The sequence below is a fragment of the Bounagaea algeriensis genome, from assembly GCF_054491375.1.
In genome coordinates this window covers 571,720-627,969 of sequence record NZ_CM137102.1, presented here as the reverse complement: position 1 = coordinate 627,969, position 56,250 = coordinate 571,720, and the positions used below count along the sequence as shown (strand labels likewise).

Here is a 56,250-nt window from a genome sequence, read left to right as displayed (position 1 = left end):
GAGGCGTAGTCGGCCTTGTTCGCATCCAGGTCGGCAGCGCCCTGGTGCAGGGTTTCGACGTAGCCGGCGGTCACGCGCAGAAGATCGGCCACGGTAGCGGCGGACGCCGCGCTCGACGGCCCGAGGTCCGGCGACGAGGGTGGTTGCGCCTGCCCGAGCTCGCTCGTGGACCGTTCGATCCCGCTTGCCAGGCCTGCGAGTGTCGCCGGATCGACGCGCACGCTCACGGAGTCTCCCCACAGGTTGTTGATCACTGCCGGAGACGCACCGTATCGAACAAGCTACGGGTTCGGGTGCGGGTTTCTACTCATTCCCGCGTGATCACTCGGACAGAGCAGACGAGCAGATTACAGAACACGTTGGCCGCTGCGGGCCGCACGTTTTGGCGATCCTCGTGTCGGCTTGGCTGAATAGGGTCGCGGGAGTCGCACAGCGTGCCCGCAGCTTGCGCCCGGTCTCGGACTCGGAGGCGGATCTGTTGGAGGCCGCGGCGATCCTGCACGACGTCGGCTACGCCCCGGAGCTGGCCACGACGGGGTTCCACCCGCTCGACGGTGCCGTGTTCCTGCGCGACATCGGGGCACCGGACCGGTTGGTGCACTTGGTCGCCCACCACTCCTACGCCGCTCTCGAAGCCGACCTGCGGAACCTGTCGTCGCAGCTGTCGGAGTTCACCGATGAAGGCGGCCTCGTCCGGGATGCGCTCTGGTACTGCGACCTGAACACCACCCCGGACGGCGAGGAGGTCGACGCCCGCGAGCGCATCGCCGAGATCCAGCAACGCTACGGCCCCGAGCACCTGGTCACCCGGTTCATCACCAACGCGGCACCGGACCTGCTCGCCGCAGTCGATCGCACCCGCGCACGACTCGAGCACTCCGCCGCGGTCAGCTGAGATAGAGCCGTGTGCGCCCCTGCAGGCCGCGCTCGGTGGACAACTCACGTAGCCGTGTCCACACATTGTCCACAGATACCCGTAGACAGCTGGGTACGGATGGGCGAAGCGAGGTAGCCAGCGAACGGCCCTGCCGACTGTTCGTGCAGTTCACAGAGCCGCTCGAGCTGGTCATACCGTGCGCCCCCGGCAGGATTCGAACCTGCGACACCCACTTTAGGAGCAGAGGCTTGCGGGTGAGTGCCGGTGTTTGTCGGTAGCTGTCGTGTGCTGTGAGGACGCCGTCCGCGTCGTACCGGTCCTTTGCCAGTAGTTGCAGCCACTTGCAGTGGTTTCATGGCAATAAGGTGGTAACGCGCCGTGAAGCGAACGTGCGTGCCTGGCCCGCCGTGGGACGGCTGTCCGTAGGCCACAGCGACTCGGTCAAACTCCGAACCCGCGGATTAGGGGGCGACGTCTGCCGTCAGTTGTCGCCGTGTCGCAGTAGTCGCGGTGTCGTGCGATGTTCGCAAATGCGAATACCGGCTGTTGGGGATGCTCAGTGGTTGTTTGCCGTCGTTTTGTGGGGGTTAAGTGGGGCTGAGTTCCGTCGGCTTAGGCTCGGCGCAGCGCCGCGTTACCCGCTTCCGACGGCGTTTCCTCTTCGAGGTGCGGCACACGGAGCATACCGTGTTGCCCATGCGCTTCCGGATTGACGCCGTCTTGTTCGACATCGATGGGACTTTGGTGGACTCCACTGGCGCGGTGGTTCGCACCTGGAAGACTTGGGCCGCCAAGCACGGTATCGACGCGGAGGAGATCCTCAAGGTATGCCATGGCCGGCGGACCGAGGACACCCTCGCGCTGTTCTTGCCGGCTGAACAACGGGAAGCAGCTGCAGCCGAGTTGGAGCAGCTGGAGCTCGCTGACATGGATGACGTCCTCGCTTTGCCCGGCGCACGCGCCCTGTTGCGGGAGTTGCCTGGTGAGCACTGGTCCGCGGTGACGTCGGGTTCACGGCCCTTGATGCGGGCTCGCCTCGCCGCCGCCGGCCTTCCTGTTCCCGATGTGCTTGTTTCGGCTGAGGACGTCAATGCCGGTAAGCCCGCCCCGGAAGGTTACCTGCACGCGGCTGCCGCACTCGGTTTTGACATCACTCGCTGTGTGGTCGTTGAAGACGCTCCTGCTGGTGTTCAAGCTGGTCGGACTGCAGGAGCGTACACGCTCGCGGTGACTACCACGCACAGTAGTGCGGAGCTGTCTTCGGCGGATGCTGTTGTCTCCGATCTGGGAGCGTGCGCTGTGGAGTGGGCCACGGATGCGCTGGTACTGAGCACGACATGAGCCCCGCCTTGCAAAGGCGGTACAGACACGGCTCTGACCTGCTGATCCGACACATCTTACCTGGTCAGGGCGCTATGGTCCTTGACGTCGTTTGACGACGATCAACAGCCTTGCTCAGCCTCATGTGATCCATAGGTGATCCAGCGCTGCCCCAGAGCTCAAACGCCTGGGGCTACACGTGTTGCGTGAGATGTGCCCTCAGAGTGGGCACTCGTTGACTGCTCTCCCATTCCGATCTCGGTTATAGCAGGCATAGCGTGCCGCGATGGCCCGACTACCAACTATGATCACGAATCCGCGGGTGTTCGCCGCCGTGTGGGGGTCTGTACTCGGTGTCACGCTCGTTACTGAACTGCTGATCCCGCTAAAATCCGGTAGCTCTTGGAGCTTGCTGGTGCATCTTGCCCAGCTTCTGGCAATTGTCGCGATCTTATTGAGAGTCATCTGGGAGGGGCGGACGAGACCTCGACGAAAGCTCGACGACGATGCTCGCTAGTCGCACCCAGTAGCTACGCTCCTATTCCGATCTCGGTCGGCTCGTCTCTAGTGTGCGGGGATGTCGCCGCGTAGGGAGACGCACGGCTGGGGAACTCCGTACGAGGTCCTCGTCGGAGGAGCGGTCGCAGCGTCCGTGACGATGCTGGTTCCCGACCTCGCGCTGGGATGGAAGATCGTGTCGGGTGTAGCAGCATATGCGGCGGTTTTGGTCGTGATCACATGGTTCATGCCAGCTCGTCGCGATCAGTCGAGCCCTGAGGAGTGGGAGCATCGGTGATGAGGCCAGCGTTGGGGCAGCTCAGGAAGGCCAATCGAGGCTATGCCGTTGCGTTCGGCATTGGTACCGCTATCGGTGGTGTCATTGCCGGTGGACTGGGGATGCTGCTTCCGTCGCCGCTGGAGTCCAACCCGGTTGGGGCGTGGATGATGACGGGTTTGGGGCTGCTTACTGCCGTGGTTGCCTTGCTGACGCACGTGTTTGCGCGCCGTAATGAGTCGTCTGGCCCTCCAGAGGATCAAGGATGAGCAGGGAACGGGCGTCCGAGCTGCTTGGTGAGAGGGTCGACTGGGCCCCTGGACTGAGGGTGACACCCGCCTCCGGAGGGCGTTTCGGACATGGCCCTGACCTCCGCCAAGGTGGATTATTCGCAGGTCATGTCGGATCTTTCGTTGACATCGTTTGACGCTGGTTGCCGCTGTTGCTCGGCCTCATGCGCCCCAGATGTGCCCCAGTGGCAGCTGGGGCCAGAGGTGCTGGTGTTGTGCGGCCTACCTCGGCGTCTGCTGATCTGGCCGTTTCCTACCGGTAGCTCGTTGCTGGTGGGATCTCCAGTGCTTTGCGTGCCATCGCGTTGGTGGTGGCTCCTCCGAGGACGGTGGAGTGGCGAATGCCGTTGTAGACCAGGTCCCAGAGGCGTTGGTTGCCGAGGACGTCGGCGGTGGGCAGTTCTACGGTGCGGCCGCCGGCGTCCTCAAGGCGCAGCGCGTCGTTCACTCCGCGGAACGTGTACTTCACTGCACGCAGCTCGTACAGGCGCACCCACCCTTTCGGGGTTTGCAACCACTCAGCTCCGGCTGAACAGTGCAGGCCACGTGTGGCGTACAGCTCCCAGCCGAGGAAGGGAGCGAGGAGGAGCATCAACCACCAGGGCCAGCCCGGATTGACCGCGATCAATCCCCCGAGCACCACCGCGTAGAGCGGAATCAGCACCACGGCAAGTCCGACATCGCACCGGTAGTCGTGCTGATGCCACTCCAAGACAGCACCTTCGCCCTCCGGAGGCGATTGCAGTCGCATGGGAAGATCCTCGAGCGATCCGCTCCGGCGCGTGGGCTGCGTCGTGAGCCGTCGAGCCCGCGGCGGGCGCGGTTCACCGCTGTCCGGCTCGGGCCGCGGTGGCAGCGTCTCCACGTTGTAGAAGTCCTCGTCCACCGAGCTGCTCCTCCCGACGGTCGACGGCCCTGCCGCCGAAGCCTCGGCGATGAGGGTTCGCGGCAGGACACTGTCCGTCGGAACGAATAATGCGCGCCACGGATGCGACAGCGCACGTGCCACGCTGACCTGTGATGATGCCGGATGAGTGTTGAGTAGTCCACGTGATGCTTGCCGCCGTTCGAGACCGCTTCACACGGCGACTCGGTCATATGCGCGCTGTGCACGAGCATTGACGTGTTGCGGCTGGGGCTTCGGCAACGTTGATGCCTGTGGCTGCGCTCCTATTCCGATCATGATGGGTGTCTTCCTAGTGTGTCGGGGTGGTCGAGGAGTCGAAGGCTGATCAGTTCCGAAGCGGTGTGATCGCGGCCGTCGTCTTTGTCGGCGGTGCACTGGTGGTGCTCGGGCCGTTGAATGGCGTCTTGGCGGGTTTCGGTGTCGACCCCGTGGTGCGTGTGGTGGTCGCGCTCGCGGTGCTCGCACTGCTCATTCCTGGGCTGATCTTCGTGCACCGGCGGGTTCGAGCGCGTGTTGGTCAGTCCAGCTCAGAGCAGGCATGACGCTGAAGGTCGCACGAAGGTGAGTGCACGCCTGCTCCGATCACGATCTACTCGCTTTGACCTGCCGGGATGTCACGACATAGGGAGGGCACGATGCGTCAGGTCGTCCTCGGCAGCGTGATGGCTGCGTTGGTGACGATCCTGTTTCCTGAACTTGCTCTGCTGTGGAAGGCCGTGCTGGGTGTGGTGGTGTATGCGGTGGTCTCGCTTGTGATCACGTGGTTTCTGCCTTCTCGCGACAGCCAATCGCGGTCGGAGCTGAAGGGGCGCCTGCGATGAACGCTCGACGTCGGACCGATCTGCTAACTGCGCTGGGCATGCTCCTCACAGGTAGCGCGTTGATCATGACGGGTAGCCCCATCTTGGGAGGCCCGTCCGCGGGGGTCGTGAGCCCGCTTGTGAGGCTCATCCTGGGCGGCATCTGTCTCGCTTTTGCCGTGGGCACGGCCATCTACACCGTCACGAAGCAGAGTTGAGCTCGTTCCCCTTTGTCGCGCAACCACAAGCGGGCGAGCCAGCACGCCCGGGTCAGCATGGCCGCCCGTAGGTTGTGGCGCTGGTGACCCAGCTGCGCAGCGCAACCACACTTGTCTTGGACGGCGCGCCCAGGCGGCCACCCGAGCCACGCAGGGATCCGGCCGCCCGCCGGGCCACCTACGAGGCTCCGCAGCGACCCAGGTGCCAGCCGCAAGCGAGTGTGTCCAGTCGACCCGCACGGCGGCCCCTGCCGGAGACGGTCGCCTGCCTTCCGCTCGCGGCCGGTGACGCCGCCCGCCCACCGCTCGCGCTCGGCCGCCGGGGCGCGCCGGGACCGGCGCCAGCCGCAGCCCGGCGGGCCCCGGCCTGGCCGCAGCGCACAGACAAGCGGGCGGGCGGCCCTCACCGGACGCACCGGCAAGCAGGCAGGCGGCCCCGGCAGGGGCCGCCCTTGATGCAGTAGAGAAATTCTGAACACACGCACACTGAGGCTGCGCTACGTCGTGCATCTCACGTCTTCTGAGCTGCGGAGATGGCGTCTACGTTACGTAGTCTGCACCGGTGATGGACCGGGGTTACGTGCAGGGGCATGCGCTCGTTGGCTCTGCGTGCGTCGTGAGCCTGGTCGCTGCCGAGCTTCTGCCTTCCGACGGCGTTTGGGTCTGGGTATTGCTCGCGGTCGCTGCCTTGCTCCTGGTGGCTGGCGTGGTGCGGTACGTCCGCTCGCGTTAGCACCCGGACCGTCGACCGTCGCACCTACCGGCTAAGTAGGCGCTCCATCTCCTCGGCGGTGATGGTGCAGCGGAAGCCGGTGTCGTCGTCGCACATGGTCTCGGCGGCGTCGTTGAACGAGGACGGTGTGGCGCGTTCGAACGGACTCGTCCACGCCCCACCGCGCAGCTCTCGCCGGCCCGGCCGGGAGGTGGTGGAGAGCCACTCCCACACGTTGCCGCAGAGGTCGTAGGCGCCGTAGGAGCTCGCGCCGCTCTGGTAGCGGTCGACGGGTGTCGTGGCTCCGATGCCGCTTTCGCGCACGTTGCACTTGGCCGGTGTGGGTTGATCGCCCCACGGGTAGACCGTGCCGCGGGTGCCGCGGGCGGCTTTCTCCCACTGCTGCGTCGTGGGCAGGGCCTTGCCGGCCCACTGGGCGTAGGCGGCGGCGTCCTTCCAGGTCACGAACACCACGGGGTGCTCGGCCAGCTCGGTCGGGGATGCGCCGTCGGGCCAGTGCTGCGGCGGGGTGTGTCCGGTCGCTGCGACGAATCGTGCGTACTCGGCGTTGCTCACCGGGTGCACGTCGATGTAGTACGCCGGCACCCACACCGGTTCGTTGCTCGGCCCGGACAGGAACACGCTCGCGTCGACCTTGACCATCAGGCTGCCATCGGCGGGGTGACGCACCTGGGTGCTGCCGATGAGCTCGGTCTCCTCGGAGGAGCCAGCGACCAGGCGCCCGTCAGTGAGGTACTTGAAGCGGGCTTGCGTGTCGGAGTCGCTGCGCTGCAGACAGGTGTCGAGCGTCGCTTGGTTCACCGGCCGCGGGGTGATCTCCGCCTCGGCGGCTTCCCACTTCGAGATCATGCGCTCGCTGACGCCGAGATGAGCGGCGAACTCCCGAATGCTCATCCGCATGGCGTCCCGTAGTGCGCGGACTTCGACCCCGGTCCACTGCTGAACTGTCGCCAACTGCCGCATCTCCCCTGCGTTGTTGTTCCACAGGGGAGAGTAACGGCTTGATCGTCCGTGTCACACCGGTTCGGGCGGGATATCCGCGTGCAGTTCGCGGAGCTCGTGAATCACCTTGTGATCCGTGTCCCACTCGGCGCCTTCAATCGACCTGATCGGCCGGACGCCGGTGGCCGCGTTCGTCGCGAACGCCGCGTCCATGGTCACCAGGTCGCCGAGGGTGATCGGCTCGGTGGTGACCGGCTCGTCGAGAGCCTGGTTGATCAGGCGCATGGTCACACCGGGCAGCATCTCCGAACGCGGCCAGATGACCTGCCCGTCACGGACGAAGCCGATGTTGGACGTGGCGAGCTCGGAGATCGTCCCGTCCGGGTTGAGGAACAGCACGTCGTCGTAGCCTTCGCGCTGGGCGGTGCGGCGGTGGCGCATGGCGCCGTAGAGCCCGACGTGCTTCACAGCCGGTTCCTCGCGGCGGTACGAGGTCGCTTGCAACCGCCAGGGTTTCGGCTCTGTCTGGCCCGCTTCGCGGGTTGTCACCAGGACCTGCGGCTCGGCCTCGGCCCCGATCGTTCCCATCCCCAAGTCCGGGTCGAAGACGGTCACCCGCGCCACGGTGCGCTGCCCCTCGGTCAGCACGTTGCGCACGTAGTCGCGGACGCGCTCGGTGTCGAGTTCGGTGCCGAACAGGTGGCGGCAGTCGCGGGTCAAGCGCTGCATGTGCAGGGACAGGCCGCGCACCTTGCCGTCCTCGACCAGCATCGAGGTGAAGTGCCCGTAGTTCGTCAACGCGAGGGCCTTGATCTGGTCGAGCGTGGCCGGAGTGCCGTTCAGTTCCATGCCCGCCACCCTCCCACTTCACGTGGGCTGACTGAAGCTGCGCTGCACCGAAGTTCAGGGAAAGTTCAGCAGGTCGGGTTCAGTGAAAGTGCAGCGGAGAGGTGGTTGCAGGGCAGTACCCAACGCGCGGTTCAGGGCGCAGTCTTGAGATGTGACCGACAACGGCTCAGCTGAAATCCGCCGCACGGAAGGAAAGACTGATGGCCAAGAACATCGCTCGCGGGACCACGGCGAACAGTTGGGTGCTGCCGAAGCTGCTCTTCGCTGCCGCCCTGGTGGGCTTCGTGGCGTTGGTCATGACCAGCCCGGCCGAGGCCGCCACGTTGGTGAAGACCGGCGGTGCCGGGTTCAGCAGTGCCGCGGAGGCGCTGGCGACGTTCGTCAACGGCCTCGAGTAACTCCTTACTCGGAACCGTCGTCGGCACGTTCGGCGAGGGCCGCCATGCGCGCTTCGAGTTCGGACAACGAGGCTTCGAGTCGCTGGGCGTCCTCGCGGAGACCGGCGAGCTCCTCCTTGGTCTGCATCAGCTCCGCGGAGAGGTTGACGTCCTCCGAGCTGTCCCGGACCTGGGCGCCGGCGTTCGCCTTGATCGAGACCGCCCCGCGGTCCCGCAACAGACGAACAGCACTGAGAGCCGTGTTGACCGCCACCTCGTACTCGCCGGCCAGGCTCCGATAGGTCGGCAGCGGATCACCGGGCCGGAACTCGCCGGCCTGGATGCGGGACAGCAAGGCATCCGCTACGCGGTGGCTCGCCGGGCGCTTGTCCTCCGGATCAGTGCTCGTGGTCACGCGCACCACCCTACCCAAAACGTCTTGCGACATGGCGGGTTGACAGCCCCGATGTCGCGCCGTATGTTCTAAGACATAAGCGATGTCTTGCGACATCACACATCGAGGAGGTAACCATGCTGCGGAACATCCCGGTCCTGCTGGAGGGCTACAAGCTCCAGGTCTCGGAGGAGCCGACGGTGAAGACGCGTGAGGACGAGAACGGCAACGAGGTCGTGGTCACCGACTACCAGGGTGCGACGCAGTACCTCGTCAGCTTGTTCGTGAAGCCCGTCGGCCAGGACGGCAAGCCTCGCGGCAAGGGCGACGAGATCAAGGTGACGGTGGCGACCGAGCCGGAGGAAGAGGTCACCGAAGGCTCTCGGGTGGAGTTGGTCGATCCGCGGGTGTCGCACTGGCAGAACGACTTCGGCAACGGCACCACCTCGGGCCTGTCGTGGAAGGCCACCGGCATCAAGCCGATCAACCACTGAGCGATACGAGCTCCGCTTCCTCTGAGTAACACTCACAACGTCGCCCTCTTGGGCACTGTTCTTTGATAATTCCACAGTGGGCCGAGCTGTGTCTGAAACCAGCGCATATGGGCTGCGCTGGAGACTTTCTTGGCCCCCGATTCGGCGTTTCGTCTCGGGGGTCTTGTTGGCCTCCATTGTCGAGACTCGGGAAAGGATGATGAGTCGTGTCGTTGGCGTATTGCCCGGCGTGTCACTGCGACCGGTGGCGCTATGTCCACTCTGCGGACCAGTTCTGCAATCACAAGCGCATCGCAAAGCGGGGTGTGTGATGTACGGACGAGTGTTTCCTCTTGATCCCGGTGAGGACGACCCGCGGTTCTCGACGGGGATGATCAAAGATGTGGCGAGCGCGATGGAGCGGCATGGCTACCCGCCGTTTGCCGCGTACTCCCCGGTCGACGTCACCGAGCTGCATTTGACGTTGTTCGGCTTCCTCTACCGCGGAGGTGACTTTTGATGATGTGTCTGGACTTTCACGGCCGGGGGTGTTTGGGCTCGGCGCAGGTGTCGGTGTTGATGAACGAGCAGGAAAGGGTGTGATGCACGGTGGCCGTGTCGAACGTCAAGGACGTGGTGAACAAGCAGCTGACGATGCGCACCGAACAGGTCTCACGGATCCACGTGCTCGGGCTCATGCTCGATGAGCTGAAACGGAGCTTGGATCGGATCGAGGCGTTGGAAGGGTCGATCGTGGATGAGCGCAAGTTCCGCGAGTTGCAGGAGTTGAAAGGCAAGGCCGAAGCATCGGTGACGCGGTTGCGGGATGCGTTGGCCAAGCAGGGCGGGCAGCAGGTCGCGAAGGGCTACAAGTAATGCGCAACAACGGTCAGGACGTGCACAAGACGGCGCAGAAGATCGATGGCGCGATGTGGAGCGTCAACAAGATCACCACCCGCTTCGGCGTGCCGAAAGGGGTCGCCCACGAGTTGACGAACACCAAGAAGGCGGTCGGCGATGTGATCGCGAAGATGGAAATGATCGAACGGCGCCAGTAACCGCAGACAGGAAACGTGTCTCCTGCGCCCGGCTCCAAATCTGGGGTCGGGCGCTTTCATGTCCCGGAGGGGGTTGTGGTGAGCAGTAACGAGAACACGCAGACACCGGCGCGGCAGGTGGCGCGATGGATCGCCCGGCACCCGCGGATCTCCAGTGTGACGGGCGGTCTCGGCGGTTGCTGTGGCTACTTCGGCCTCGTGCCGACACTGCTCACGGCCGGAACCGCGGTGCTGGCAGCCCTCGGCGTCGGGTTGAGCTGGCGGGCTCTGGACCGGCCGACGTTCGACCGGTGCGCCGGCCGGTTCGTGCGGGCCTGGTGGCGCCGATGGTTCGTCTACTACCGCAAGTGGCAGGTGGTGACCAGCAACACCGGGCTGACCACCGTCGACAAACATGGCACCACCCGCGCCCCGCGGATCCGGCGGGTGCGCTCGAGTTGGTGCTGGGATTCGGTGACGGTGCGCATGACCCCGGCCCAGGAGCAGAAGGACTACGAGCAGGTGTTGAACCGGTTGGCGAATACCTACCGGGCCCGCACCGCGTCCTTGCGCACCCTCAAGCCCGGATTGGTGAGCCTGGATTTCCAGCGGTTCGAACCCTTCGATGACCTGTTCCTCCCGCTCGCGGCGCTGCCGGAGACATCGGACGCGGTCAACCTCTCCCGCCTGGTGGTGGGCAAGGACCAGTACGGCCGGGACTACGCCATCAACCTGTGGACGCAGGTGCACATCCTCTTCGCCGGGGCCACCGGCTCGGGCAAGGGCTCGTGGATGTGGGGCCTGTTCCGCGCCCTGGCACCGATGATCAAGGAGGGGTCGGTGCGGTTGTGGGTGATCGATCCCAAGGGCGGCATGGAGTTCGGCGCCGGTCGGGCGATGTTTCACCGCTTCGCCGAATCCGCCGACGAGGGTCTGGAGCTCACCCGCGAGTACACCGCGGTGCTCGATCAGCGCAAGACCGAACTCGGGCGGCAGGGCAACCGCGACCACAGCCCCACGCCGGAGCAGCCGTGGGAGATCCTGGTCTGCGACGAGTTCGCGGGCATGACCGAGTTCGCCGACAACACCGTGAGCAACGAGTTCGAAAAGCTCATCGGCAAGGCCATCAGCCAGTACCGCGCCGTCGGCGGCCGGGTGATGGGCGCGGTGCAAGAACCGAGCAAGGACAACGTGCCCGTGCGCGGGTTGATCCCCACCAAGATCGTGCTGCGCGTGGAAGAGGCCGGGCACGTGGACATGACCCTTGGTGAAGGCGCCCGGGAACGCGGGGCGTTCGCTGATCAGATCTCGGAGTTCTTGCCCGGGGTGGGCTACGTCAAACACGAAGGCCGCGAACCGCTGCGCGTGCGAGCCGCCTACACCTCGGACGCGGACATTGCCGCACTCGTGGACTACTGCACCACCCCCGAGGCCACCGTCACCACCCTGCCCACCACCTGGGCCACCGACACCGACGGCGAGGAGGACAAGGGCGCCGACGTTATCGAGGACGCCGAGGACGGCGACGTCCTCCTGGACCTCGCGGATCTCGAACAGATCGAGGTCTACGACGGGGACGACGACGAGGACGTCGCCTGACCTGCCCCTTTTCCCCTCTCGGCCCGCCGGATCGGCGGGTCGTTTTCATGCCTGAGAGGAGCGGACTAACCGTGTTGACCGAACTGGCCTTACTGGCCACCTCACTGGCCGGCACCGGTGCTGCCTACTACGCCCGCACCCTGTTCCGGAGACTGCACACCGACGCGCTGACCGGGCTGGGCAACCGCGCCGAGCTCTACCGCCGCTTCGGCCGTCTCTGTCTACTGGCTCGTCACCGCGAGCCGGTCGCGCTGCTGCTCGGCGACGTCGACCAGTTCAAGACGCTGAACGACACCCACGGGCACCGCTTCGGCGACCAGGTGTTGCAGAGCCTCGCCGGAGACCTCGACGGGCTCTGCGGGCCGGGTGAGCTGGCGGTGCGGCTGCACGGCGACGAGTTCGCCGTGCTGATCACCGGCGACGGCGCCGAACACGCCGAGTCCCGCGCGGTCGCCATCAGCCGCGCGTTGTCCGGCACACGGGTCATCGACGGCCAACCGGTCGAGGTGGTCACCTCGTGGGGCGCGGCCACCATCCCCATCAGCCCGCATGCGGCGCTGACGCACGTGCTCTCCCGCGCCGATGCCCGCATGTATCGGGCCAAACCCACCCGCCCGACCACCGGCCGCTCAACTATTGCCGCCCGCTCGCACTCCGTGGAGATTGTCCGATGATCCCGCTGCTGCTCGTCCACGTCACCGGCCGCGGCATTGCCCTCACGCTGCTGTTCACCCTGCTCACCCTGGCCGGCATCGCCGGGTTGTGGTGGGTCTTCGGTCCCGGCCCCGCGGTGCTGGCGGCCCTGGCGGTGATCGGGCTGATCCGCGGGGTGATGCACCTGTTCACCCCGCCGCAGTGAGCCGAAAGGACGCCCTGCCATGGCATTGCGCCGCGCCAAGAGCACCGAGGGGCACACCCGGCGGGTGGCCGACCTCGAATACGCCATCGCCGAATCCCGCCGGCTGCGGCCGCTGCTCTCGGATCCGGACCATGTGGCGGTGGTGATGCAGCGCCACGCCCGCCGCACGCTGGCCGGACTGTGGATCTTCCTCTGCCTCGGGCTGGTATTCACCACCACCGGGGTGCAACGCTTCCTCGCCGCCGGCACCAGCCCGGCCGATCCGCTGTGGTGGGCGGCCTGGTGCGTCGAGCCCATGTTCGCCGGACTACTGGTCACCTTGTTGAACTTCGAAGCCGCGATCCTTTCCCACGGCGTGCAGCCGGGCCATGCCTGGTGGTCGCGGCTGAAACACACGCTGCTGGCCTCCACCCTGGCCATGAACGTCATCCCCCAACTCGCGCCACTGCTCGGCGACGGCGTATTCAACCTGGGCTCGCTGGCGGTGCACGCCATCGTGCCGCTCATCGTCTACGGCGTCGCCGAAGTCATCCCCCTCATCCAAGCCCGCACGCGGCAGATCATCCAACAGGTCAACGACCAGGCGGCCGGCCAACCAGCAGACTTCCGGCCCGGTGAACCGGAACCGGATCCGGTCTCCGAACTCTCGGACCCGGCCGCGGAGCACGGCGAGCCGGCCACATCGATGGCCCCGGAGACCGCACCCCCGTCGGCACCGGAGTCTGCTCCCCGACACATCCCCACGGCCGATCAACCAACGACCCCCGGGGCCGCCGCGGAAACCTACCCATCCGATACGGCCGCACCCGGCAGCGACACCCGGCCAGACATCACGGACCTGGCCGCCGTGCGCTCGCTGAAACTGCCCGAGTCGGTGGTGGCCAAGCTCCGTGACGCCTACGACGGCGCTGCTGCCCAGGGCCGGGAGATCACCACGGCTGACGTGCAACAGGCCGTGAAACTGCCCGACGCGATGGCCGACCGCATCGTCACCGAACTCACCGGCCACAACGGCCACCCGGTGGCCGCCCCGTAATCGACTCCGCAACAGCTCGGCGGGAGCGCTCGCCGAGCACCTGGCGGTGCCTCCCGCCCGTACCTGGGAGGTGACCGCTTCTCGTGGTGCTACCCGCACTCTCTTCGACCGATCCGCTGACCCGACGGCTGCAGGCTCCCGACTACGACACGTGGCGCGCCAAAGTGCACTCCACCGGCGGGTGCCTCAACCCGGTGCACCTCTCCGGCCGGTGGGCGATCACCGACACGGCCACCGGCGCCGAACTCAAAGCTACCCAGGGCCAAATCATGGCCCCCTGCGGCAACCGCCGCGAATCCGTCTGCCCCGCCTGCTCCGACCGCTACGCCGCCGACGCCTTCCACCTGCTGCGCGCGGGCCTGGCCGGCGGCTCCAAGGGTGTTCCCGAGGACGTCGCGAGCAAGCCGCGGCTGTTCGTCACCCTGACCGCCCCGAGCTTCGGGCCCGTGCACAACCGACCGGCCACCAAGACCGGCAAGCCCCGTCCGTGCCGGTGCGGCACCCGACATCACGAAGCGGACTCGCGGCTCGGACAACCCATCGATCCCGAGTCCTACGACTACACCGGCCACGTGCTCTGGCAAGCCCACGCCTCGAAACTCTGGCACCGCTTCACCATCGCCCTACAGCGGCACCTCGCCCAGGCCGCCGGGCTCCGTGTGCGCGAGTTCGGCGAACACGCCCGGCTGTCCTACGCGAAAGTGGCCGAGTTCCAACGCCGCGGGCTCATCCACTTCCACGCCGTCCTCCGCGTCGACGGACCCGACGGTCCCGACGACGAGACCCCGGCCTGGGCAACCACGTCCCTGGTGACTGAGGCCATTCGTGGTGCCCACCGGGACAGCCATCTGCCGGCCCCCGACGTGGACGGCCAGTCGCGGGAGTTCACCTGGGGCGAGCAACTCGACATCCGCCCCGTCCAACCTGCCGACGCGGCCCAATTCGAAGAGCCGGACGGGGCGATCTCGGATGACCGCATCGCCTCCTACGTGGCCAAGTACGCCACCAAGGGCACCGGCAAGTCCGAAGCCGCCGACCGCCGGCTGCGCTCCCGGTCGCACATCGAGCTCATCCCCACCTCGCAGCACCACCGGCGGATCATGCGCACCGCCTGGGACCTCGCCGAAAACGACGAGTTGGCCGAACTCAAGCTGCGCCACTGGGCGCACATGCTCGCCTTCCGCGGCCACTTCCTCACCAAATCGAAGCGCTACTCCACCACCTTCAAACGGCTGCGCGGTGACCGGCAGCGCTTCCGGTTCGAGGAAAACCTCGCCGAACTCGACGTGGACGAAGAGTCCGTGCTCGTGGTCAACCACTGGGAAATGACCCACATCGGCCACCGCTCCGACGAGGAACGCGAACTCGCCGAAGCCATCGGAAACCGCACCCGCGAACTGCGAAAGCTCAAGTACGCCAACGAAAGAAAGGAGTGATCGGGTATGTTTCGCAACCTTTGGAGCCCCATTGAGGTCGCCGACTACCTCGGCGTACCCGTGCAAACCGTGTACCAGTGGCGCAGCCGTGGCTTCGGCCCACCAGGCCGCCGCATCGGCAAACACGTTCGCTACAAACCCGACGACGTCGAATCCTGGTTCGACGCACAAGCCGAGGGGATCCTCTGATGCCGCGTCCACCGCTTCCGCTGGGAACTCATGGGGAGATCCGCTACTACCGAGTGAGTGCGAAGAAGTGGCGTGCCCGCACCAACTTTCGCGACTACGACGGTGCGACGCGCCCCGTGCTGCGGACCGGCTCGAGCAAGCAAGCTGCCAGAAGCAACCTTCTCGAAGCGCTTCGGGATCGCGGACGGGCCTCGCAGGACGAAGAGATCACCTCAACCACCAAGATCAAGGCACTGGCGGGCTTGTGGCTCCGCGAGCTCAACGAATCCGACAAGGCGCGCCGCACGAAGGAGACCTATCACGAAGCGTGGTCCCGCGATCTCGCTGACGCCGTCGGAGAGCTGAGAGTCTCTGAAGTCACCACGGCATTGGCGACTCGCGTGCTCCGGGCCGTGCAAGAACACGCAGGTGCCGGAAGTGCGAAGCACGCCAAGGTCGTCCTGAGCGGGGTCATGGGGCTCGCCGTGCGATACGACGCGAGCGAGTCCAATCCGATCGGGGACGTGGTGCTGGCATCTCAGAGCCGGCGCTCGGCTCGCCAATCGAAGGTCTCCGTCACGGTTGATGACCTCCCGGTGTTGCGCAAGCACCTGCGAGGCAACAAGACATGGAGGAATCGCGACCTCCCGGACGTTGTCGACGCTCTGGCCGGACTCGGCTGCCGCATCGGCGAGCTGTTGGCCCTGGACTGGTCCAAGGTCGATTTCACGGCCGGAACGATCGCGATCGAAGGGACCACCATCCGGGTCACCGGCTCCGGGCTGGCGGTCCAGGAGCACACGAAGTCCTCGGCCGGCATGCGCACCGTGACACCCCCCAAGTGGCTCATGGACCTTCTCCGACGTCGTTATGCGAAGGCGGAAGCACCGTGGGTCTTTCCCACCATCACCGGCACGCTGCGTGACCCGGACAACATGCGCGGTTTCCTGCGGGAAGCGGTCAGGGACACGCAGTGGGAAGGACTCCATCCGCACGCGTTCCGCCACCTGGTCGCCACCGAGCTCGACCGCGCCGGCCTCTCAGCCCGGGAGATCGCCGACTACCTCGGCCACGAGCGCGTGAGCATGACCCAGGACGTGTACATGAACCGCAAGACCGTGGGCAACTCCGCGGCGGAAGCCCTGGCCTCGCTGGAGACCGGGACGTGAAGCAAAGGTGGTAATAAGGTGGTAACCGATCTTGCTCCGGGCCGGTTACCACCGCTGTGCCCTGGGATGATGCGCCCCCGGCAGGATTCGAACCTGCGACACCCACTTTAGGAGAGTGGTGCTCTATCCCCTGAGCTACGAGGGCTCGCCCACCGGTGTGCGGCGGATCGTTCCCAGGATACCTGGTGGGAAGATCGCCGCCGCGATCCGGCCGGTCGCGGCGGCGATGCCCGGGTGCACGGTCGGAAGTCGTTCCGCCGTTCCCCGGACCAGTACGACGGAGCGAAGCAGCAGGCCGGTGCCGCAGGCAGGTCGGATCGGCAGACCGGTGCAGCACCGAGCAGTGCGGTGGGCCGAGGCGCGCAGAGCAGTGCGGCAGACCCTGCAGCAGGTACCTGCAGCAGACCGGCCCGCGCAAGGTTTACAAACGGAAGGTGTTCCTCCATTCTCCGGAGCACGCACGTCCGGCAACCGCGGCGGCCCCGAGCCCGGCTCACCCGAACCCGCCTCGCTCCGGCCGCCGACTCGCCCGAACGCGGCACCGCTGCGACCGATGCAGCCCCAGGTGCTGATCACGCACCGCGCTCGCCCGAACCGCGTGCGTTCGTTTTTGCGGTCTTCGACGAGCCACGACCTGAACGCAGCCCGGGATTCACTCGCGGTTCACGGCCGAGATTTCCCATACGAGGCGACCCTCGAACGAGGGACGAAAAGCAGCGCTGGACGCCACCGCATCGACACCACGGGCCCGCAAGCGCCCTGGTCTGGAGAAACGAGAGCGAATGACTTCGCAGAACGATGAAAAGACAGCGCGCCCGGCGGCACAGGCGAACACGACACCGAAGACCATGGTGGTCGCCGCCCTGGTCGCGGTGCTGTTCTTCTTCGGGCTGATGATCTTCGAACGCATCCCGGAGATCCCGGTTGACATCGACTTCAAGCCGTTCTTCATCCCGTTCCTCTTCCTCGCCCTGCTGCCGCGCGGACTGCCCACGTTCGCCATCCCGATCGGCGCCGCCGTCGGCGAGGCCATCGGCGACATCCTCGAGGGCTACGAAGTGGACGACCCGTTCGGATTCGCCGGCTACTTCATCGGCTTCGCCGTGGCCGGCTACATGATGAGCGGCAAGCAGCTGAACTGGCTGCGCATCGGAACCGCCTGCCTCGTGGGCTCGCTGGTGCAAGCCGTGATCGAGGGCTCGGCCTTCCTGGCCTTCGGCGAGGAAGGCGTCGGCGTGACCATCTACAGCGCCCTCGGCAACACCATCACGCACGGCATCATCCTCGGCGCGCTGGTCACGGTCCCGCTCGCCTTCGCACTGCACGGACGCATCGAGCGACTCCTCGGGTTCACCCCCTCGCCGAAGTGACCACTCGCTGACCGCGGGCAATGCTGCCCGCCTTCCGACAGCGCCGCGGCCCGGACGGACACCCGCCCCGGGCCGCGGCGCCTCCCAGCTGAGCAGAGGAGTCCGATTGATCCGCACCCGCAGTCTCGACCTCACCTACCCGGACCAGGCGCGGGCCGCTTTCCACGGCGTCGACCTCGATCTGCGCCCCGGAACCGTCCTCGGGGTCGTCGGGCCGATGGGCGCCGGGAAGACGTCGCTGTGCACGACGCTGGCCGGGCTGGCCCCCCGCAGCACCGGCGGCACGTCCGAGGGCACCCTGGACGTGGCCGGCATCGATCCGCGGGAGTCCTCGATCACCGAGGTGGCGCAGCGGGTGAGCCTCGTGTTCGAGGACTACGCCTCCCAGCTCACCCAGATCACCGTGCTCTCCGAGGTGATGGCTCCGCTGATCAACCACGGCACCCCGGTCGAACAGGCCCGGCAACGCGCCCGGCAGCTGCTCGATGAGCTCGGGCTCGGAGCCGTCGACGCGGAGCACAAACGCACCTGGGAACTCTCCGGCGGACAGCAGCAGCGCGTGGCCATCGCCGCGGCCCTGGCCGGCGAGCCGCAGTTGCTCGTGCTCGACAACGTCACCGGCCTGCTCGATCCGTCCGGCAAGGAGGAGATCCGCCGGCTCGCGCTCGAACTGTCCGGGACGATGACGCTGGTCGTGGTCGAGGACGACGTGGACCTGCTGGTCGGAATGGCCGACGAGCTGCTGGTCCTGCAGGACGGGGACGTGCGGGCGCAGGGCGCCGCCGGTGAACTGCTCCGCGATGCGGACCTGCTCACCGCCGCCCAGGTGGAACCGCCCATCGCGATCCGCATCGCGCGCGCGGCGGGCCTCCCCGACGCTCCGCTCACGTCGGAGGAACTGTCCTCTGCCGGCCTCGCGTTCGACGTCGAACCGGAACTCGGGGGCGAGCAGGTCCTCGCGGACCGGTCCCCGCTCGATGACCGGACGGCTCCCGAAGGCGGACCGGCGGCCGCGGGCGTCGTGTCCACTGAGGACTCCGTTGGCGCTGCGTCCGTCGAGGACGAACCGGGCGCTTCCGACCGGGCCGTCGAGGTGCGCGGCGCCGGGTACCTCTACCGCGACGGCACGCCCGCCGTGCGGGACGTTTCCCTGCACGTCGCGCCCGGCCAGGTGCACGCCGTCGTCGGCGGCAACGGCGCCGGCAAGTCCACCCTCATGCGGATGCTGTGCGGGCTGCTGCGCCCCAGTTCCGGCGACGTGCTCGTCGGCGGGCGCAACACCCGCGAGCACCACGCGGCCGAGCTGGCCCGCACCGTCGGCACGGTGCTGCAGAACCCCGACGAGCAGATCACCGAGCGCACGGTGCACGACGAGATCTCCTACGCCCTGCGCCAGCATCGCGTGCGCAAGCGCGGCTGGTTCCGACGCGAAATCGTGCTCAGCGACGAGCAGATCTCCGCCGCCGTCCAGTGGGCGCGGGAGCTGGCGGGAGTTCCCGAGGAGCTGCTGCAGTCCGATCCGACGCAGTTGTCCCGCGGGCTGCGCAAGCTCGTCGCGATCGCCGGGGCGCTCGCCCTCGACCCGGCGGTGCTCGTGCTCGACGAGCCGCGGGTGTCGCTGGACGCACCCGCCCGGGAGACGCTGCACCGCCTGTTGCACCGGCTCCGCGACCGCGGCACGGCCGTCGTGATGGTCGAGCACGACCTCGACCTCGTCGCCGAGACCGCGGACACGGTCACGCTGCTCGAGCAGGGTCGCACGGTTGCCGACGGCACGGTCCGCGACGTGTTCGGCGCCGGCGGTGCCGAGGTGCTCGCCCGCACTTCCCTGCTGCCCCCGCGAGCGGCCCGAATCGCTTCCCGCCTGGGCGCGGAGGCGTATTCGGTCGCCGAACTCGCCGCCCAGCTCCGCCCGACCCCCCAGGAAGTCTGAGCATGCGCGTCCCCCTGCTGCACACCGACAAGGACACCGTCCTGCACCGCCGCGATCCGCGCATCAAGCTGGTGCTGTTCGCGCTGGTGATCCTCTTCCTCTACGCCGCACCCAGCTGGCCGTGGATGCTCGGCGCCACCGTCGCCGGGCTCGCGCTGAGCATCGTCGCGCGCGTGCCGCCGATCGCGCTGCTTCTCCTGTGGCTGTTGCAGCTGCCCAACTTCATCGGACTGGTGATCGTGCCGCTGTGGCGCGACCTCTCGGTGGGCGAGTTCGCGCCGTTCGACGGCGACATGGACTTCGGCCTGCGGCTCGGGTTCGCGTGGTCGGCCGCGCTGTTCTTGAGCTTGGCGCTGCTGTCGACGATGTCACCGGACAAGCTCACCGACGGCATGCGCGGGCTGCGGGTACCCGAGCCGCTGTGCTTCCTCGTCGGCTACGCGTTCCTGCTCATGTACGCGAGCCTGGCCGACATCTTCCGCACCGTCGACGCGATGAAGATCAAGGGCATCGAGTTGAGCCTCCGCCGGCCGGTGCGTGCTTTCGGCAACGCGACCAAGTTGTTCATCCCGGCGATCATCATCATGGCGCGGCGCGCCGGCACGATGATGTCCACGCTGCAGTTGCGCGGTTTCTCCTTCTCGCAGCGGCGTCCCGCGACGACGCTCAGCGCCGTCGGCGCGGCCGATGTGGCGCTGCTGGGGGCTGGGTTGGCGTTGTTCGCCACCGTCGTCGCCGTCCGGTTCACCCCGCTGCTCGGGGCCTGACCCCGGCTTTCGGACGCGGCCGGGTGGAACGTTTCTCGAGAAAAGTCGCAGACTTTTCTCGAGAAACGTTCAAACACCTGTGCAGAGTGCTCAACAGGCCGCTGTCACGCCGCTGTCGTTCTGCACGGCGGTGGCCTCCGGCTTCTCGCCGGCTTCGGACTGGTCGATCGTGTCCTGGGCGATCGCCCGGATCCGGTCGAAGTCGGGGCTGCTCGGTTCGATCAGCGGCGGCATGAACTGGGTGCTGCCCGCCGGTTCGATCTTCTCGGCCAGTTTCGCCAGGTCCTGGAGCATGTCGGCGGGGATGTCGGTGCGGACGTTGTCCTTCGCCGCCGCGGCCATCTTGTGGTAGTGGTTCAGCACCGTCATCGGATCGGCCTGGTCGGCGAGCGTGGAGAGCATGCACCGCTGCCGCTCCATCCGGTCGTAGTCGCTGCCGCCGGTGCGCGAGCGGGCGTACCACAGCGCCTCAGTGCCGTCGAGGTGCTGCGGCCCGGGCCGGAAGTACTCGCCGGTTTCGCCCATCGGCATGCGCTGGGCGACGTTGACGTCGACGCCGCCCATGGCATCCACGAGGCCGCGGAAGCCGTCGAGGTCGACCTGCGCGAAGTGGTGCACGGGCATGCCGAGAATTTCGGACACGGTGCCCTTGAGCAGGTCTGCGCCCGGGTTCTCGGTGTCGGGCGCGATTTCCGGCTGGAATTCCGCGCCTTCGCGGTAGACGGCGTTGAGCAGTCCCGAGTACCCGTCGGGGTAGCGCGCCTTCGCCGGGCCTTCCGGCATCGGCGCGTTCTGCAGGTTCCGCGGCAGGCTCAGCAGCACGGTCCTGCCGGTGTCCTGGTCCACACTGGCCAGAACCATCGTGTCCGGTCGCGTGCCGACGCGTCCGTCGCCAGCATCGCTGCCGAGCAGCAGCACGTTGAGCCGGTCGACACCGGGCAGCGGCTTCGCCGATTGCCGGGGGTCCTCGGCGTTCGCCGCCGCGGCGGACGACCGGCCGCCGGCGCCGTCCGCGAACACGGTGGTGACCAGGTCGTACTGGGAGTAGGCGTAGTGCGCCACGAGCGTCGGGGGGATCGCCACGGCAGCGCACAGTCCGAGCACCGCCACCCGGGCGGTGCGGGCGCGGCGCCTGGAGATGCCCTTCGGCCGCACCGCGTTGTACGAGGTGATCACGAGGGCGACCCACGCGGGGACGGCCACGAGCGCTGTCGCGGTGACGAGCAGCAGCACCGCCGGGCGCACGGCCGCGTCCACGACGTGTTCGCGGCCGAGGTTGACCACGGCGAACGCCACGGAGACCCAGATCAGCACACCGAAGGCGGCGAGGATCGTCGCGGTGCGTCGGCGCCCCGCGTGCCAGTGGGCCACGCCCGGGGTGAGCACCGACAGCAGGGTCAGCCACAGCGCGCGCCGTCGTGATGTGTCCGCAGTGGACCGTCGGGGAGATTCGGGGAAACGCTCAGGCTCGGGGGGAGCGGGGTTGGTCATGCCTTGCGTCATGTAAGCGAGATTGATCCTCGTCATCACAGCCCGCATCTCCGCACTGGGGTTGATCACCCGATATGATGATCTGCGTTTTTCTTGATCAGGTTTCTTGATCAACAGTACGGATCATTACAGCTCGCATTTAACACACTTTCCCCCGCTCGGATTACAGCATGCAGCTGGCTTGATCCCGACCCGTTGCCTATCTTCCGCCGCGCCCACCGGGGCGCCAACCGCGCTTCCGGTTCTGCACCGACCCTTGCTGATCAACGCTGCGCGAGGATCCGCGCACGGCAGTCGTGCACGCGTCCTGTGAATGTTCCTCGAGTCTCATCGACACCACTGCGTCGCGAATCCGCCGCTGCGAATCCGCCGCCGCGAATCCGCCGAGGGCCTCCGGAAATCCGTTGCGCACGCAAGAAATCCACTGGTTTCCGCGGAAAAATCGCGCCACGCCGGGTGTCGCGTGGCGAACATTCCCGGTGCGTCGTATCGTCACCGACGTCCCTGCTGAAGCACGCAAGGAGTCGCAGTGGAATTATTATTACGGTGACCACCCGCGGTATCCCCGTACCCGCCGAAGTGGAGGCCGCGCCTCGAGCGCCGGCCTCCACTCCGGATTTTCGCGTGCTCGGGGAGCGGCACGCACGCGGTCCCGCTCCCCGAGCAATTCCACGATCACCAACCGCACCAGAGCCGAAAGTTCGGATCCCGCAGCGATTCTCGAACTCCGCAAGTGGATGCGGCAGGATCCCGCCCCTCGCATCAGGAGCCAGCACGTGGACGCTCAGCTGCGGTCACGAGCGGCGCGACGGCGCTGAACCCACGACACCACACCGCTGATGACCAGCATCGCGGCCCCTCCAACCGCCGCGATCGCAGCCACCGAAATCCGGTCCGAGGTGACGTCCTGCTTGCTCCGGTCCTCGTCCTGGCTCTGCGGCACCGGTTCCGCCGACACCGGTATCGCCGCCCCGAGCGGACTTCCACCGCTCGCGGAAACGGACTCCCGCACCTCGGAGAGCGCGGACATGTCCGCGCTCGAGGCGCTCGCACCGGCCGGAACGAGCACCAGCACCACACCGGCGGCTCCCGTCGCGAGCCGTTGCGGCATCCTGCGGGGCTGGCGCGCCTGCCGGACAGTCGAATTCACCGTCATCCTCCGCAACCCGTGGACTCGCTGTTCTGTGACAGTACGGAGAACACCGCGCGGTCGCCGCGCCGAAGCACCGACACGGGGACTGCCGCGGACACGAACCACCCGAGTCAGCGACCCGAGGGCCGAGCTCCGCTGACCGGTTCGCGGATGACTTGAGCTCGTCGGGCTTGGGCCGCGCATTGACACCATGCCTAATATGACGTGACTCGTGTCCCGCGTGGGCGCGAAGGCGACGGCGACACGCAGGAGACGCAGAGCAACGCGCAGGGCGGCAGCAGAGCGACGCGCGGGGACGTGCGCAGTCACCGCGAGCGGTGGCGCGCAGCGCTGTCGGCCCCGCTCGGCAGGACCGACCGCGACCGGCGGGGTGCGGTGACGTGCAGGAGGGTGCGATGGCAACGCGGCTGCTGACGTGGCCGAGCGTGCTGTGCTGGGTCACGGTCATGCTCGAGGGCTACGACCTCGTCGTGCTCGGGGCGATCATCCCCGTGCTGCTGGACACCGGATACCTCGGCTTCACACCGGCCTCGGCCACGGCGGTGGCCACCATGTCACTGGTGGGTGTGGCCATCGGCGCTGCCAGCGTCGGCCCGCTGGCCGACAGGTTCGGCCGCAGGCCCGTGCTCATGGCCTCGGTCGTGCTGTTCTCGGTACTGACCCTGGTGCTGCCGCTGGCTCCGAGCGTGGCGATGTTCGCCGCGTTGCGCCTGCTCGCCGGCATCGGACTGGGTGCGTGCATGCCCGCGGCGCTGACGATCATGTCGGAGTACCTGCCGGCGACGCAGCGGGCGCGGGCCAACACGATCACGATGACCGGCTACCACGTGGGCGCGGTGCTCACCTCGCTGCTGGCGCTGCTCGCGGGTGAGCACTGGGCGGTGCTGTTCTACGCGCTCGGCATCGTCGGGCTGGGCGTGGTGGTGCTCATGTGGTTCCACCTGCCCGAGTCGGAGGTGTTCGCCTCCGCGCGCGAAGGCTCCGCGCGCGTCGGGTTCCGCGACCTGCTGAGTCCGCGCCTGCTGCGCGCGGGCGTGGGCGTGTGGGTCGGGTCGTTCATGGGCCTGCTGCTGGTGTACGGGCTGAACACGTGGCTGCCGGAGTTGATGCGCAGCGCCGGCTACAACGTGGCGACCTCGGTGGCGCAGCTGCTGGTGCTCAACGTCGGTGCCGTGGTCGGGCTCGTGCTGGCGGGTTTCATCGCCGACCGGCGCGGCATCAAGCCGACGATCCTGGTGTGGTTCGCGGTCAGCGCCGTGCTGCTGGCACTGCTGAGCATCCGCATGGAAAACGCGCTGCTGCTGCACATCGCGGTTTTCGTGACCGGTGTGTTCGTGTTCTCCGCGCAAGTGCTCATCTTCGCCTACGTCGCCGAGTTCTACCCCGACCGGCTGCGCGGGACGGCGCTGGGCTTCACCTCGGGCATCGGGCGGTTCGGCGCGATCGCCGGCCCGTTCGTGACGGGTGCGCTGGTCACCGCGGGGATCGCGTACCCGTACGGGTTCTACTTCTTCGGCGCGGTCGCGTTGTGCGGTGTGCTGGCGGTGGCGTTCGTGCCGCGGAGCCGCTCCGAGCCCGCGGTCACCGGCTGACCTGCTCAGCCGGCCTCGGCGGTGCCCGGATCGGCCGGCTGCGCGCCGTCCGTCCCGTCGGTTCCCGTGCCGACCTCTTCGGTGCGGCGTTGCAACTGCGCGGTCAGCGCGGCCGTGGCGCTGGGATCTTCGATGGCGGCGAGCAGCTGCGCGAGACCTTCGCTGACGGCGTGCTGCGTGTCCGGGTCGAGGTGGCCGACCAGGCGCCGTTCCGCTTCGAGGTTGCGGGACATGAGGCGGTCGACGAGTTCGCGTCCGTGCTCGGTCAGCGCGATGTGCGCGCTGCGGCGGTCGCGCGCGTCCACCATCCGCTCGAGCAGTCCGCGTTCGACGAGCTGGTGCAGCCGTTTCGTGGTCGCCGCACCCGAGGAGGTGGTCTGCTTCGTCAGTTCCCCGGGCGTGACCGGCTCCCTGTTCCGGCGCAGCGCGCTGAGCATGTCGAACTCGGCGCGGTTGAGCCCCTCACCGGCGATGGCGGCATCGAGCTGGTTGCGCAGGAGCGTCGCCGCGCGCAGGATCCGCCCGACGAGGTCGATGCTCGTGGTGTCGAGGTCGGGCCGCACCTCGGCCCATTGGGCGCGCACCACGTCGACGAAGTCGCGTCGCTGGTTCACCCGACCAGTGTGGCACAGCACTCAGTTCCGCCCGCTGCCCAGGATCAAGCTGTGCGCTGCGAAGAGACACCCAACACAAGTCTCCGCACATTAGTGTTTTACTGGTGAAACACAAGTAGCCTGGTGTCCGTGCCCCGAACAGTGCTGCTTCGCGACATCCGACAGACCTTCCGCATCGCCCCCGCCGAAGCGACGACTTGGCCCGCGGTCCGCGCAGGACTGGCGACCCTGCTTCCGCTGCTGGTGCTGCTCGCAACCGACCGCCTCGACCTCATGGCCGGCTCCCTGTTCGGCAGCTTCGTCACCCTCTACGGCCGTGACGAGCCGTACCCGCGGCGGGCGCGCACCCTCGCCTGCGTCGGCCTCGGCCTCGTGGCCGCCGTCGCCGCCGGCGGCCTCGTCTCCACCGCGATCGCCGAGCCCGCCTGGCGCGAAGCCGTCTCCGCCGCCGTGCTGGCCGTCGTCGCCGCCGCGGCCACCGCGGCCAGCAACGCGGTGCGCCTCGGCCCGCCCGGCGGACTCATCTTCGCGTTCGCCGTGGGCTCCTGCGCCCACCTGCCGCTGACCTGGCCCGTGCTCGCGCAACTCGTCGCCGTTTCACTGGGCAGCGCCGCTCTCGGCTGGCTGTTCTGCCTCAGCGGAGCGCTCGTCGACACCTTCGCCCCGCCCCGCCGCGCCGTCGGCAAAACGATCCGGCAGGTCGCCGCCCACACCGAGAACGCCGACAACGGCGAGCGCAGCTGGCAGAGCGCGGCCGCCGCAGTCCGCGACGCGTGGCACGTGCTCTCGGACAGCACGCGGGCGCAGCGCGAGCACCCCACCTACGCGCGGCTGACCCGCGCCGTCGCCGCGTGCGAAGCCGCGCTCACCGCGCCCGCACCGGATGCGGCGACCGCCCAGCGGCTGCGTGAACTGGAACGCTCGCTGCACCTGCGCGGATCCGAGCCCGCCGAAGCCGACACCCGCACCTCCACCGCACGACCCCCGCGCCGGCACGTGCTGCGCGGCACAGCGGCCGCCGCGCGCGGAGGCCGTCGCCACGAGTGGGGCTGGGTGCTCGCCGCGGGCACCCGGGTGGCCGCCGCCTCGCTCCTCGCCGTCGGGCTGGCCAACCTGTTCGGCATCGGGCACGCCTACTGGGCCGCCGTCTCCGCCGTCGCCGTGCTGCAGGTCACCTCCGCGGCGCGCTCGCTTCCGCGGCTGCTGCAACGCAGCACGGGCACGGTGCTCGGCGTGCTCATCGGCGCGTTCGTGCTGCACCTCGACCCGGCCGCGTGGGTCGGCGTCGTGCTCGTGGCCGCGTTCCAGTGGGCCGCAGAAATGGTCGTCATCCGCAACTACTCGATCGCGGTGGTCTTCGCGACCCCGGTGGCGCTGCTGGCCAGCACGCTGCCCCTGCCGCAGGAGCAGGACGGCGTGGCGGTGAGCCGCCTGCTGGCCACCCTGCTCGGCGCGGTCGTGGCGCTCGTCATCGCTCGCGCGCTGCCGAACCGCACCGCGGCGGTCGCCCGCTTCGAACGCGCCCTGCACCGGGTGCGGCGGCTGCTCGAAGACCCCGCTCCCGATCTCGGCCGGCTCACCATCGCCGTCGCGGAGCTGCGCGACGCGCACGAGGCGCTCACCGGCGAGAGCACGCGCACCGGCGAGCACGACGAGCTGCTGTCCAGCACGCTCCGCCGCGCCTCTCGGCGCCTCGACCCCGGTGCCGCCGAACGGCACGCTCCGCACCCGGCAGCTCGCTCCGCCGCACGGCCTCGGCAAGCGCGCTCCGTGTGATCTCGACCATGCGGTGCGCGGACACCGACCGGGCACCCGCCCCGCCGGTTCTACGGTGGATCGGTCGAGACCGGCCACCACCGCCTGCGACCAACAGTTGCCGTCCTGAGGAAGCCATGCACATTGCCGTGACCAGCGTGCCCGCCGCAGGGCACGTGAATCCGACGCTGCCGGTGGTCCGCGAGTTGACCCGCCGCGGGCACACCGTCACCTACGCGACGCACGAACGCTGCCGCGGCGAAGTCGAAGCCGCCGGGGCCGAACTGGTCAGCCTGCCCGGGGACATGCCCCGCCCGGACCCGGAAGACCTGGACGCGACCGCGCGGCAGCTGGACGAGACGCTGCGCGCCGACGTCGCCGTCCTGCGCGAGGCCTTCACCCGGAACCCACCGCAGGCCATCTGCTACGACATGATGACCACGGCCGGCTGGATAGCCAGCGCAGCGCTCGGCATCCCCGGGGTGGCGCTCGTGCCCACGCACGCGAGCAACGAGCACTTCTCGCTGCGCCGGGACCTGATGGAGGCGGCGACCACGACGGCGATGCCGCCGGGGCACGTCGAGATGTTCGGTCGGATGCAGCAGGTGCTCACCGATCTCGGCGAGGAGATCGGCGTGGACACCTCGGGCATCTTCGAGGGCGAACCGTCGCCGTTGAACATCGTGTTCCTGCCGCGCGAGTTCCAGTACTCCGGTGAGACCTTCGACGAGCGGTTCCGCTTCGTCGGGCCGTCGGTCGGCCCGCGAAGCCATGAGGACTGGGTCCCGGCGCGTGCGGACGCTCCGGTGCTGTTCGTCTCGCTGGGCACGGCCTTCAACGATCGCCCCGAGTTCTTCCGCGCGTGCCTGGAGGCGTTCGGCGACAGCAGCTGGCAGGTCGCCATGGCCGTGGGCGAGCGCGTGGACCCCTCAGCGCTCGGCAGCGTTCCGGACAACATCGACGTGCGCACGTACTTCCCGCAGCCCGCGGTGCTGCGGCACACCGACGTCTTCCTCTCGCACACGGGGATGAACTCGACGATGGAGGCGATCCACTTCGGCGTTCCCCTCGTGGCCGTGCCGCAGATGCCGGAGCAGGAGGCGAACGCGCGGCGGGTCGAGGCGCTCGGACTGGGAAGGCAGCTCACAGCGGAGGCCACCGCCGAGAACTTGCGCGAGTCCGTCGACGAGGTGCGCGCCGACACCGCGATGCGGGAGAACATCGCGCGCATGAGCGAACTCCTGCGCGGGTGCGGCGGCGCGGCCGCGGCCACCGATGCGCTGGAGGAGCACCTGACCGCCGTGCACAGCCCGACCTGAGCCTCGTCCGCTGCGGTCGTTGCGCCTGAGCGGCTGGGCGTAGCGTGCCTGAGCGGCTGCGGTGCCAGTCGGCTGGGTCGCCGCCGGCTTCGGGGTGAGCTCGCCGTGTCGCGGTACGGAGCAGGCTGTCGACATCGCCGCCGGAGTTGCCGGTGTAGCTGCGCAGCCACCGCACGCCCGACCTCACGGGACAGAACAGCTAGCTGTCGTGGCCGTCTGTCGTACGCGCGCGTTGCACGGCCAGATGGAGCCCAAGACCGACGAGCAGGAGCCCCGCTGCGGCCGTGACCAGTGGCCACATGCCGGGAACCAGCGCTGTCGAGCCGGATACGGCAGCGGCAGCCATGAGCACCACAACGACGGTGTTGCCGCGTCGGGCGGTTGAACTCACCGACTCCCACCTCCTGACCAACCAGTGCACCGGGCAGTCCTCGAGACGCCAGCGACCTCAGCGTCTGCTGTGGCTCGTCGCCGGTGACGATACCGATCTGATCGTTTGGACCTGTCACGGCCATCTATCCCAGGTGGAACCGAAAAGATCACGGACGAGTGCACGCTGCGAACTGCGATCACCCGTCGGGCGTGTCGTCGTGGTCACAGTGCCCCTTCCGCAGAAGCCGCGTTATTACTCCACAGAGGACACACGTCTCCCCGCGGCAACGAGAACACCGGAAACGCGCAGCGATGCCCGATGTTGAGCAGCGCGACCAGCCGAAACCCGGCGCTGACTCGTGCGAAGCATGAGTCCTGGCGCGATCCAAACCGACGAGTTCGACGAGCCCACGCCGAAAATCGGCTGCCAGTGCGCGGATGTGCTGCCCGCCGCCCCCGCAGCACTCGGCCCGACGGCCGCAGACGGCCGCTCGAGTCGAGGCTCCCGCGCGAGCGCGGCGGGTCCGAGCGGACTGCGCGGGAGCGGTCGGCGGCCATTCCGCACCGCCTTGCTAGGGTGCGACGAAATGTCCGAATATTCGCTCGCGTGCCGAGGAGGGCGGATGCGTCCGATCGCCGCAGCGGTGGGTGGACTCGTGCTCGGCTACCTCGCCGGGCGGGCCGTTGGACGACGCACGCGCACGATCTCCGCGTCCGGACCGGTGTGCGGCTGCGGGCACTCCCTGGCCCTGCACGACCTCGACCGCGACCTGTGCCACGGAAACCGCGAGCGCGGGCGGACCGATGCGCCGTGCCCGTGCCACCGCTACCTCGGCCCGAAGCCGTGGGAGGAGTTCTACGAACCGCGCAGCACCACTCGTAGCGCTTGAGGTACCGCCCGCGCGTCTTGCTGCACCCGCCGCACGGAGGGCGGATGATCCAAGTCATATAGCACTCGGCCCACCCGGAAGCGGTATGTACTGTTGCGCGAGGTGTGCCGGGAAGTCTGGTCGGCGAGGAGAAAGACCCGAGATCCCGGAGGCACCGAATGAGCGATAGCGAGCACACCGGCGGCCCCACCGGCCGCACCTCGCTTGCGAACGTGCTGCGCTCGGAACCCGTCGGGGGCGCGCTGCTGCTGCTCGCCGCCGTCGTCGCGATGATCTGGGTGAACACCCCGTGGGGCGAGACCTACGAGGCCGCCAAGTCCTTCGTGCCGCTGCCGCAGGCCGAGGCCATCGGACTGGACCTCGACCTCGCGCACTGGACGGCCGACGGCCTGCTGGCGATCTTCTTCTTCGTCGTGGGACTCGAACTCAAGCGCGAGTTCGTCGCCGGCGAGCTGCGCAACCCGCGGCGGGCCGCGCTGCCGATCATCGCCGCCGTGTTCGGCATGGTCGTCCCCGCGCTGATCTACTTCAGCATCACCGCCACCGGTGACCCCGCGGGCACGCGCGGCTGGGCGATCCCCACCGCCACCGACATCGCCTTCGCGGTGGGCGTGCTGGCCATCGTCGGCTCGCACCTGCCGGGCGCGCTGCGCACGTTCCTGCTGACCCTGGCCGTGGTGGACGACCTGCTGGCGATCACGGTCATTGCGCTGTTCTACACCGAGGAGTTCGAGCCGCTGCTGCTGCTCGCCTCGCTGGTGCCGATCGCGCTGTTCGGCCTGCTGGTGCAGATGCGCAGGACCTGGTGGTGGGCGCTGCTCCCGCTGGCCTTCATCGGCTGGGTGCTCATGCACGAATCCGGAGTGCACGCGACCATCGCCGGTGTGCTGCTCGGCTTCACCGTGCCCGCGCTGACCCGCGGCGACGAGCAGCACAACCTGACCGAACGCTTCGAGCACACCTGGCGACCGATCTCCGCGGGCATCGCGGTGCCGCTGTTCGCCCTGTTCGCGGCCGGTGTGTCACTGGCGGGCGGCGGCCTGAGCGCGGCCCTGTCGGAACCGGTCGGCATCGGCATCGTCGCCGGCCTGGTGCTCGGCAAGGTCATCGGCATCGTCGGCTCGAGCTTCGTGCTGCACACGTTCACCAACGCCAAGCTCGACCCGGAACTGACCTGGCCGGACGTGTTCGGCGTGGCCCTGCTGGCCGGTATCGGCTTCACCGTCTCGCTGCTCATCGGCGAGCTGGCCTTCACCGCCGGCGACCCGCGCGGCGACTACGTGACCATCTCCGTGCTCGTCGCCTCGGTCACCGCCGCGATCCTCGCCTCGATCGTGCTGACCATCCGCAGCCGCGCCCACAAGAAGGCCAAGCAGACCAGCTGAGGCGCTCGTCCGGGCTCTCCCGCGGGCGGGGTCCCGGGCCCTGCCGGCAGGGGCCCTCCCGGCAGGGGGCGTCCCCCGGCCGCGGACGCCCCGGCCAAGGACCTCCCGGCCGCGGGCGCCCCAGCCGAGGCCCTCCGGCAGGGGCTGCCGGCGCGCACCCGAGACCCGCTCGTCCGCCGCCCCCTCGCACCGCGCCCAGCGGTGCGAGCACCACCGACCACCCGACCAGCGGTGGCCGTCCCGCGCGCACTGGCGCACCGTGGCGGGGAGCACGGCATCGTCGATGCGCACCGCGCTGCGGAGGTGTGCCGATCGCGCCGGCCCGGGTACTCGCAGCGTGGCGGGAAGGAGGATCACATGGCTCAACTCACCTCGGAACCGGTGACCGTCAATCTCCACACCACGACCCTGGACGGCGATCTCGCCGTCCCGCCGACCGCCCGTTCGGTCGTGCTCTTCGCCCACGGTTCGGGAAGTTCCCGCCGCAGCCCGCGCAACCGGGCCGTGGCCGAACACCTGCAGCACGCCGGATTCGGCACCATGCTGCTCGACCTGCTCGGCACGGAGGAGGCCCGCGAAGACCAACGAACCCAGCAACTGCGCTTCGACACCGAAATGCTCGCCGACCGCCTCGTCCAGTCGATCGACGTGATGCGCGACTGGAGCGCCACCTCCGGCATGCCGGTGGGGCTGTTCGGGGCGAGCACCGGCGCCGCGGCCGCGCTCAAAGCCGCCGCCCTCCGACCCGAACGGGTCAAGGCGATCGTCTCCCGCGGCGGGCGTCCCGACCTGGCCGGTGACGCCATCCAGGACGTCCGCTCCCCCTGCATGCTCGTCGTCGGCAGCCTCGACCGGGAAGTGCTCAACCTCAACCGGCAGGCCGCCGGATGGCTGCAGTCCCGCCGGCTCACCGAGGTGCAGCTGAGCATCGTCACCGGGGCGGGACACCTCTTCGAGGAGGAGGGCGCACTGGAGCAGGTGAGTGAACTCGCCGCCGGCTGGTTCCACGAGCACCTGGGCACCGCGTCCAACCCGGCGGGCACCTCCAGCGGGCACCACAAACCGCCCGAACCGCGCCGCCGGCCACCGGTGTGACCGGCGATCACGCGCACGAGCAGAACCGGGGCAGCCGCCGCGGCACACCCGCGGCGGCTGCCCCAGCCGGCTGCGGCAGCCGCGTTTTACCCGCGCACGAGCGGTCGCGGACGCACCGGCGGGAGGATCACTGCATCTTCGCGGTCCACTTGCGCATGGCGTGCTGCACGAGCGTGATCAGCGACTGCTTCGTCGATTCCCGGTCGCGCGCGTCGCACGGCCCGATCGGCACCTCCGGACCGATGGCCATCGCCTCGCGGACCTGCTCGATGGAGTGCAGCAGCTGGCCGTCGAAGCAGTTCACCCCGACCAGGTAGGGCAGCCCGCGGTCCTCGAAGAAGTCCACCGCCGAGAAGGAGTCGGCCAACCGGCGCGTGTCGACCAGCACCACGGCGCCGATCGCGCCGCGGACGAGGTCGTCCCACATGAACCAGAACCGCTGCTGCCCGGGCGTGCCGAACAGGTAGAGGATGAGATCGCGGTCCAGCGAGATCCGGCCGAAGTCCATCGCCACCGTGGTCGTGCCCTTCAGCGGCGTGGCCGCCAGGTCGTCGACGCCCTGACTGGCTTCGGTCATGACCGCTTCGGTCGTCAGCGGGACGATCTCGGAGACCGATCCGACGAACGTCGTCTTGCCCACGCCGAAGCCACCGGCCACGACGATCTTCGCGGACGTGGTGGCACCCTGGCTCGCCTGCTGCGGGGCAACGTTGGCTGCCTGGGGCGTTTTAGAGCCGACGGAGTCCACTCAAAACCCTTTCCATCAACATCATGTGTGGTGCACTGCCGCTGTCGCTCACCGTGTGGTGCACCGTGACCAACCCCAGTTCGGCCATGTCGGCCAGGAGCACGCGCGCCACCCCGATCGGCACGGACAGCAGTGCTCCGACTTCGGCCACCGAGCGGGGGTGCCGGCACAGTTCCGCGATCGACTGGTGTTCGACGCGCACCTCGGTCGAAGGCCGGTAGGCGTCGCTCGTGGACACCAATGTTTCCAGCTCCAGCTGCACGTTCGTTCTCGTGCGGCCGCCGGTCCAGGTGTAGGAACGCACGCTGGCCGCCGCCGGCGCCTGCTCCTGCGACTCCTGCTCGTCCTGCTGCCCTTCCTCCGGCAGCTGCTGCTGCACCTCGTCGGTCGCGTCACGCCGACGCCGCCGCCCCCGGCGCTGGTTGTCGAGGGTCATGCTGTCCATGACGCGGGCGAAGCCGTCGTCGGAGTCGGACCGATCCGAGTCGTCGGCGCTGCTGCCTCTGCGCATTCACAACCTCACACCAGCTGTCCGGAGAATCTGTTCGCGGAGTTCTGCAAGTGCGAACGGATTTCCGGAGTGAGCAACTGCCCGACCCGTTCGACGAGCATCGTCATCTCGTAGGCCACCAGGCCCATGTCGCAGTTGGGCGAGGCGAGCACCGTCAGGCACGAACCGTCGCTGATGCCCATCTGCAACAACGTGCCCTGGTCCATCTCGACGACCGTCTGCACCACCTGCCCGGCCTCGAAGCACTTGGCCGAGCCCTGCGTCAGGCTCAGCAGCCCCGAGGCGACGGCGGCGAGCTGGTCGGCGCGATCACGCGGCAGCGTCGCCGAGGACGTCAGCAGCAACCCGTCCGCCGACACGACGATCGCGTGCGCCACGCCGGCCACGCGCTCGGTGAAGTCGGTGATCAGCCAGCCGAACCTGCGCGAAATCGTCTCCTGGGCCGTCATAAACCCTCCTGTCGTTGCTGCCGGTACCGCCCGATTCAGCTCTCGCCGCCCGCTCGGTGCCGGCCGCTGCGCACCCCGCTCTGGAAGCTCGACAGCCGGCTCCGGAGCTGTTCGGCGTCGCGCTGCGGAGCGGACTCCTGCTCATCGGACGCCTGCTGGTTGTCGTTCTGCGCGCTGCCGGGCACGAGATGGGCCTTGGGAGTCCGCCGCGGCAATCCCGATCGCGTGTACGACGAGGGCTCCGGGTTAACGGCTGCTTCCGCCGCGCGTTGCGCCTCGTCCAACGAGGACGGGCCCCATCCGGCGCCGTTCGCCTCCGACTCCTCCGCGGAACCGGTCACCGCCCCACCGGAGCCGGTTGGTGCTTCCGCGGACGCGGAGCTGGCGGGTTGCCCGCCGCCGTTGTCGTGTCCGGTGTGCGCGCGCTGGAACCTGACGCCGTTGTGCAGGTCGGCGATCCGCCGACTCACCTCACCGGCACTGCGCGCGGCGTCGTGCTCGGACGTCTCCTGCGGCGCCTCGTCGTCGGAGGAACCGCCGCCCGCCGCGGCCGGCCAGTCGCTCTCGTCGGGCCAGGCGAACTCCTCACCCGCGGATTCCTGTTCCGGCTGCTGCTGCCGGTTCTGGAAGTACGGGTTCTCGCCCGCCGGCTGGAACCATTCGGTCGATACCTCAGGAATTGCTTCGCCCTCCCCCTGTGCGGCCGCGTTCCGCGAACGGGCCGACCGAGGCGTGCGCTGCGGCAACTCCGGCCCGTTCGACCAGGTAGTCGTCGAATCCGAGCCTACCGCGCCCGCGTTCCGGGAAAGGTCCAGCGGCGCTTCGAACAACCGTCCCGTCGTTTCCTCCGGCGACTCCGCCGCGCTCGCGGACGAATTGTCCGCTGTGGACGGTTCCGGCGGCTGCGCAGACCGCTCGGCCTCCGCCGACCCCGCCGGCCTGCGCTGCGGCAGATCCGAAGACGGGGCGGGTGGTTCCTCGGCCTGCGCCGACCCCACGGGTGGCATTCCGGGACTTTGCTGCGCCGGGCCCACGGGCGGCATTCCGGGACTCCGCTCCGCCGGCGCCTCGGGCGGCGGTGTGAACGGGCCACCGTTGTTCGGCCCGCTGCTGCTCGGCCCGCCCGCCGGTGTTCCCGCGGCGGGGTCCGCGTCCAGCGGCGTGCCGGGCAGCCCCGAGCTGGACAGGCTCGGCGCGTGCCCGTTGCGCTGCCCCGGGGGCGTGGCCGAGGCGGGCGGTGTCCAAGTGGCCGCCGAACCGTCGGTGACCACGTTCTCGGCGGGCACGGTGACCATCGCGCGCATGCCTTCCACATCGCTGCCGCCGTGCAGCTGCACCCCGACGTCGTGCCGCGCGGCCAGCCGGCCCGCGACGAACAGCCCCATGCGCCGGGAACTGGCCAGGTCGTTCTCGTCGACCTGCGCGAGGCGCTCGTTCGCCCGGGCGACCTCCTCGTCGCTCATCCCGATGCCCGTGTCGAGGACGTCGACGACGACGGAGCCGTCCCCGGCCTGGTAGCAGGCGACGCTGACCGTCGTGTCCGGCGCGGAGAAGCCGGTCGCGTTGTCCAGCAGCTCGGCGAACAGCCGCACCAGGTCGCTGGCGACGTGGCCGCGCAGCTGCACCGACGGCGCCGGCTGCAGCACCACCCGCGGGTACTGCTCGATCTCCGAGACGGCCGCCCGCAGGATCTGCGTGATGTCGGTGGGCTGGGTGAACCGACGCACCAGGTCGCTGCCGGAGAGCACCATGAGGTTCTCGTTGTTCCGGCGCATCCGGGTGGCCAGGTGGTCCAGCTGGAACAGCCGGGCCAGCTGGTCCGGGTCCTCCTCGTCCTGCTCGAGTTCCTCGAACACGCGCAGCTGCCGCTCCAGCAACGACTGGCTCCGGCGGGAGACGCTGACGAAGGCCTCGTTGAACCCGCGGCGCAGCGTGGCCTGCTCGATGGCCAGGCGCAGCGCCTGCTGGTTCACCTCGTCGAAGGCACGCGCGACCTGGCCGACCTCGTCCTCGGTGCTCACCGGCAGCGGTTCGAGCTGGACGGCCCTGCGGTCGCCCTCGCGGATGCTGCGCACCGCCTCCGGCAGGTCCTGCTCGGCGGAGTTGAGCGCGCCGCGGCGCAGTTCGCGCAGCGACCGCAGCAGCTGGCGCGTGATCACGGTGATCAGCCAGGAGGCCGCGATCAGGGCGGTCAGCAGCCCCACCGAGATCCAGCCGGCGCGGTCGCTGGCCTGGTCCTGGAGCTGTTCCGCGGTGGAGCGGACGCTCCCGGACAACTCGCTGTGGCCGTCGGCGATGAGCCGGATCGAGTCGTCGGAGCGCTGGTTCCACTGGCCGGTGCTGACCGAGTACGAACCGGTGTACTCGTCGTCGAGGCTCTCGGCGACGATCATCATCAGCATCTGGTTGCGCTGGCTGATCTCCGGCGAGTTCACCGTGGTCTGCAGCCGGCCCTGCCAGTACGGGGCGACGGTGGCGCCGGCTTCCTCGATCTTGTTGAGCAGGCGGGCGCGCGAGCTCTGCAGTTCCTGCAGCGCGCGCTGGTTGAGCTGGCCCTCGCCGAGCCCGGTCAGCGCCCACACCTGCTGCACCCGGACCTCCTCCATCATGACCAGCAGGTCCTGCAGCGCGGCGGCGTGGCTGGACAGGCGCTCGTCGGCGACGGTGCTGGCCAGGGCGCGGTCCATGGACAGCACCGAGGTGACGATCGTGCTGTAGCCGTCGATGGCCTGGTCCGGGCCGACCGCTCCGCTGCGCACTCCCGCACGCAGCTCCTGCAGCTGCCCGAGCGCCCTGTTCATGTCGGCGTAGCGGGAGCCGACGATGGAACCGAACTCGTCGGGGGAGTCGATGAAGGCGCGCAGCTGCCCGAGCGCCTCGTCCGCGGCGTCGACGTCGGCCTGGACCTCCTGCTGGCCCACGTCCCCGGTGAGGTGCTGCACGGTCGTCGTGCGCTCGTCCTGCAACCGGTTGAGCAGCGGTTCGACCCGGTTCTGGGTGTCGAGGACGCGTTCGACGCGCGCGTAGTCGCCGGCGCTTTCGACCTGTCCCCGGATCTGGCTGACACCGAGGGTGATGGCGAAGATCACGGGGATGAGCATGACCGCGCCCAGCTTCGTGACCAGCGGCCAGTCCCGCCACCGGAGCAGTCTTTGGCGTCGCGTCTCGCTGTCGGTGTTCACCGCACTCCTCCCGCGGGAACGGGTGCCGACACGCGCGCGGTGGCTCGAGGACGTGCGCAGCAGGTCGGGGCTGCTGACGCGCATAACGTGGGTGAACGGCGCATGCGTGCGATCCCGCAATCGTCGTCTCGGGGTGTCGGTCTGCCTGGGTCGGCCGGTCGGGGCTTCCCGACCGCTCCGGCCGCACCGCGTCCATTTCGGACTCGGGCGTTGCGCTGGAAAACCGCCTGCGTGTACCGGGTGTTCGGTTGTGGGGTTCACCGTGGCGAACCGGGTGGCCACACGGCGCGCCCGTCACGGGTCGATCAGCGTACGCCATCGCGATCCGGCGGGATGCGCAGGCGTCGGCGCCCGGCGCAAGCACTATAACCGCCGCCGCACGCATTGTGATGGGGTGATTTCCCCTTTCCACACGGGACAGCGAAACGCATCACGCTATGTATTCGCACCCCCACCCCGAACCGCGGGAATTGCTCACCCGGTCGTTGAGCAGGCGACGCTGCGCGACCAGCACCTTTGGCCCGCGCGCGGGGCCCGCGGTGCCGCGAATGTCCATTGCACGGGGCTGACCTGGCGATACCACTGAGTAGCCAAGATCAACTCGTAGCATGATCGTAACCCCCGCGAGGGTTGCGCGCGCGAATCCGAATCGATCTACACATCGCACCCCCCACCCCTGCCGCCGAGCTCCGCGCTCCGCGTAGGCTCCGCTGATGCCGCCCAAGCGCACGTCGACGAGGAAGGACCATGAGCAACGCGACGGAGTCCGCGCTGCGGGCCCGCTCTCGGACCGCCACCCCCGGCACGACCTTCGGCGGAATCGACAAGAGCGCGGTTCGCCCCAGCCGCGAGAAACCCGATTCCCAGACCATCCAAGCCAGCCCGGAATTCCGGGAGCTGCGCCGCCGCTTGAATTGGTTCGTGCTTCCGATGACCGCGTTTTTCCTCGTCTGGTACATCGGGTACGTCATCCTCGCGGCATATTTCCACGACTTCATGGCGCAGCCCGTCCTCGGCGAGGTCAACGTCGGCCTGCTGCTCGGCCTGGCGCAGTTCGTGACCACGGTCGGCATCACCATGCTGTACGCACGCTTCGCCCGCAGGCAGATCGACCCCCGGGTGGACCACATCCGACACGAAACCGGGGGTGAGCAACCGCAATGATCCGCCCTGCGGCCGCCGACAGCGGCATCCCCACCGACCACGGCATCATCAACATCAGCATCTTCGCCGTGTTCGTCGCGATCACCCTTTTCGTCGTCTACCAGGTCAGCAGCGCCCGCACCTCCAGCGACTACTTCGCCGCCGGCGGATCCTTCTCCGGTGCGCAGAACGGGATCGCGCTGTCCGGCGACTTCCTCTCAGCGGCCTCGTTCCTCGGCATCGCCGGTGCCATCGCGGTGCACGGCTACGACGGGTTCCTGTACTCCATCGGGTTCCTCGTCGCCTGGCTGGTGAACCTGCTGCTCGTCTCCGAGAGGCTGCGCAACACGGGCCGATTCACGATGGGCGACGTGCTCAGCTACCGCATGCGGCAGCGACCCGTCCGCGCGGCGGCCTCGATCTCGACGATCACGATCACCTGCATCTACATGATCGCGCAGATGGCCGGTGCCGGCGGGCTCGTCGCACTGCTGCTGGACATCCACAGCGGCCTCGGGCAAGCCGTCGTCATCGCGGCCGTCGGCCTGGTCATGCTGCTGTACGTGCTCATCGGCGGCATGAAGGGCACCACCTGGGTGCAGATCATCAAGGCCGTGCTGCTGCTGCTGGCCGCCCTGGTGATCACCGTTTTCCTGCTCGGCAAGTTCGGCTACAACATCAACGACCTGATGACGCAGGCAGCGGCCAACAACCCGAACGGTCGCGAGATGTTCGCCCCCGGCGCGCAGTACGGTCAGAACGCGCTGACGAAGCTGGACTTCGTCTCGCTGGCGCTGGCCCTGGTGCTCGGCGTCGCCGGCCTGCCGCACGTGCTCATGCGCTTCTACACGGTGCCGGACGCACGCGAGGCGCGCCGCTCGGTCGTCTGGGCCACGTGGTCCATGTCCGGCTTCTACGTGTGCACGCTGGTCATCGGGTTCGGCGCCGCCGCCCTCGTGGGCACCGAAACGATCCTCGCGGCACCGAGCGAGGAGAACGCGGCCGCACCGCTGCTGGCCTACGAGATCGGCGGCACGCTGCTGCTGGGCGTCGTCTCGGCCGTGGCCTTCGCGACGATCCTGGCCGTCGTCGCAGGCCTGACGCTGACCGCCTCGGCGTCGTTCGCGCACGACTTTTACGCCAACGTGCTGCGCGAGGACGAGGACGAACAGCAGGACACGGTGCGGATCGCGCGCATCGCCGCGCTCGTTATCGGCGGTGTGTCGATCCTCGGCGGCATCCTCTTCCGCGAGCAGAACGTCGCGTTCCTGGTGAGCCTGGCCTTCGCCTTCGCCGCTTCGGCGAACCTGTCCACGCTGCTGTACACGCTGTTCTGGCCGCGGTTCAACACCAGCGGCACGCTGTGGGGCATGTACGGCGGACTCGGCTCGTGCCTGCTGCTCGTGCTGCTGTCCCCGGTCGTCTCCGGTGCGCCGGACGCGATCCTGCCGAGCGTCGACTTCGCCCTGTTCCCGCTGAAGAACCCGGGCATCGTGTCGATCCCGGTGTCGTTCATCTGCGGCGCCATCGGCACGTTCTTCGGTGATTCGGGCAGTTCCCGGCGCCAGGCGCGCATGGAGGTCCGGTCGCTCACCGGCATCCGGTGAGCGCACCGGCGCTGCCGTCCCGGCTCCCCGGTCTGCTCGGAAAACCAGTCCGGGGAGCCGTTTTCCGCTTCAGCGGACGAGATTGGCCAGTGCTCGGCCCGCCTCTCGACCGGAGAACAGGCACCCCCCGAGGAAAGTCCCCTCCAGGGCGCGGTAGCCGTGCATGCCGCCGCCACCGAACCCGGCTGCCTCACCGGCGGCGTAGAGGCCGGGAACGGGCGTGCCGTCGGCGGCGAGCGCGCGACCGGTGAGGTCGGTGGTGATGCCGCCGAGGGTTTTGCGGGTGAGGACCGACAGGCGCACGGCGATGAGCGGGCCCGCGGCCGGGTCGAGCAGGCGGTGCGGTTCGGCCACGCGCACGAACCGGTCGACGCGGTAGCGCCGCGCGTGCCGGATGGCTTCGACCTGGTGGTCCTTGCCGAGCCCGCTGTCGATCTGCCGGTCCCGCGCGGTGACTTCGCCTTCGACGGTGCGCGGGTCGATCAGCTCGGCACCGGTGAGCTCGTTCATCCCCTGCACGAGCGAGCGGAGGTCGCGGCGCACGACGAAATCCGCGCCGTGGCGGACGAATTCGGCCACGGGCCCGGGAGTCGTGCCGCCGCCGCGGCGCAGCAGGTCGCCGATGCTGCGGCCGGTGAGGTCCGGGTTCTGCTCCGATCCGGACAGCGCGAATTCGCGTGCGATGATCCGCCGGTCGAGCACGAACCAGGTGTGCTCGTGGCCCGTCCGGCCGATGTGCCGCAGGGTCTCGCGGGTGTCGAAACCCGGCAGGTTCGGGGCGGGCAGCCGGTGGCCGTGCGCGTCGAGCCACAGCGAGGACGGTCCGGGCAGGATGCGGATGCCGTGCTCGGACCAGACCGGACTGTGGTTGCGGACGCCTTCGGTGTAGTGCCACATCCGGTCCTGGTTGATCAGCTGCGCACCGGCGCGCTCGACGACGGGGAGCATGCTGCCGTCGGTCGAGTCGGGCACGCCGGAGAGCATGCGGGCGGGCGGTGCACCGAGGTCGGCGGGCCAGTTGCGCCGCACGAGTTCGTGATTGGCGCCGATACCGCCGGAGGTGACCAGGACCGCCTGGGCGCGCAGCTCGAACGTGTCGACCGCCGTGCGGGAGCTGGGTTCACCGCGGGCGGCCGAACTCGGCTCGAGCACGTCGCCGCGCACACCGGCGACGGTGCCCTGCTCGGTGAGCAGGTCGTGCACGCGGTGCCGGAACAGCAGCCGCAGCAGGCCGCGTTGCTGCGCCTGCCGCACCCGGTGCAGGAACGGTTCCAGCACTCCCGGGCCGGTGCCCCAGGTGATGTGGAAGCGCGGCACGGAGTTGCCGTGGCCGGAGGCGAGGCCGCCGCCGCGTTCGGCCCACTGCACCAGCGGGAACCAGCGGATGCCGAGTGAGCGCAGCCAGCGGCGCTTCTCCTCCGCGGCGAAGTCGACGTAGGCGTGGGCCCACTTGCGCGGCCAGTAGTCCTCGGCGCGGTCGAACCCGGCGGTGCCGAGCCAGTCCGACAGCGCGAGGGCGCGGGAGTCGCGCACGCCGAGGCGCCGCTGCTCGGGCGAGTCGACGAGGAACAGGCCGCCGAACGACCAGTGGGCCTGTCCGCCGAGGGAGGCTTCGGGCTCCTGGTCGACGATGGTCACGTGCCGGCCGGCGTCGACGAGCTCCGCGGCGGCGACGAGGCCGGTGAGTCCGGCTCCCACCACGATGACGTCCGTGTCGAGTCGCATCCACCGCTCCTTCGTGCTTCGCGGGCCGGGTTGCCGGGCCGGTGTCCGGGCGAGGGCCTGTATATCGCATTCGTCGGTGCGCGGACAGGGCTCATCGGAGGATCGCCGGTGTGTCGGGGACCCGGACACCTCGGGCCCGGACGCGGGGGTCGGGCACGGGTCGGACACGGGGTCTGACACGGGCCCGCCGTTGCCGGTGCAGAAAATCCACACGGTCGTGGTGTATCTGGTCAAAATGGTGGAAATTCAGCTGATTGCCCGGATTCTGGTGTGCGTCAGCGGTTTTCATCCCGACCCGATGCGCAGAGGAGAACGCCCGTGTTCGCCGCGACCCGCCCCCACGTGCCGTCCCGCCACACCTCGCACCACCACACGTCCTCCCGCCACGTGTCGAACCGCCACGCATCGAACCGCCACGTGTCGAACCGCACTGCGCTGCAGCGCAACGTGCCGCACGGCCCCGCACCGCACAGCGCTGCGCCGCACGGCGCTGTGCCGCACGGCCCCGCACCGCACGGAACAGCGCGTTCGGCCACGCCGAGCAGGGTGCTGTTCGCCGCGAGCCTGGCGGTGCTGTTCCTGCTGCCGATGTCGGCGAGCACGGCCCGCACCGCTGCAGCCGAACCCGCTGCGGCATCGACCGCCCCGGCGGCTGCCACGTCGACTACCGCAGCGAGCACCGCGGCATCGGCGACGGCCGCACCGGAGGCCGCGACGGCACCAGCCCCTGCGGCGCCGGCTCCTGCGACACCGGCCCCTGCTGCCGCATCGGAACGTGCAGCGGCCTCGAACGCCGGGGCGGACTGTCCTACCGGGACGTTCTGCACCTGGACGGAGGGAGCGTACAGCGGCGGCACCCAGCACGTGAACCTGGCGGAGCACCCGCTGGAGGAGTGCATCACGCTGCCGGAGACGGCGCAGTCGTTCGCCAACAGCACCGACCGACCGGTCACCGTGTACGCCGACGAGCACTGCGGCAGCGAGCTCGACTTCTCGACGTTCCCGCAGGGGGCGCAGGTCCCGGAGGCGGAGTACCCCGCGAGGGCGATCAAGGTGTGGCGGTACTGACCTGCCTGCTCATCGCTCGGTGCGCTGGGCTCCGTGCAGTTCGCGCATGACCGCCAGCAGCCGGTGCGCCGCTTCGTCCCAGGTGAACCGCTCGGCTCGGGCACGACCGCCGACGCGCAGGGCCGAGCGCAGGGGTTCTTCGTCCGCGGTGCGCACCGCCCGGGCGAAGTCGGCCGGATCTTCGGGGTCGAAGAACACGGCGTGCCCACCGGTGACTTCGCCGAAGACGGCGAGGTCACTGCACACCACGGGAGTTCCCAGTTGCATGGCCTCGATGAGCGGCAGACCGAAGCCCTCGTCCTTCGACGCGGTGACCAGCGCGGCGGCGCGCAGCAGCAGGCGGCGGTAATCGGCGTCGCCGACGCCTCGCCAGAGCACGACGTCCGCGCCGGGCGGGAAGGAGCGCCGCAGCTGCGCCTCCCGTGACGGTGGGATCCGGCCGAGGAGGTGCAACCGGTACCCGGGCAGGTGCGCCATGCCGGCGAGGAGCGTTTCCACGTTCTTGTACGGCATGAACGAGCCCATGTACACGAGCTCGCGCCGTTCCCGGTGATGCCGGGCGGCATCACCGGGAACGGCGGCGTCCACGGAGTCCTGCTCGTCCTGCCCCGCCGCCAGCTCAACGTCGGGTGCATTGTGGACGATGCGCACGGGACGGCGCGTCAGGCGGTGCTTTTCGATCAGCTGCCGCGTCGTGTCGCTGACGGTGACCACCACGTCGGCGCGGTTGAGCAGGATCCGCTGCGGCCAGTAGGCGAAGTGGAACAGGCGCCACACCGCGCGCACCGGCAGCGGCAGGAATCCGGGCGGGCGCGGATGCCGGTAGTAGATGAGGTCGTGCAGCGTGAGGACCAACCGGTACCGCCGGCCGACCCCGCCGATCACCTGCATGGGGCTGAACACGACGTCGGCGCCGAGCCGGTGCAACGTGCGGGACAGCAGCAGTTCCCGGGGCGAGAGCGGACTGTGCACCCGCACGTGCGGCACGTGCTGCGGCAGCAGCCGCAGCTGGCGGTCGTCGCAGATGAGCACGGTCACCGGATGCAGCCGGTACAGCGCGGCGATGAGGTTGGCGCCGTAGCGGCTGATCCCGTCGGGCGTGTCGGTCCGGGTCCACCGGGCGTCGACCACGACGCGCATCCCGGTCATGACGCCGTCCCGGTCATGATGCGCATCCCGGTCATTACGCGCGTCCCGATCATGACGCCCCCAGTCCGGACGCTTCGCGGGGACGTTCTGCCGTGAGGAACCGCGCCACGGCCCGGGCCGCGCGGTCGGGCGCCTCGTAGTGCACGAGGTGCCCGACGTTGCTGAGCACCACCAGCCGCGCGTCATCGATGTGCGCCGCCGCGTTGCGCTGCCCGTCGAGCGGGGCGATGTCGTCGTCCTCACCCGCCACGAGCAGCACCGGCACCCGCAGCGCACCGGTGTGGTCGAGGACGGTGCTGCTGATCGAGGCCTGGTAGGTCTCACCGAGCACGGCCGGGTCGTGGAATCGGCTGAAGTACCGCAGGTGGTTGTCGTCGATGAACCGCCGCAGTTCGGGGTCTTTGCTCCGCGTCATCGCGCGGCTGGCGACGAGCACGACGTAGCGGTTGCCCAACCACGCCTTGCCCAGCCGCGCGGGCAGCACGCGTCCCAGCGCGTAGTAGCCGGAGGTCAACGCCGACAGCACGCCCCGCGGCCCGCGCAGCGGTGGCGAGGTGATCGCGTTGATGAGCACGAGGCGGTGCACCAGTTCGGGGTGCTGCTCGGCCACGCACGCGGCGACGACCGAACCGAAGGAGTGCCCGGCGAGCACCACGGAACGCTCGCCGAGGTGGTCGATCAGCGCGCGCACCATCCCGGCGTAGCCGGGCACGTCGTGCCGCACCTGCCGCAACGGCGAGGATTCGCCGTAGCCCGGCAGGTCGGGGATGATCACGCGGCGCGGCCGGTCGCCGGCGGCGAGCAGTTCCGCGGCGAGCAGTTCGAGTCCCTCGTGGGTGCCGCGCAGCCCGTGCACCATCACCACGGTTTCCGCGTCGGGCCGGTGCGTCGCTCCGTAGCTGAAGTAGTGCACCCGCGAGCCGGCGAGGGTCACCCCGTGCCGTTGCGGTGCCCCCATCGATCAACTCGCCAATTCGCTGCGCGCTTCACCCGCATCCGCACCGCCGGCGGACTGCACGGCCCACCGGTAGGTCGACTCGAACCGGCCGAGCACGGTGTTGATGTCGTGCTGGCTGACGATCCGTTCGCTGGCCTGACCCATCCGGTCGATGGTCGCGCGCTCGCCGAGCACCGCTTCGATGGCGCGGGCGAGCGCGTGCACGTCCCGCGGGGGGTGCAGCCACCCGTTCGCACCCGGTTCGACCAGGTGCGGCAGCGCCATCGCGTTCGCCAGCACCACGGGGGTGCGCGCGGACATGGCTTCCATCGTGGCCAGGCTCTGCAGCTCGGCGGTGCTCGGCATGCAGAACAGGTCGGCCCGCGCGTAGGCGTCGAGCAGCTCCTCGTCGTCGACGTAGCCGGCGAAGTGCACCCGCTCGGCGATGCCGAGTTCGGCGGCCAGCCGTTCGAGCGCGGGCCGGTGCGCCCCGTCCCCGATGATCTCCAGCCGTGTGCGGTGCGACAGGCGCAGCACGGACATGGCGCGCAGCAGGTCGTCGATGTGCTTCTCGTCGTCGATGCGGCCGACGAACAGCACGGTGCGCGTTTCCGGGTCGGGATCGCGACGCCGGTGCTGCACGGCCCGCGACCGGTACCGCTGAACATCGATACCGCAGGACAGCGGCATGCTCTCGGCCGCGTAGCCGTTGTCGTGCAGCAGCTGAACGGCTCGCGGTGTCGGCGCGGTGACCAGCTGCGTCTTGCTGTAGTGCTTGACGACCTGCCGCCACAGCAGCCGGCCCGCCACACCGTGCAGCGCCCGCGGCATGCGCAGGTACCCGAAGATGTTCTCCGGCATGAAGTGGTTCGTCGCGATCAGGCCGATCGCGGCGCGCCGGGCCGCGTTGATCAGTCCGCGGCCGATGAAGAAGTGCGACTGCACGTGGACGACGTCCGGCTGGATCTGCTCCAGCAGCCGCGCCGCGTACCGGGTGGCCTGCCACGGCAGGCAGAACCGCACGGTGGGGTGGAACGGCGAGCCGTGCGAGGGCACCCGGTGCACGGTCACGCCGTCCTCGATGCGCGTGTGCGCCCGGCGGTCGCCCGAGTGGCAGATGACGTGCACCTCGTGGCCCCGGGCGAGCAGCCCCCGCGCGAGGCGGTACCCGAAGTTGGCGGCACCGCTGACGTCCGGCGGGTACATCACGGCACCCACCACGATCCGCAGCGGGTCCTCTGTCGTTTGTGCGGTCAAGGGGTGTTCCTCCGAGAACGGTCTGCCGATCCGGGTGCTGCCGCGGTACCCGCGGCCGCCACCGGTCCCCGAACGGGGGCGTTGCGCTGGGTGTCCGGGTGGTACCGGGCGAGGGCGAATACTCCCACGCAGGCCACGGCCGCGCAGACCACCTGTCCGACCGTGGTGGCGAACCCGATCCGGTCGGCTTCGCCGAGCAGACCGAGCCCCATCCCGACCGCGACGATCGGGTCGATCACGGTCAGGCAGGCCACGACGAGGTCCGGGGTTCCGCTGGCGTAGCTGTGCTGGACCAGCCATCCACCCACGAGCACGGCGGCGGCGACGCCGAACAGCGGGACGACGGGGATGCTCGCCGGGTCGAGCGCGCTGAGCTGCTGGCTGACGCCGCGCATGAGCAGTGAGACGTAGCCGTAGGCAACGGCACCGGCCGCGGCGAACAGCACGCACCGCATCCGCGAGCGGCTCGGCACGGCCGCCATGGCCAGCACGAGCATGGTGATCGCGGCGATCTGGGTGGCGGCCAGCTGATCCTGCGGGGCGACCGCGGTGGGCACGACGGTGCGTGCGGCGAGGACGACGAACAGGCCGACTCCCGCCATCGCGGCGCCCATGGACAGCAGCACGCTCAGGTTGAGCTCACGCGTCCGAATCCCCTGCTCCCGCAGGGTGAGCAGCACGGTCATCGGCAGTGCGACGACCCCCAGCGGCTGCACGACGCTGAGCGGGGCGAATCCGAGCGCGGCCACGTGCAGCCCGGTGCCTGCCGCGAGCACGAGCAGCCCGGCCAGCCAGCGCGGTTCGCCGAACAGGCGCACCTGGTCGCGCAGCGAGAACCGGGCACCGCCGGTCCTCGCGCGCACGGCGCGGTGCTGCATGCGCGCGCCCAAGGCGCAGCCGCAGGCGCCGAGCACGGCGAGCAGGATCGCCACGGCCATCATCACCGACCACGTCCCCTCGGACGCGGCGGCGCGTGCGGGCTCACCGCCCGGTGCGGGCGCCCGCGGAACGCGGAGTCGCCACGTCTTGGCGGTTCCGCGCCGCGTTCGGTTGCGCGCGCGCCGTGGCGGACCGAACCGGGTCGGTTCCGCCGGTGCGGCGGACGAGGATGCGCGGGCGCGTGCACGTGCTCGACTGTAGAGGAGTCGACCTCGCGGCTGCCGGCCCGCACGGCGGACGCAGCGGCACGTTGCGCCGGTGTCTACCTGAGCGAGCGCTCCTTCCCAGCGCACCCGCGCCCCGCTCGTGTCGTGGACGCCTCAGTGGGACTGATCACCCGTACGGGTGACCTGCGCGATGCCGCAGCTCCCGGATCGAAGCTTGCGGGGCGAAGCTTGCGGCGGGGGAACTGCGCGGGAGGTTCCTCCCGAACACCCCGATCACCCGTCCCAACGGGCGCGAGGACTCGCCGAAGCCCTGGTGGCTAAGCGGCCGCACGGATTGGCGGTCGGTTGCTTGGCCGCACCGGTTCGTCAGGTAAGCGGCGGAGCCGCTTCCTTTTCCACCTAGGCAGGCCGAGCCGCCGGGGGTTCTCAGGCGTTGCCTCGCGAGGACAGCCCCGACGTTGTGTAGATGGCTACCCGATGTTCCGCTGTCCGGGGCGGGTGGCCGGGGGCAGCTGGGAAGCGCCTGAGGTTCTCCCACCCGACCCACAACGCCAGCCAATCCACGGGCTCTCTAAGGGATGCGCAGGGTCTGCCCCACGTAGATCAGGTCCGGATCGGAGATGCCGTTGAGCTCGGCGATGGCTCGCCAGTCCACGCCGAACTGCTGCGCGATCCCGGAGAGCGTGTCGCCGGGCTGGACCACGTAGGTGCGGTGCTCCGGCGGGGGCGGTGGCGCGGCGCCGGTGAGCGCGGCCAGCTCGACCATGCTCACGTTCAGGTCCGTGTTGCCTTCGATGCCGGGCACCTGCCCCTCGGAGGAGTGCTGGTGCAGCACCACGCGGTCGGTGTTGTACGCGGGCTCGCCCGGCTCGGGTCCGTAGTGCGCCACCCACAGGAACACGCCGTCGTCCACCCACGCGTCCGGGGCGAGCTTGTCGCTGAACCAGGACGAGGAGGCGTAGACGGTGATCTCGTGCCGTCCGGTGCGCGAGCGCAGCGCGTCGATGAATCCCTTGACCCAGGCCGCGAGGTTGCCGGCCTCGGTCTCGATGTCCAGGCACGGGGGGAGGTTGCCCTGGCCTGCCGAGTCCAGGCGGCCCAGCTGCTCGGCGAAGGTGGCCGCGTCGGTGTCCGGGCTGTTCGTGTCCGGGCGGGCGAAGTGGTACAGCCCGGTGACCACGCCCGCGCGCCGCGCTCCGGCCAGCTGCGCGTCGAGGGTCGGGCTGACGTAGCCGGCCCCTTCTGTGGCTTTGATGTAGCTGAACACGTACCCGGCGCCGCGGACCGCGTTCCAGTCCGGTTCGCCCTGGTACCGCGCGACGTCGATGCCCGGAATGCGCTCGGCCATTGCTACTACCCCCTCAGGTGCCACGTGCAGTGATCACGAAACTACCGTTGAGCGGCAACGCGGGACGTCGACCATCCGGGGCACACGCCGAGTCCGCCGGGGTGATCTTCGCGTCGCGCGCACGCGCCTCGTGCTCACGGGCCTCGCGCTCACTGCCTCGTGCTCACGGGCCTCGCGGAACACTTCCACCTCATCCGTCACTCGCGCTTCCACGATCTCGCGGCGCTGCGCGGCACGGGGCAGAGTGGCGCCCTCACCGATCCCGATCGCGGCGGCGAGGGGAGGCGAACACGCAGCGCCGCGGCCGTCCTTCGGCGAACCGGGTGAAAGCCGCGATTTTCACACCACGCTCGGCAACCCGGACGCGGCTGGCACGTCTCCCGGACAGAGAACGAACGCACACCCCGCCGCACAGGGGAGTTTGAGAGGTGGTTCCGGTGAACCCGCGACTCAGGAAAGCGAGCGTGCGCCTGCTGCCGGCCACGGGGGCGGTTGTCGCATTGGCACTGAGCGGCTGCGGCACGGCCGCGGATTCGGCCCGCACGGCGGCACCCGCCCCGGAATTCGAGGGCATCCCGGTCACCGACAGCGCCGGGGAGGCGAGCCACGCCCCCGCTACCGATGGCGCTCCCGCGAACGAGGGCGCTCCTGCGGAGGGACCTTCGACCGGGTCCGCCGAGACGGACAGCAGCGCACTCCCGCCCTCTCCGGGGACCACCTCCGGCGCGACGGGCGGTGGTGAGCAGCAGGTCGGACGCTGCCACACCTCGATGCTCTCGGGAGCGCTGCAGCCGAGCGGGGCGGGCGCGGGGCAGCGCTACGCGGAGCTGACGCTGACCAACACCAGCGGCGAGACCTGCAACCTGTACGGCTACGGCGGGCTCCAACTCGTCGGCGAGCACGGGCAGGAGCTGCCGACCCGGATGGAGCGCACCGGCGATCCGCAGCCGCGGCTGATCACGTTGGCTCCGGACGAGTCGGCCAGTTCCACGCTGCACTGGACCGTCGTGCCCACCGGCGACGAGCCGGTGGACGGCCCGTGCGCCCCCACCCCGACGCACGCGAACGTGATCCCACCGGACGAGACGGATTCGCTGGTGGTGCCGTGGTCGGCCGGACCGGTGTGCGGTCACGGGGAGATCGACGCGGGCGCGTACCGCTGAGGCTGACGCGCGGCGGGGCGCTCTCCGAAAGGTGCCCCGCCGGCCCCGAACGCACCCCGATGGTCCTGGTGAGCCCCGGCAGTCCTGGTGAGCCGTTGTGCCCGTTGCCGGACGGGTGCCCGCTGACGGGTGCTCGCTGACGGGTGGCCGGGCAGCTGGGGGACCTCAGCTTGGCCATCCCGCCGTAACCGTCACTCGATCAGTGCTATTGCCCGTTGGAGTGAGGCGTGTCCCTTGCGCGGTTGCGGTCTTGCGCTCTCCCCGCGAGCGTGAAGGCGCCAGCCGCGAGGAAGGACTCCCGATGAAAGACGTCCAGCACGCTCAGGACCTGATCGGCGTGGCCGTCTTCGACCCCGAGGGCAACCGCCTCGGTCGGGTCGGCAACGTCTACATCGACGACGAGACGCGCCGACCCGAGTGGATCACCGTGCGCAGCGGCATGCTCGCGCTGCGCGAGACGTTCGTGCCGCTCGACGGCGCCGAGACCGCGGAGGACCGCATCGACGTGCGGGTCACGCGCACGGAGGTGCGCAGGGCGCCGCGCGTGACCGTCGAACACGGCCACCTGTCCGATGCCGACGGCCGTGACCTGTTCGCGCACTACGGGTTGCTGCCGGACTCGACCGGGCAGGCCTGACCGGCCCGCGAGCGCGCCACCACCGGAGCTGCCGTGCAGGCACCACGCACACCCGAACGGGTGCGAGAATGCCCGCACCATGGCTGATTCCGCGTTGCCCGGCCCCGACCTGCCCGATTCGGGAGGGCCCGATTCGGGAACGCCCGCTTCCGGACTGCACTGCGAGATCACGGCCGTCGTCGGTGCGGACACCGCCTCGGCTGCGGTGACCGCCTGCTCCGACTTGGCGAGGCTGCTGTCCGGCGAGATCGCCGGGGCGGTGGACTGCTCCGCGGAGGAACCGGGCTGCTGGGCGGTGACGATCCACCGCGCAGGCGCCGCGCTGTCCGGGACGCAGTCGGCGGAGGCCACGCTCTCCGGAGCGGTGCGGCGGATGCTGCGCGCGCTCGGCGCTCCCCTCGCGCGCGGGCAGGTGCACTGCGCTCCGCCGACGGCCTGGACCGTGCTGGAGCAGCCGGAGGTGCTCGCCGAGCTCGTCCCGGGCGGCGAACGCCTCCTGCTCGAAGCCCGTTCGGATCCACTGTAGACATCTGGGCGGTTGCGCGCCGGGCGCGAGAACCACCACCACGGCGGCGTTCCGGCGGTCGCGGGCGGCGCTGCTCACGATCGGTGACCTGACTGCCGCGCCGTGTCGCGGGGACGCTAGAGTGCGATCACGCAATCGATCGCCCTCCGCCGCAGGTGGATGACGCGCGGCGCGGTCGTGGCGGTCGCAGATCCGACGAATTTCGCGTTTTCGCGCGCCCCGGGAGGACCGAAGAACTGATGGCAGGCGTGGAAGAGGTTCGCGCGGGTATCGCCCTGGCCAACCAGAAGGCCTCGGAAGCGGTCGCGGCCGTGCAGCAGGCCTCGCAGACCCTGGAGGAGGCGCAGCAGGCCCTCGCCATGGCCACCCAGGGCACCGCGCAGGAGGACATCCAGCAGGCCTACGGCATGCTCGCCGAGGCGCAGCAGAACCTCACCAGTGTCACCGGCACGATCAACGCCGGCGTCACCTCCGCGGAGAGCTACGCGGGACGGCTTTGAACGGCGTCGGCGAGCTCGTCCGCGCGCTCATCTCGGTGGAGGAGCAACTGACCCGGGTGGCGGCCGAGCTGGGCAGGGGACGTACCGCGCTCGGCGAGGCCACCGCCGCCCTGGCGCGGATCGACCCGGACCACCCGGAAACCGTGGTGCCACCGGGCCTGCACCGCGCGGACGACCAGATCGAACGCACCCGCGAAGCGGTCGAGCGGGTCCGCGAAACGATCGCCGCCTTCCGCGCCTCCCTGTAGCGAAGACCCTGCAGCTAAGGACCCGCAGCGAAGGCCCCCGCAGCGGGGGATCGCTGCAGCGAACGAGCACTGCCGATCATGGTAAGTTGATCACTGTCCGTAACCCAGTGTCGAGGTAGCCCGTTGCGCAAACGCGACGAGCGGCGCCGCCGCATCGAGCAGGCCTTCGCACGGCTGCGCGCGAGCGTGGCCACCGCGCTGGGCGCCGCCGAACAGGAGCACGCGCACCGCAAGCAGGACGTCTCCCGCCAGGAGTGCGCCCTGCGCATCGCCCAGCACGGGGTGGCGGCCGCCTACCGCGACCCGGGAGCCATCAGCACCGAGCGCGGAGCGGCCTTCGACGCGGCGCTGCAGGACGCGCTGGACGAACGCGCCGAGATCTACCGCGCCTGGCAGACCGCGCCGCAGCAGCTGTCCGACCTGGTCGCGACCGCCGCCCCCGGCGCGGCCGGCGCACCGTGGTCGGACTGGCTGGGCACGCCCGGCACGGCGCCGGCCACCGAGCCGCCCGAGCTGTGGCGCATCGGCACCGCCGCGGTGCCGGACTCGCCGGCGCCGGAGCCGTTCCCGGCCGCGGTGCCGCTGCTGGACGAGTCGCACCTGCGCATCACGAGCACCTCGCAGACCGGCCGCACCGCGGAAGAACTGGTGCAGAACCTCCTGCTGCGCGTGGTCGGCCACTTCCAGCCGGGTCTGGTGCGCGTGCACGTGTGGGACATCGGGCAGTTCACCGGCACGCTGCCCGGCCTGTACCCGCTGACGCGGGCCGAGCTGCTCACCGCGCACGATCCGACGCGCCTGGACGAGATGCTGCAGGTCCTGTCCGACCAGATCCGCCGCATCCACACCTCCGCCCTGCTCGGCGGGCACACCTCGCTGCGCTCGCTGGCCGCGGAGACGGGGCACCGGCAGGAGCCGTGGCGGATCGCGGTGCTGTTCGGCACCGGCGAACCGCTGCAGGAGGAGCAGCAGCGGCAGCTGCAGCGCATCGCCCGCAACGGCCTGGCCTGCGGCATCCAGCTGATCACCGTCGACCTGCCGCTGACGGTGCACAGTCCGCTGGAGTCGGTCACCCTGCTGGAGTCGGACCGGGCGCGTTGCAGCACGACCGGGGCCGAAGCCGTGGTGCGCCCGGACGAGGCCCCGCCGCACGCGGAGGTGCTGCGCGCCTGCGACGCGATCGCCGAGGAGCACCTGGCCCGCCGCGCGCGGGTGCGCACGTTCGCCGACCTGGTTCCGGAGCGGACGTGGACGCGGGACTCGACGGCGGGCCTGTCCGCACCCGTGGGGTTCGACGCGGGCGAACCGGTGTCCATCGCCCTCGGCGACGCCAGCCCGCACATGCTCGTCGGCGGGCCGAGCGGTTCCGGCAAGACGAACTTCCTGTTCGGCATGCTCGGCAGCCTCGCCGCCCGCTACTCGCCGGACGAGCTGGAGCTGCACCTGCTGGACTTCAAGGAGGGCGTGTCGTTCGCCCAGTGCACGCCCGGGCGGCGCGAGCCCAGCTGGCTGCCGCACGCCCGCCTGGTCGGGGTGAACGTCAACACCGACCGCGAGTTCGGCTTGGCGCTGCTGCGGTTCCTCGCCGACGAGATGCGCCGCCGCGCGGACGCGGCCAAGGCGCACGAGGTCACCAAGTTGGAGGAGCTGCGCGCGGCGGATCCGGGGGGTCGGTGGCCGCGCATCGTCGCGGTCGTCGACGAGTTCCAGTACCTCTTCGCCGGGCGCGACCACGTCTCGGCGCAGGCCACGAGCCTGCTGGAGGACGTGGCGCGGCGCGGCCGCTCGCAGGGCATCCACCTGGTGCTGGCCAGCCAGGACGTGTCCGGCATCGAAGCGTTCTGGGGCAAACCGGCGATCTTCGAGCAGTTCATCCTGCGGGTGGCGCTGCCGAAGGCGCGGCGGGTGCTGGCCGAGCAGAACAACGCGGCGGTGGAGCTGCCCCGCTGGCACGCGGTGGTCAACCACGAGTCGGGCGTGCGCTACGGCGACGCGATCGCCCGCGTGCCGGACGCCACGTCCCAGGGCACGTTCGACCGGCTGCAGCGGGATCTGTGGCAGCGGTGCCGCCCGGGCAGCACACCGCCGCGCCTGTTCGACGGGTCCGTGCTGCCGCGCCTGTCCGACGTGCTGCCCCGGAGTACCCGGAAGCAGGCCCCCGCGGAACGGCCCCCCGCGGAACGGGCACCCGAGGAGCAGGCCCCGCCCGCGGCGGGCGCGCCGCGGGCGCTGCTGGGGCAGGTCATCGACGTCGAGGGCACCCCCGTGTCCGTCCCGCTGGAGCGCTCGCCGGGCCGGCACGTCGCCGTGATCGGTTCCACCCGCGCGGACGCGGTGAACACGCTGGGCTCCGGGGCCCTGTCACTGGCGCGGGAGCACGCGCCGGGACGGGCGCGGTTCACCTTCGGGTGCTTCCTCGACGACGCGGCCCCGCGGGTGCGTGCGCTGGCGGCCGCCGCGGCCGCGGCGGGGCACGCAGTGCGCACGGTGCACCTCGACGAAGCCGAGGCGACGGTGGCCGAGCTGGCGCAGCAGGTCCAGCAGCGCGGCGGCGAGCCGCACTACGCGCTGCTGTTCGGGGTGGACGCGGCGCACGCTGCGCTGGAGCGCAAGGATCCGCAGACGATGAGCACGGGCTTGGACCTGCTGCGCACCGTGCTGCGGCACGGCCCGGAGGCCCGGGTGCACGTGCTCGGCTGGTGGCGCAGCGCGCAGCGCGTCAAGCACACCCTGGGCATGACCGGCTCGGTGGACGACCTGGGCGCGTGGGTGGCGTTCGACGCGCACGGGCAGGAGTTGACGCAGCTCGCCGCGGGGCAGATGGTCACCTGGGCTCCGCGTGCGCGGCGCGGCCTGTTCTTCGACCGTTCGGCGAACGCGCAGCCGGAGGTGATGCTGCCGTTCGAGCTGGACGATCTGCTCGAGGAGGCGGACCCGGACGGGGCCGCCGGATCCGGCACGTCCGGTGCGGCCGAGCGGGGCGGGCCGGAGGCGCTGTGCGATGCCGACGATGCCGCGGGAGGTGCGCGGTGACCGACGAGGTGCCCGCCGCGATCCGCTACAAGGAGTTGACCGCGCTTGCCGCGACGGCGGCGGAGCGGCTGCGGCGGCACGAGAACGCGCGCGCCGCGCAGCTGGAGGACACCGCGGCCGACGCGCCCCGCCGCGTCGACGAGGCCGATGCGCAGCTGGAACAGGTGCGCACCGATGCCCGCAAGCGCTGGAACGCCGCGCTGGAGGCGTTGTGGCACGAACGCTGGTTCCAGGTCGACGGCGGGATGCCGGAGCCGGACCCGCAGGCCCCGCCGCAGTCCGCCGAGCAGTCGCGGCAGGAGATGCAGCAGGCGCTGCTGCAGCTGCACGAGGCGACGGCGCGGCAGAAGCGGCGGTGGATCCGCGGCGGGACGTGAGCTGCACTACACCGCTACCGGACCCGTTCGGTGCATGATCTGGAGCATGTACCAGTTGTCCAGCTTCGAGGCGGTCCGCGCGGCCACCGACGAGCCCATGCTGCAGTGGGCCGCCCAGGCTCTGACCCCGGACTACCCGCACGCGGCGGGAGCCGCGTGGCAGCACGGCGGCGCGGTCGCCGTGCACGCCCCGGACCTCAACCGCAACGACCGGTTGGTCTGCACCGGCCCGCCCGACGACGCGGCGGAACTGCTCTCGGCGGTCATGCCGCAGCTGCCGGACCAGCGGCTGCGGCCGCTGGCGGCCACTCCCCTGGCCCACCGGGTCGCCACCCGGCTGGACCTCGAGGTGCGCGCCACGTTCGGCTGGATGGACCTGGTCGCCGACCCGCCGACGCAGGACGCGGGTGCGGCGCGGTGGCTGGCCGCGGACGAGGAGGCCGAGGTCACCGCCCTGCTGCACACGGCGAACCCCCGTTCGTACCTGTTCCCGGGCGATCCGGGCGTGCGCCGGTGGGCCGGGATCCGCGACGCCGACGGCACGCTCCTCGCCGCGGGCGCGGACTCCTGGCCCGCCCCGGGCGTGCGCTTCATCGCCGGTGTGGCGACGCATCCGGAGCGGCGCGGCCGCGGCCTGTCCACCGAGTTGTGCGCGTTCCTCACGCGGGAGCTCTCCCGCGAGGGGTTGGTGACGCTGATGGTGGACGCGGACAACCCGGCGGCGTTGAAGGTGTACCGGCGGCTCGGTTTCGACTACCGCGCCGTGACTGCCCTGGCCGCGCCGGTGCGTTCGCCGCGCCCGCAGGAGGTCGGTTGAGCACGCCCGCGCGGCGGGGCCCCGCACGGTGAGCCCCTGCACGGTGATCACGGACGCACCGCAGCGGCTCGGGTTGCGCGCGGCGCCCGCAGTGAACACCGTGCTGAAGTGATGACCGCGACGCCGCTGCCCGCCGGCTCCCTGCGCGCCACGTCGTTGAACGCGGCGCGCAGACGCCGGGACCTCGCCGCGGCGGCCGAGGAGACGGCCGACGTGCTCGTCATCGGCGGCGGCACGGTCGGGGCCGCGTGCGCGTTGGACGCGGCCGCCCGCGGCCTGCACGTCACCCTGGTGGAGCAGGCCGATCTGGCTTCCGGGGCGGCGGGTCTGCTCGGCGGCACGGTCGACCCCTCCGAGGTGTCCGCGGCCGGGTCGGCCCCGGATGCGCCCCCGGTCGGGCAGCCGCACCCGTGGCGGCTGTCCGCGGCCGAGGCCGTGCGGCTGCGTCCGGCGCTGCACGACTCGCCCACGCACCCGCTGCGCGCGGTGGGGCGCGTGCTGCCGCTGACCGGTGCGGTGCCGCGGCACCGCGAGGTGTCGTGGACGGCAGAGCTGCACGCCCGCGACGCGGTGCTGCGCGGCGCGCGGCGTTCTGCGCTGCCCCGTTCGCGGCGGTTGTCGCGCGCGGGGGCGCTCGCGCTCGTGCCGGGCCTGCGCGCGGACACGCGCGGCGGGCTGTTGTGGTTCGCCGCGCGCCCGGTCGACGAGACCCGCCTGGTGGTGG

At 69.9% G+C, this 56,250-nt stretch carries 55 protein-coding genes and 1 tRNA gene (2 of these 56 cut by a window edge); 37 read left to right on the top strand and 19 right to left on the bottom strand.

Annotation, left to right across the window (positions count from 1 at the left end; genetic code table 11):
• Positions 1-227 carry the 5' portion of a hypothetical protein gene (locus tag ACVGV2_RS02835; RefSeq protein WP_459164491.1) on the bottom strand. It extends 46 nt beyond the left edge of the window, so only the first 227 of its 273 coding nucleotides appear in the window; its start codon is at positions 225-227; its stop codon lies beyond the left edge, outside the window.
• 167 nt (positions 228-394) lie between these two features.
• Here ACVGV2_RS02835 and ACVGV2_RS02830 point away from each other — a divergent pair, with 167 nt between their 5' ends.
• Positions 395-895, top strand: coding sequence for an HD domain-containing protein (locus ACVGV2_RS02830; protein ID WP_459164490.1), 501 nt, complete (start codon positions 395-397; stop codon positions 893-895).
• A gap of 678 nt (positions 896-1,573) precedes the next feature.
• Positions 1,574-2,218 carry an HAD-IA family hydrolase gene (locus ACVGV2_RS02825; RefSeq protein WP_459164489.1) on the top strand — a complete coding sequence of 215 codons (645 nt, stop codon included), beginning with the start codon at positions 1,574-1,576 and terminating at the stop codon, positions 2,216-2,218.
• A gap of 1,297 nt (positions 2,219-3,515) precedes the next feature.
• Here the strand turns inward: ACVGV2_RS02825 and ACVGV2_RS02820 are convergent.
• Entirely contained in the window at positions 3,516-4,148 is a 633-nt protein-coding gene (locus ACVGV2_RS02820) for a hypothetical protein (RefSeq protein WP_459164488.1), read from the bottom strand.
• 323 nt (positions 4,149-4,471) lie between these two features.
• On the opposite strand from ACVGV2_RS02820, the gene ACVGV2_RS02815 reads away from it, so the two are divergent.
• Complete coding sequence (locus ACVGV2_RS02815) at positions 4,472-4,711, top strand: hypothetical protein (protein ID WP_459164487.1); 240 nt, start codon at positions 4,472-4,474, stop codon at positions 4,709-4,711.
• Between the two features lie 93 nt (positions 4,712-4,804).
• Positions 4,805-4,990, top strand: coding sequence for a hypothetical protein (locus tag ACVGV2_RS02810; RefSeq protein WP_459164486.1), 186 nt, complete (start codon positions 4,805-4,807; stop codon positions 4,988-4,990).
• 954 nt (positions 4,991-5,944) lie between these two features.
• Here ACVGV2_RS02810 and ACVGV2_RS02805 read toward each other — a convergent pair.
• Together ACVGV2_RS02805 and ACVGV2_RS02800 are read right to left on the bottom strand one after the other, a co-directional pair.
• Complete coding sequence (locus ACVGV2_RS02805; RefSeq protein ID WP_459164485.1) at positions 5,945-6,874, bottom strand: SUMF1/EgtB/PvdO family nonheme iron enzyme; 930 nt, start codon at positions 6,872-6,874, stop codon at positions 5,945-5,947.
• Between the two features lie 60 nt (positions 6,875-6,934).
• Complete coding sequence (locus tag ACVGV2_RS02800) at positions 6,935-7,711, bottom strand: aminotransferase class IV family protein (protein ID WP_459164484.1); 777 nt, start codon at positions 7,709-7,711, stop codon at positions 6,935-6,937.
• Positions 7,712-7,911: 200 nt separating this feature from the next.
• Between ACVGV2_RS02800 and ACVGV2_RS02795 the strand changes: the two genes are divergently transcribed.
• A complete protein-coding gene (locus ACVGV2_RS02795) occupies positions 7,912-8,109 on the top strand; it encodes a hypothetical protein (RefSeq protein WP_459164483.1) in 198 nt (65 codons plus the stop codon).
• Between the two features lie 4 nt (positions 8,110-8,113).
• On the opposite strand, the gene ACVGV2_RS02790 is transcribed toward ACVGV2_RS02795, so the two are convergent.
• Entirely contained in the window at positions 8,114-8,503 is a 390-nt protein-coding gene (locus tag ACVGV2_RS02790) for a GntR family transcriptional regulator (RefSeq protein WP_459164482.1), read from the bottom strand.
• 116 nt (positions 8,504-8,619) lie between these two features.
• On the opposite strand from ACVGV2_RS02790, the gene ACVGV2_RS02785 reads away from it, so the two are divergent.
• From ACVGV2_RS02785 to ACVGV2_RS02735, 11 genes are all read left to right on the top strand, one after another.
• Positions 8,620-8,976, top strand: coding sequence for a hypothetical protein (locus tag ACVGV2_RS02785; RefSeq protein WP_459164481.1), 357 nt, complete (start codon positions 8,620-8,622; stop codon positions 8,974-8,976).
• 310 nt (positions 8,977-9,286) lie between these two features.
• Positions 9,287-9,475, top strand: coding sequence for a hypothetical protein (locus tag ACVGV2_RS02780; protein WP_459164480.1), 189 nt, complete (start codon positions 9,287-9,289; stop codon positions 9,473-9,475).
• Between the two features lie 89 nt (positions 9,476-9,564).
• On the top strand, positions 9,565-9,831 hold the full coding sequence (locus ACVGV2_RS02775; protein WP_459164479.1) for a hypothetical protein: 267 nt from the start codon (positions 9,565-9,567) through the stop codon (positions 9,829-9,831).
• On the top strand, positions 9,831-10,013 hold the full coding sequence (locus ACVGV2_RS02770) for a hypothetical protein (RefSeq protein WP_459164478.1): 183 nt from the start codon (positions 9,831-9,833) through the stop codon (positions 10,011-10,013). The genes ACVGV2_RS02775 and ACVGV2_RS02770 overlap by 1 nt, the downstream gene beginning before the upstream one ends.
• Before the next feature lie 78 nt (positions 10,014-10,091).
• A complete protein-coding gene (locus ACVGV2_RS02765) occupies positions 10,092-11,591 on the top strand; it encodes an FtsK/SpoIIIE domain-containing protein (RefSeq protein ID WP_459164477.1) in 1,500 nt (499 codons plus the stop codon).
• Positions 11,592-11,662: 71 nt separating this feature from the next.
• The gene (locus ACVGV2_RS02760) at positions 11,663-12,265 is read left to right on the top strand and encodes a GGDEF domain-containing protein (protein WP_459164476.1); all 603 of its coding nucleotides are present in this window, start codon (positions 11,663-11,665) and stop codon (positions 12,263-12,265) included.
• Positions 12,262-12,450: a hypothetical protein gene (locus tag ACVGV2_RS02755; protein WP_459164475.1), complete on the top strand. Its 189-nt coding sequence runs from the start codon at positions 12,262-12,264 to the stop codon at positions 12,448-12,450. Before ACVGV2_RS02760 ends, ACVGV2_RS02755 begins: the two co-directional genes overlap by 4 nt.
• Before the next feature lie 19 nt (positions 12,451-12,469).
• The gene (locus ACVGV2_RS02750) at positions 12,470-13,486 is read left to right on the top strand and encodes a hypothetical protein (protein ID WP_459164474.1); all 1,017 of its coding nucleotides are present in this window, start codon (positions 12,470-12,472) and stop codon (positions 13,484-13,486) included.
• A gap of 83 nt (positions 13,487-13,569) precedes the next feature.
• On the top strand, positions 13,570-14,922 hold the full coding sequence (locus ACVGV2_RS02745) for a replication initiator (RefSeq protein WP_459164473.1): 1,353 nt from the start codon (positions 13,570-13,572) through the stop codon (positions 14,920-14,922).
• A 6-nt stretch (positions 14,923-14,928) separates the two neighbouring features.
• Complete coding sequence (locus ACVGV2_RS02740) at positions 14,929-15,111, top strand: helix-turn-helix domain-containing protein (RefSeq protein WP_459164472.1); 183 nt, start codon at positions 14,929-14,931, stop codon at positions 15,109-15,111.
• A gap of 53 nt (positions 15,112-15,164) precedes the next feature.
• A complete protein-coding gene (locus ACVGV2_RS02735; RefSeq protein ID WP_459164471.1) occupies positions 15,165-16,259 on the top strand; it encodes a site-specific integrase in 1,095 nt (364 codons plus the stop codon).
• Positions 16,260-16,331: 72 nt separating this feature from the next.
• On the opposite strand, the gene ACVGV2_RS02730 is transcribed toward ACVGV2_RS02735, so the two are convergent.
• A tRNA-Arg gene (locus ACVGV2_RS02730) sits at positions 16,332-16,404 on the bottom strand.
• Positions 16,405-17,041: 637 nt separating this feature from the next.
• Between ACVGV2_RS02730 and ACVGV2_RS02725 the strand changes: the two genes are divergently transcribed.
• From ACVGV2_RS02725 to ACVGV2_RS02715, 3 genes are all read left to right on the top strand, one after another.
• Complete coding sequence (locus tag ACVGV2_RS02725; protein WP_459164470.1) at positions 17,042-17,629, top strand: hypothetical protein; 588 nt, start codon at positions 17,042-17,044, stop codon at positions 17,627-17,629.
• Positions 17,630-17,735: 106 nt separating this feature from the next.
• Positions 17,736-19,562, top strand: coding sequence for an ABC transporter ATP-binding protein (locus ACVGV2_RS02720; protein WP_459164469.1), 1,827 nt, complete (start codon positions 17,736-17,738; stop codon positions 19,560-19,562).
• A gap of 2 nt (positions 19,563-19,564) precedes the next feature.
• On the top strand, positions 19,565-20,329 hold the full coding sequence (locus tag ACVGV2_RS02715; RefSeq protein ID WP_459164468.1) for an energy-coupling factor transporter transmembrane component T family protein: 765 nt from the start codon (positions 19,565-19,567) through the stop codon (positions 20,327-20,329).
• A 90-nt stretch (positions 20,330-20,419) separates the two neighbouring features.
• On the opposite strand, the gene ACVGV2_RS02710 is transcribed toward ACVGV2_RS02715, so the two are convergent.
• A complete protein-coding gene (locus ACVGV2_RS02710; protein WP_459164467.1) occupies positions 20,420-21,832 on the bottom strand; it encodes an LCP family protein in 1,413 nt (470 codons plus the stop codon).
• A gap of 772 nt (positions 21,833-22,604) precedes the next feature.
• The gene (locus ACVGV2_RS02705; RefSeq protein WP_459164466.1) at positions 22,605-22,970 is read right to left on the bottom strand and encodes a hypothetical protein; all 366 of its coding nucleotides are present in this window, start codon (positions 22,968-22,970) and stop codon (positions 22,605-22,607) included.
• 398 nt (positions 22,971-23,368) lie between these two features.
• Between ACVGV2_RS02705 and ACVGV2_RS02700 the strand changes: the two genes are divergently transcribed.
• Positions 23,369-24,565, top strand: coding sequence for an MFS transporter (locus tag ACVGV2_RS02700; RefSeq protein ID WP_459164465.1), 1,197 nt, complete (start codon positions 23,369-23,371; stop codon positions 24,563-24,565).
• Positions 24,566-24,570: 5 nt separating this feature from the next.
• Here the strand turns inward: ACVGV2_RS02700 and ACVGV2_RS02695 are convergent, their stop codons facing one another.
• On the bottom strand, positions 24,571-25,179 hold the full coding sequence (locus ACVGV2_RS02695; protein WP_459164464.1) for a MarR family winged helix-turn-helix transcriptional regulator: 609 nt from the start codon (positions 25,177-25,179) through the stop codon (positions 24,571-24,573).
• 129 nt (positions 25,180-25,308) lie between these two features.
• On the opposite strand from ACVGV2_RS02695, the gene ACVGV2_RS02690 reads away from it, so the two are divergent.
• From ACVGV2_RS02690 to ACVGV2_RS02670, 5 genes are all read left to right on the top strand, one after another.
• Complete coding sequence (locus ACVGV2_RS02690) at positions 25,309-26,955, top strand: FUSC family protein (RefSeq protein WP_459164463.1); 1,647 nt, start codon at positions 25,309-25,311, stop codon at positions 26,953-26,955.
• 116 nt (positions 26,956-27,071) lie between these two features.
• Positions 27,072-28,253: a macrolide family glycosyltransferase gene (locus ACVGV2_RS02685; RefSeq protein WP_459164462.1), complete on the top strand. Its 1,182-nt coding sequence runs from the start codon at positions 27,072-27,074 to the stop codon at positions 28,251-28,253.
• 995 nt (positions 28,254-29,248) lie between these two features.
• Positions 29,249-29,515 (top strand): hypothetical protein, encoded by a 267-nt coding sequence (locus tag ACVGV2_RS02680; RefSeq protein WP_459164461.1) that lies wholly within the window; start codon positions 29,249-29,251, stop codon positions 29,513-29,515.
• 158 nt (positions 29,516-29,673) lie between these two features.
• Entirely contained in the window at positions 29,674-30,900 is a 1,227-nt protein-coding gene (gene nhaA / locus ACVGV2_RS02675) for a Na+/H+ antiporter NhaA (protein ID WP_459164460.1), read from the top strand.
• Between the two features lie 357 nt (positions 30,901-31,257).
• Positions 31,258-31,995, top strand: a complete 738-nt coding sequence (locus ACVGV2_RS02670; RefSeq protein ID WP_459164459.1) for a dienelactone hydrolase family protein — start codon at positions 31,258-31,260, stop codon at positions 31,993-31,995.
• 127 nt (positions 31,996-32,122) lie between these two features.
• Here ACVGV2_RS02670 and ACVGV2_RS02665 read toward each other — a convergent pair whose 3' ends face one another.
• From ACVGV2_RS02665 to ACVGV2_RS02650, 4 genes are read right to left on the bottom strand one after another with little or no spacing between them, the layout of a single operon-like run.
• Positions 32,123-32,743 carry a GTP-binding protein gene (locus ACVGV2_RS02665; protein ID WP_459164458.1) on the bottom strand — a complete coding sequence of 207 codons (621 nt, stop codon included), beginning with the start codon at positions 32,741-32,743 and terminating at the stop codon, positions 32,123-32,125.
• A complete protein-coding gene (locus ACVGV2_RS02660) occupies positions 32,724-33,254 on the bottom strand; it encodes a DUF742 domain-containing protein (RefSeq protein WP_459164457.1) in 531 nt (176 codons plus the stop codon). Before ACVGV2_RS02660 ends, ACVGV2_RS02665 begins: the two co-directional genes overlap by 20 nt.
• A gap of 8 nt (positions 33,255-33,262) precedes the next feature.
• Entirely contained in the window at positions 33,263-33,703 is a 441-nt protein-coding gene (locus ACVGV2_RS02655) for a roadblock/LC7 domain-containing protein (protein ID WP_459158205.1), read from the bottom strand.
• 35 nt (positions 33,704-33,738) lie between these two features.
• On the bottom strand, positions 33,739-36,885 hold the full coding sequence (locus ACVGV2_RS02650) for a sensor histidine kinase (protein ID WP_459164456.1): 3,147 nt from the start codon (positions 36,883-36,885) through the stop codon (positions 33,739-33,741).
• Positions 36,886-37,632: 747 nt separating this feature from the next.
• On the opposite strand from ACVGV2_RS02650, the gene ACVGV2_RS02645 reads away from it, so the two are divergent.
• Positions 37,633-38,049: a DUF485 domain-containing protein gene (locus ACVGV2_RS02645; protein ID WP_459164455.1), complete on the top strand. Its 417-nt coding sequence runs from the start codon at positions 37,633-37,635 to the stop codon at positions 38,047-38,049.
• Complete coding sequence (locus tag ACVGV2_RS02640; RefSeq protein WP_459164454.1) at positions 38,046-39,635, top strand: solute symporter family protein; 1,590 nt, start codon at positions 38,046-38,048, stop codon at positions 39,633-39,635. The genes ACVGV2_RS02645 and ACVGV2_RS02640 overlap by 4 nt, the downstream gene beginning before the upstream one ends.
• Before the next feature lie 69 nt (positions 39,636-39,704).
• Here ACVGV2_RS02640 and ACVGV2_RS02635 read toward each other — a convergent pair whose 3' ends face one another.
• On the bottom strand, positions 39,705-41,360 hold the full coding sequence (locus ACVGV2_RS02635; RefSeq protein ID WP_459164453.1) for an FAD-binding dehydrogenase: 1,656 nt from the start codon (positions 41,358-41,360) through the stop codon (positions 39,705-39,707).
• A gap of 588 nt (positions 41,361-41,948) precedes the next feature.
• On the opposite strand from ACVGV2_RS02635, the gene ACVGV2_RS02630 reads away from it, so the two are divergent.
• The gene (locus ACVGV2_RS02630) at positions 41,949-42,428 is read left to right on the top strand and encodes a peptidase inhibitor family I36 protein (protein ID WP_459165845.1); all 480 of its coding nucleotides are present in this window, start codon (positions 41,949-41,951) and stop codon (positions 42,426-42,428) included.
• Between the two features lie 9 nt (positions 42,429-42,437).
• Here ACVGV2_RS02630 and ACVGV2_RS02625 read toward each other — a convergent pair whose 3' ends face one another.
• The 5 genes from ACVGV2_RS02625 to ACVGV2_RS02605 form a co-directional block, all read right to left on the bottom strand.
• The gene (locus tag ACVGV2_RS02625; RefSeq protein ID WP_459165844.1) at positions 42,438-43,568 is read right to left on the bottom strand and encodes a glycosyltransferase family 4 protein; all 1,131 of its coding nucleotides are present in this window, start codon (positions 43,566-43,568) and stop codon (positions 42,438-42,440) included.
• A gap of 58 nt (positions 43,569-43,626) precedes the next feature.
• Positions 43,627-44,535 carry an alpha/beta fold hydrolase gene (locus ACVGV2_RS02620; RefSeq protein WP_459164452.1) on the bottom strand — a complete coding sequence of 303 codons (909 nt, stop codon included), beginning with the start codon at positions 44,533-44,535 and terminating at the stop codon, positions 43,627-43,629.
• A gap of 3 nt (positions 44,536-44,538) precedes the next feature.
• Entirely contained in the window at positions 44,539-45,771 is a 1,233-nt protein-coding gene (locus ACVGV2_RS02615; RefSeq protein ID WP_459164451.1) for a glycosyltransferase, read from the bottom strand.
• The gene (locus ACVGV2_RS02610) at positions 45,768-46,712 is read right to left on the bottom strand and encodes a DMT family transporter (RefSeq protein WP_459164450.1); all 945 of its coding nucleotides are present in this window, start codon (positions 46,710-46,712) and stop codon (positions 45,768-45,770) included. Before ACVGV2_RS02610 ends, ACVGV2_RS02615 begins: the two co-directional genes overlap by 4 nt.
• A 736-nt stretch (positions 46,713-47,448) precedes the next feature.
• Positions 47,449-48,225 carry a GH25 family lysozyme gene (locus ACVGV2_RS02605; RefSeq protein WP_459164449.1) on the bottom strand — a complete coding sequence of 259 codons (777 nt, stop codon included), beginning with the start codon at positions 48,223-48,225 and terminating at the stop codon, positions 47,449-47,451.
• A 437-nt stretch (positions 48,226-48,662) separates the two neighbouring features.
• On the opposite strand from ACVGV2_RS02605, the gene ACVGV2_RS02600 reads away from it, so the two are divergent.
• The 9 genes from ACVGV2_RS02600 to ACVGV2_RS02560 form a co-directional block, all read left to right on the top strand.
• Positions 48,663-49,388, top strand: coding sequence for a DUF4232 domain-containing protein (locus tag ACVGV2_RS02600; protein ID WP_459164448.1), 726 nt, complete (start codon positions 48,663-48,665; stop codon positions 49,386-49,388).
• A 301-nt stretch (positions 49,389-49,689) separates the two neighbouring features.
• Entirely contained in the window at positions 49,690-50,025 is a 336-nt protein-coding gene (locus ACVGV2_RS02595; protein WP_459164447.1) for a PRC-barrel domain-containing protein, read from the top strand.
• 79 nt (positions 50,026-50,104) lie between these two features.
• On the top strand, positions 50,105-50,551 hold the full coding sequence (locus tag ACVGV2_RS02590; RefSeq protein WP_459164446.1) for a hypothetical protein: 447 nt from the start codon (positions 50,105-50,107) through the stop codon (positions 50,549-50,551).
• Positions 50,552-50,790: 239 nt separating this feature from the next.
• On the top strand, positions 50,791-51,051 hold the full coding sequence (locus ACVGV2_RS02585; RefSeq protein WP_459164445.1) for a hypothetical protein: 261 nt from the start codon (positions 50,791-50,793) through the stop codon (positions 51,049-51,051).
• Positions 51,048-51,299 carry a hypothetical protein gene (locus ACVGV2_RS02580; RefSeq protein WP_459164444.1) on the top strand — a complete coding sequence of 84 codons (252 nt, stop codon included), beginning with the start codon at positions 51,048-51,050 and terminating at the stop codon, positions 51,297-51,299. Before ACVGV2_RS02585 ends, ACVGV2_RS02580 begins: the two co-directional genes overlap by 4 nt.
• A gap of 123 nt (positions 51,300-51,422) precedes the next feature.
• Positions 51,423-54,332, top strand: a complete 2,910-nt coding sequence (locus ACVGV2_RS02575; RefSeq protein ID WP_459164443.1) for an FtsK/SpoIIIE domain-containing protein — start codon at positions 51,423-51,425, stop codon at positions 54,330-54,332.
• Complete coding sequence (locus ACVGV2_RS02570) at positions 54,329-54,709, top strand: hypothetical protein (protein WP_459164442.1); 381 nt, start codon at positions 54,329-54,331, stop codon at positions 54,707-54,709. Before ACVGV2_RS02575 ends, ACVGV2_RS02570 begins: the two co-directional genes overlap by 4 nt.
• 46 nt (positions 54,710-54,755) lie before the next feature.
• Complete coding sequence (locus ACVGV2_RS02565; RefSeq protein ID WP_459164441.1) at positions 54,756-55,526, top strand: GNAT family N-acetyltransferase; 771 nt, start codon at positions 54,756-54,758, stop codon at positions 55,524-55,526.
• 111 nt (positions 55,527-55,637) lie between these two features.
• Positions 55,638-56,250: the beginning of an FAD-dependent oxidoreductase gene (locus ACVGV2_RS02560; RefSeq protein WP_459164440.1), read on the top strand. The gene runs 962 nt beyond the window's last position; 613 of the gene's 1,575 nt are visible here — the first part of the coding sequence; the start codon lies at positions 55,638-55,640; its stop codon lies off the right edge, out of view.

What these genes read in the sequence shown, in the direction of transcription:
- ACVGV2_RS02645 (WP_459164455.1), top strand. Translation starts at nt 37,633, where the DNA reads ATGAGCAACGCGACGGAGTCCGCGCTGCGGGCCCGCTCTCGGACCGCC.
- ACVGV2_RS02785 (WP_459164481.1), top strand. Translation starts at nt 8,620, where the DNA reads ATGCTGCGGAACATCCCGGTCCTGCTGGAGGGCTACAAGCTCCAGGTC.
- ACVGV2_RS02585 (WP_459164445.1), top strand. Translation starts at nt 50,791, where the DNA reads ATGGCAGGCGTGGAAGAGGTTCGCGCGGGTATCGCCCTGGCCAACCAG.
- nhaA (WP_459164460.1), top strand. Translation starts at nt 29,674, where the DNA reads ATGAGCGATAGCGAGCACACCGGCGGCCCCACCGGCCGCACCTCGCTT.
- ACVGV2_RS02810 (WP_459164486.1), top strand. Translation starts at nt 4,805, where the DNA reads ATGCGTCAGGTCGTCCTCGGCAGCGTGATGGCTGCGTTGGTGACGATC.
- ACVGV2_RS02740 (WP_459164472.1), top strand. Translation starts at nt 14,929, where the DNA reads ATGTTTCGCAACCTTTGGAGCCCCATTGAGGTCGCCGACTACCTCGGC.
- ACVGV2_RS02660 (WP_459164457.1), bottom strand. Translation starts at nt 33,254, where the DNA reads ATGCGCAGAGGCAGCAGCGCCGACGACTCGGATCGGTCCGACTCCGAC.
- ACVGV2_RS02755 (WP_459164475.1), top strand. Translation starts at nt 12,262, where the DNA reads ATGATCCCGCTGCTGCTCGTCCACGTCACCGGCCGCGGCATTGCCCTC.
- ACVGV2_RS02635 (WP_459164453.1), bottom strand. Translation starts at nt 41,360, where the DNA reads ATGCGACTCGACACGGACGTCATCGTGGTGGGAGCCGGACTCACCGGC.
- ACVGV2_RS02630 (WP_459165845.1), top strand. Translation starts at nt 41,949, where the DNA reads ATGTCGGCGAGCACGGCCCGCACCGCTGCAGCCGAACCCGCTGCGGCA.
- ACVGV2_RS02800 (WP_459164484.1), bottom strand. Translation starts at nt 7,711, where the DNA reads ATGGAACTGAACGGCACTCCGGCCACGCTCGACCAGATCAAGGCCCTC.
- ACVGV2_RS02655 (WP_459158205.1), bottom strand. Translation starts at nt 33,703, where the DNA reads ATGACGGCCCAGGAGACGATTTCGCGCAGGTTCGGCTGGCTGATCACC.
- ACVGV2_RS02620 (WP_459164452.1), bottom strand. Translation starts at nt 44,535, where the DNA reads ATGGGGGCACCGCAACGGCACGGGGTGACCCTCGCCGGCTCGCGGGTG.
- ACVGV2_RS02590 (WP_459164446.1), top strand. Translation starts at nt 50,105, where the DNA reads ATGGCTGATTCCGCGTTGCCCGGCCCCGACCTGCCCGATTCGGGAGGG.
- ACVGV2_RS02605 (WP_459164449.1), bottom strand. Translation starts at nt 48,225, where the DNA reads ATGGCCGAGCGCATTCCGGGCATCGACGTCGCGCGGTACCAGGGCGAA.
- ACVGV2_RS02795 (WP_459164483.1), top strand. Translation starts at nt 7,912, where the DNA reads ATGGCCAAGAACATCGCTCGCGGGACCACGGCGAACAGTTGGGTGCTG.
- ACVGV2_RS02595 (WP_459164447.1), top strand. Translation starts at nt 49,690, where the DNA reads ATGAAAGACGTCCAGCACGCTCAGGACCTGATCGGCGTGGCCGTCTTC.
- ACVGV2_RS02725 (WP_459164470.1), top strand. Translation starts at nt 17,042, where the DNA reads ATGACTTCGCAGAACGATGAAAAGACAGCGCGCCCGGCGGCACAGGCG.
- ACVGV2_RS02565 (WP_459164441.1), top strand. Translation starts at nt 54,756, where the DNA reads ATGTACCAGTTGTCCAGCTTCGAGGCGGTCCGCGCGGCCACCGACGAG.
- ACVGV2_RS02825 (WP_459164489.1), top strand. Translation starts at nt 1,574, where the DNA reads ATGCGCTTCCGGATTGACGCCGTCTTGTTCGACATCGATGGGACTTTG.
- ACVGV2_RS02680 (WP_459164461.1), top strand. Translation starts at nt 29,249, where the DNA reads ATGCGTCCGATCGCCGCAGCGGTGGGTGGACTCGTGCTCGGCTACCTC.
- ACVGV2_RS02685 (WP_459164462.1), top strand. Translation starts at nt 27,072, where the DNA reads ATGCACATTGCCGTGACCAGCGTGCCCGCCGCAGGGCACGTGAATCCG.
- ACVGV2_RS02670 (WP_459164459.1), top strand. Translation starts at nt 31,258, where the DNA reads ATGGCTCAACTCACCTCGGAACCGGTGACCGTCAATCTCCACACCACG.
- ACVGV2_RS02610 (WP_459164450.1), bottom strand. Translation starts at nt 46,712, where the DNA reads ATGATGGCCGTGGCGATCCTGCTCGCCGTGCTCGGCGCCTGCGGCTGC.
- ACVGV2_RS02770 (WP_459164478.1), top strand. Translation starts at nt 9,831, where the DNA reads ATGCGCAACAACGGTCAGGACGTGCACAAGACGGCGCAGAAGATCGAT.
- ACVGV2_RS02780 (WP_459164480.1), top strand. Translation starts at nt 9,287, where the DNA reads ATGTACGGACGAGTGTTTCCTCTTGATCCCGGTGAGGACGACCCGCGG.
- ACVGV2_RS02715 (WP_459164468.1), top strand. Translation starts at nt 19,565, where the DNA reads ATGCGCGTCCCCCTGCTGCACACCGACAAGGACACCGTCCTGCACCGC.
- ACVGV2_RS02640 (WP_459164454.1), top strand. Translation starts at nt 38,046, where the DNA reads ATGATCCGCCCTGCGGCCGCCGACAGCGGCATCCCCACCGACCACGGC.
- ACVGV2_RS02625 (WP_459165844.1), bottom strand. Translation starts at nt 43,568, where the DNA reads ATGCGCGTCGTGGTCGACGCCCGGTGGACCCGGACCGACACGCCCGAC.
- ACVGV2_RS02700 (WP_459164465.1), top strand. Translation starts at nt 23,369, where the DNA reads ATGGCAACGCGGCTGCTGACGTGGCCGAGCGTGCTGTGCTGGGTCACG.
- ACVGV2_RS02750 (WP_459164474.1), top strand. Translation starts at nt 12,470, where the DNA reads ATGGCATTGCGCCGCGCCAAGAGCACCGAGGGGCACACCCGGCGGGTG.
- ACVGV2_RS02710 (WP_459164467.1), bottom strand. Translation starts at nt 21,832, where the DNA reads ATGACGCAAGGCATGACCAACCCCGCTCCCCCCGAGCCTGAGCGTTTC.